The sequence below is a fragment of the Nioella nitratireducens genome (assembly GCF_001879715.1).
Taxonomy (GTDB): Bacteria; Pseudomonadota; Alphaproteobacteria; order Rhodobacterales; family Rhodobacteraceae; genus Nioella; species Nioella nitratireducens.
In genome coordinates this window covers 168,989-225,161 of record NZ_MNBW01000007.1, presented here as the reverse complement: position 1 = coordinate 225,161, position 56,173 = coordinate 168,989, and the positions used below count along the sequence as shown (strand labels likewise).

General features: G+C 63.8%; 53 protein-coding genes and 1 riboswitch (2 of these 54 cut by a window edge). Of the genes, 36 read left to right on the top strand and 17 right to left on the bottom strand.

The window, feature by feature from the left end; genetic code table 11:
- Nucleotides 1-317: the 3' portion of a cobalt-precorrin-6A reductase gene (locus tag BKY27_RS09085; RefSeq protein ID WP_071674148.1), read on the top strand. Its footprint begins 433 nt before the window's first position; 317 of the gene's 750 nt are visible here — the last part of the coding sequence; its start codon lies beyond the left edge, outside the window; its stop codon occupies nucleotides 315-317.
- On the opposite strand, the gene cobJ is transcribed toward BKY27_RS09085, so the two are convergent.
- From cobJ to BKY27_RS09050, 7 genes are read right to left on the bottom strand one after another with little or no spacing between them, the layout of a single operon-like run.
- Nucleotides 293-1,030, bottom strand: coding sequence for a precorrin-3B C(17)-methyltransferase (gene cobJ / locus BKY27_RS09080; protein ID WP_071674147.1), 738 nt, complete (start codon nucleotides 1,028-1,030; stop codon nucleotides 293-295). The two genes, BKY27_RS09085 and cobJ, sit on opposite strands and share 25 nt — an antisense overlap.
- The gene (gene cobI / locus BKY27_RS09075; protein WP_071674146.1) at nucleotides 1,027-1,743 is read right to left on the bottom strand and encodes a precorrin-2 C(20)-methyltransferase; all 717 of its coding nucleotides are present in this window, start codon (nucleotides 1,741-1,743) and stop codon (nucleotides 1,027-1,029) included. Before cobI ends, cobJ begins: the two co-directional genes overlap by 4 nt.
- Before the next feature lie 5 nt (nucleotides 1,744-1,748).
- Complete coding sequence (locus BKY27_RS09070) at nucleotides 1,749-2,378, bottom strand: precorrin-8X methylmutase (protein ID WP_071674145.1); 630 nt, start codon at nucleotides 2,376-2,378, stop codon at nucleotides 1,749-1,751.
- Nucleotides 2,379-3,524, bottom strand: a complete 1,146-nt coding sequence (cobG, locus tag BKY27_RS09065) for a precorrin-3B synthase (RefSeq protein WP_071674144.1) — start codon at nucleotides 3,522-3,524, stop codon at nucleotides 2,379-2,381. It lies immediately after the preceding gene.
- The gene (gene cobN, locus BKY27_RS09060) at nucleotides 3,521-6,772 is read right to left on the bottom strand and encodes a cobaltochelatase subunit CobN (RefSeq protein WP_071674143.1); all 3,252 of its coding nucleotides are present in this window, start codon (nucleotides 6,770-6,772) and stop codon (nucleotides 3,521-3,523) included. The genes cobG and cobN overlap by 4 nt, the downstream gene beginning before the upstream one ends.
- A 9-nt stretch (nucleotides 6,773-6,781) precedes the next feature.
- A complete protein-coding gene (cobW, locus tag BKY27_RS09055; RefSeq protein ID WP_071674142.1) occupies nucleotides 6,782-7,816 on the bottom strand; it encodes a cobalamin biosynthesis protein CobW in 1,035 nt (344 codons plus the stop codon).
- Between the two features lie 3 nt (nucleotides 7,817-7,819).
- A complete protein-coding gene (locus BKY27_RS09050) occupies nucleotides 7,820-8,206 on the bottom strand; it encodes a DUF1636 family protein (protein ID WP_071674141.1) in 387 nt (128 codons plus the stop codon).
- 83 nt (nucleotides 8,207-8,289) lie between these two features.
- Nucleotides 8,290-8,516, bottom strand: a riboswitch (cobalamin riboswitch).
- A gap of 36 nt (nucleotides 8,517-8,552) precedes the next feature.
- Between BKY27_RS09050 and cobO the strand changes: the two genes are divergently transcribed.
- Nucleotides 8,553-9,173, top strand: a complete 621-nt coding sequence (gene cobO, locus BKY27_RS09045) for a cob(I)yrinic acid a,c-diamide adenosyltransferase (RefSeq protein ID WP_071674140.1) — start codon at nucleotides 8,553-8,555, stop codon at nucleotides 9,171-9,173.
- 123 nt (nucleotides 9,174-9,296) lie between these two features.
- Nucleotides 9,297-10,742, top strand: a complete 1,446-nt coding sequence (locus tag BKY27_RS09040) for a cobyric acid synthase (protein WP_071674139.1) — start codon at nucleotides 9,297-9,299, stop codon at nucleotides 10,740-10,742.
- A gap of 272 nt (nucleotides 10,743-11,014) precedes the next feature.
- On the opposite strand, the gene BKY27_RS09035 is transcribed toward BKY27_RS09040, so the two are convergent.
- Nucleotides 11,015-11,506, bottom strand: a complete 492-nt coding sequence (locus BKY27_RS09035) for a MarR family winged helix-turn-helix transcriptional regulator (RefSeq protein WP_071674138.1) — start codon at nucleotides 11,504-11,506, stop codon at nucleotides 11,015-11,017.
- Nucleotides 11,507-11,650: 144 nt separating this feature from the next.
- Between BKY27_RS09035 and BKY27_RS09030 the strand changes: the two genes are divergently transcribed.
- From BKY27_RS09030 to BKY27_RS08960, 15 genes are all read left to right on the top strand, one after another.
- Entirely contained in the window at nucleotides 11,651-12,601 is a 951-nt protein-coding gene (locus BKY27_RS09030) for an MBL fold metallo-hydrolase (RefSeq protein ID WP_071674137.1), read from the top strand.
- 6 nt (nucleotides 12,602-12,607) lie between these two features.
- Nucleotides 12,608-13,126 carry a DinB family protein gene (locus BKY27_RS09025; RefSeq protein ID WP_071674136.1) on the top strand — a complete coding sequence of 173 codons (519 nt, stop codon included), beginning with the start codon at nucleotides 12,608-12,610 and terminating at the stop codon, nucleotides 13,124-13,126.
- Nucleotides 13,127-13,147: 21 nt separating this feature from the next.
- Nucleotides 13,148-14,764, top strand: a complete 1,617-nt coding sequence (locus tag BKY27_RS09020) for an FAD-dependent oxidoreductase (protein ID WP_071674135.1) — start codon at nucleotides 13,148-13,150, stop codon at nucleotides 14,762-14,764.
- Between the two features lie 5 nt (nucleotides 14,765-14,769).
- Nucleotides 14,770-14,976, top strand: a complete 207-nt coding sequence (locus tag BKY27_RS09015) for a DUF2783 domain-containing protein (protein ID WP_071674134.1) — start codon at nucleotides 14,770-14,772, stop codon at nucleotides 14,974-14,976.
- Nucleotides 14,973-15,515, top strand: coding sequence for a VOC family protein (locus BKY27_RS09010; RefSeq protein ID WP_071674133.1), 543 nt, complete (start codon nucleotides 14,973-14,975; stop codon nucleotides 15,513-15,515). The genes BKY27_RS09015 and BKY27_RS09010 overlap by 4 nt, the downstream gene beginning before the upstream one ends.
- A gap of 95 nt (nucleotides 15,516-15,610) precedes the next feature.
- Nucleotides 15,611-16,942 (top strand): homogentisate 1,2-dioxygenase, encoded by a 1,332-nt coding sequence (gene hmgA / locus BKY27_RS09005; RefSeq protein ID WP_233491811.1) that lies wholly within the window; start codon nucleotides 15,611-15,613, stop codon nucleotides 16,940-16,942.
- A 46-nt stretch (nucleotides 16,943-16,988) separates the two neighbouring features.
- Nucleotides 16,989-17,621, top strand: a complete 633-nt coding sequence (gene maiA, locus BKY27_RS09000; protein ID WP_071674131.1) for a maleylacetoacetate isomerase — start codon at nucleotides 16,989-16,991, stop codon at nucleotides 17,619-17,621.
- Nucleotides 17,622-17,631: 10 nt separating this feature from the next.
- Nucleotides 17,632-18,891 carry a fumarylacetoacetase gene (fahA, locus tag BKY27_RS08995; RefSeq protein WP_071674130.1) on the top strand — a complete coding sequence of 420 codons (1,260 nt, stop codon included), beginning with the start codon at nucleotides 17,632-17,634 and terminating at the stop codon, nucleotides 18,889-18,891.
- Between the two features lie 200 nt (nucleotides 18,892-19,091).
- Nucleotides 19,092-20,294, top strand: coding sequence for a 3-oxoadipyl-CoA thiolase (gene pcaF, locus BKY27_RS08990; RefSeq protein WP_071674129.1), 1,203 nt, complete (start codon nucleotides 19,092-19,094; stop codon nucleotides 20,292-20,294).
- A 15-nt stretch (nucleotides 20,295-20,309) separates the two neighbouring features.
- A complete protein-coding gene (paaA, locus tag BKY27_RS08985) occupies nucleotides 20,310-21,302 on the top strand; it encodes a 1,2-phenylacetyl-CoA epoxidase subunit PaaA (RefSeq protein WP_071674128.1) in 993 nt (330 codons plus the stop codon).
- 14 nt (nucleotides 21,303-21,316) lie between these two features.
- On the top strand, nucleotides 21,317-21,601 hold the full coding sequence (gene paaB / locus BKY27_RS08980; protein ID WP_071674127.1) for a 1,2-phenylacetyl-CoA epoxidase subunit PaaB: 285 nt from the start codon (nucleotides 21,317-21,319) through the stop codon (nucleotides 21,599-21,601).
- On the top strand, nucleotides 21,601-22,362 hold the full coding sequence (gene paaC / locus BKY27_RS08975; RefSeq protein ID WP_071674126.1) for a 1,2-phenylacetyl-CoA epoxidase subunit PaaC: 762 nt from the start codon (nucleotides 21,601-21,603) through the stop codon (nucleotides 22,360-22,362). The genes paaB and paaC overlap by 1 nt, the downstream gene beginning before the upstream one ends.
- 5 nt (nucleotides 22,363-22,367) lie before the next feature.
- Nucleotides 22,368-22,829, top strand: a complete 462-nt coding sequence (gene paaD / locus BKY27_RS08970) for a 1,2-phenylacetyl-CoA epoxidase subunit PaaD (protein WP_071674125.1) — start codon at nucleotides 22,368-22,370, stop codon at nucleotides 22,827-22,829.
- 12 nt (nucleotides 22,830-22,841) lie between these two features.
- Nucleotides 22,842-23,909 carry a 2Fe-2S iron-sulfur cluster-binding protein gene (locus BKY27_RS08965; RefSeq protein ID WP_071674124.1) on the top strand — a complete coding sequence of 356 codons (1,068 nt, stop codon included), beginning with the start codon at nucleotides 22,842-22,844 and terminating at the stop codon, nucleotides 23,907-23,909.
- A gap of 13 nt (nucleotides 23,910-23,922) precedes the next feature.
- The gene (locus BKY27_RS08960) at nucleotides 23,923-24,675 is read left to right on the top strand and encodes a Phenylacetic acid catabolic protein (RefSeq protein WP_071674123.1); all 753 of its coding nucleotides are present in this window, start codon (nucleotides 23,923-23,925) and stop codon (nucleotides 24,673-24,675) included.
- On the opposite strand, the gene BKY27_RS20515 is transcribed toward BKY27_RS08960, so the two are convergent.
- The 6 genes from BKY27_RS20515 to paaG form a co-directional block, all read right to left on the bottom strand.
- Nucleotides 24,672-25,526 (bottom strand): LysR family transcriptional regulator, encoded by an 855-nt coding sequence (locus BKY27_RS20515; protein ID WP_071674122.1) that lies wholly within the window; start codon nucleotides 25,524-25,526, stop codon nucleotides 24,672-24,674. The genes BKY27_RS08960 and BKY27_RS20515 overlap by 4 nt on opposite strands.
- Before the next feature lie 99 nt (nucleotides 25,527-25,625).
- On the bottom strand, nucleotides 25,626-26,537 hold the full coding sequence (locus tag BKY27_RS08950) for a DMT family transporter (protein ID WP_071674121.1): 912 nt from the start codon (nucleotides 26,535-26,537) through the stop codon (nucleotides 25,626-25,628).
- 79 nt (nucleotides 26,538-26,616) lie between these two features.
- On the bottom strand, nucleotides 26,617-27,213 hold the full coding sequence (locus tag BKY27_RS08945) for a TetR/AcrR family transcriptional regulator (RefSeq protein WP_071674120.1): 597 nt from the start codon (nucleotides 27,211-27,213) through the stop codon (nucleotides 26,617-26,619).
- A 3-nt stretch (nucleotides 27,214-27,216) separates the two neighbouring features.
- Nucleotides 27,217-28,527 (bottom strand): phenylacetate--CoA ligase PaaK, encoded by a 1,311-nt coding sequence (gene paaK, locus BKY27_RS08940; RefSeq protein ID WP_071674119.1) that lies wholly within the window; start codon nucleotides 28,525-28,527, stop codon nucleotides 27,217-27,219.
- A gap of 20 nt (nucleotides 28,528-28,547) precedes the next feature.
- Nucleotides 28,548-28,973: a hydroxyphenylacetyl-CoA thioesterase PaaI gene (gene paaI / locus BKY27_RS08935; RefSeq protein ID WP_071674118.1), complete on the bottom strand. Its 426-nt coding sequence runs from the start codon at nucleotides 28,971-28,973 to the stop codon at nucleotides 28,548-28,550.
- A 2-nt stretch (nucleotides 28,974-28,975) separates the two neighbouring features.
- Nucleotides 28,976-29,761 (bottom strand): 2-(1,2-epoxy-1,2-dihydrophenyl)acetyl-CoA isomerase PaaG, encoded by a 786-nt coding sequence (gene paaG / locus BKY27_RS08930; protein ID WP_071674117.1) that lies wholly within the window; start codon nucleotides 29,759-29,761, stop codon nucleotides 28,976-28,978.
- 94 nt (nucleotides 29,762-29,855) lie between these two features.
- Here paaG and BKY27_RS08925 point away from each other — a divergent pair, with 94 nt between their 5' ends.
- From BKY27_RS08925 to BKY27_RS08890, 8 genes are all read left to right on the top strand, one after another.
- Nucleotides 29,856-31,907: an FAD-dependent oxidoreductase gene (locus tag BKY27_RS08925; protein ID WP_071674187.1), complete on the top strand. Its 2,052-nt coding sequence runs from the start codon at nucleotides 29,856-29,858 to the stop codon at nucleotides 31,905-31,907.
- On the top strand, nucleotides 31,904-33,931 hold the full coding sequence (gene paaZ / locus BKY27_RS08920) for a phenylacetic acid degradation bifunctional protein PaaZ (RefSeq protein ID WP_071674116.1): 2,028 nt from the start codon (nucleotides 31,904-31,906) through the stop codon (nucleotides 33,929-33,931). Before BKY27_RS08925 ends, paaZ begins: the two co-directional genes overlap by 4 nt.
- A 45-nt stretch (nucleotides 33,932-33,976) precedes the next feature.
- Nucleotides 33,977-34,822 carry a PaaX family transcriptional regulator C-terminal domain-containing protein gene (locus BKY27_RS08915; RefSeq protein WP_071674115.1) on the top strand — a complete coding sequence of 282 codons (846 nt, stop codon included), beginning with the start codon at nucleotides 33,977-33,979 and terminating at the stop codon, nucleotides 34,820-34,822.
- A 296-nt stretch (nucleotides 34,823-35,118) separates the two neighbouring features.
- Nucleotides 35,119-36,219 (top strand): ABC transporter ATP-binding protein, encoded by a 1,101-nt coding sequence (locus tag BKY27_RS08910; RefSeq protein ID WP_071674114.1) that lies wholly within the window; start codon nucleotides 35,119-35,121, stop codon nucleotides 36,217-36,219.
- 65 nt (nucleotides 36,220-36,284) lie between these two features.
- Nucleotides 36,285-37,397, top strand: coding sequence for an extracellular solute-binding protein (locus tag BKY27_RS08905; protein WP_071674113.1), 1,113 nt, complete (start codon nucleotides 36,285-36,287; stop codon nucleotides 37,395-37,397).
- 80 nt (nucleotides 37,398-37,477) lie between these two features.
- Nucleotides 37,478-37,768 carry a DUF1330 domain-containing protein gene (locus BKY27_RS08900; protein ID WP_071674112.1) on the top strand — a complete coding sequence of 97 codons (291 nt, stop codon included), beginning with the start codon at nucleotides 37,478-37,480 and terminating at the stop codon, nucleotides 37,766-37,768.
- Nucleotides 37,765-39,321, top strand: coding sequence for an ABC transporter permease (locus BKY27_RS08895; RefSeq protein WP_071674111.1), 1,557 nt, complete (start codon nucleotides 37,765-37,767; stop codon nucleotides 39,319-39,321). The genes BKY27_RS08900 and BKY27_RS08895 overlap by 4 nt, the downstream gene beginning before the upstream one ends.
- 5 nt (nucleotides 39,322-39,326) lie before the next feature.
- Nucleotides 39,327-40,181 carry an ABC transporter permease gene (locus BKY27_RS08890; RefSeq protein WP_071674110.1) on the top strand — a complete coding sequence of 285 codons (855 nt, stop codon included), beginning with the start codon at nucleotides 39,327-39,329 and terminating at the stop codon, nucleotides 40,179-40,181.
- Between the two features lie 106 nt (nucleotides 40,182-40,287).
- Here BKY27_RS08890 and BKY27_RS08885 read toward each other — a convergent pair whose 3' ends face one another.
- Both BKY27_RS08885 and BKY27_RS08880 read right to left on the bottom strand, forming a co-directional pair.
- The gene (locus BKY27_RS08885; RefSeq protein WP_071674109.1) at nucleotides 40,288-41,025 is read right to left on the bottom strand and encodes an SDR family NAD(P)-dependent oxidoreductase; all 738 of its coding nucleotides are present in this window, start codon (nucleotides 41,023-41,025) and stop codon (nucleotides 40,288-40,290) included.
- Nucleotides 41,022-41,795: an SDR family oxidoreductase gene (locus tag BKY27_RS08880; protein WP_071674108.1), complete on the bottom strand. Its 774-nt coding sequence runs from the start codon at nucleotides 41,793-41,795 to the stop codon at nucleotides 41,022-41,024. The genes BKY27_RS08885 and BKY27_RS08880 overlap by 4 nt, the downstream gene beginning before the upstream one ends.
- 179 nt (nucleotides 41,796-41,974) lie before the next feature.
- Between BKY27_RS08880 and BKY27_RS08875 the strand changes: the two genes are divergently transcribed.
- From BKY27_RS08875 to BKY27_RS08830, 10 genes are all read left to right on the top strand, one after another.
- Nucleotides 41,975-43,177, top strand: a complete 1,203-nt coding sequence (locus BKY27_RS08875) for an acyl-CoA dehydrogenase family protein (protein WP_233491804.1) — start codon at nucleotides 41,975-41,977, stop codon at nucleotides 43,175-43,177.
- Nucleotides 43,177-44,196: a phosphotransferase family protein gene (locus tag BKY27_RS08870; RefSeq protein ID WP_071674106.1), complete on the top strand. Its 1,020-nt coding sequence runs from the start codon at nucleotides 43,177-43,179 to the stop codon at nucleotides 44,194-44,196. The genes BKY27_RS08875 and BKY27_RS08870 overlap by 1 nt, the downstream gene beginning before the upstream one ends.
- Before the next feature lie 898 nt (nucleotides 44,197-45,094).
- The gene (locus BKY27_RS08865) at nucleotides 45,095-46,663 is read left to right on the top strand and encodes an ABC transporter substrate-binding protein (RefSeq protein WP_071674186.1); all 1,569 of its coding nucleotides are present in this window, start codon (nucleotides 45,095-45,097) and stop codon (nucleotides 46,661-46,663) included.
- A 92-nt stretch (nucleotides 46,664-46,755) separates the two neighbouring features.
- The gene (locus BKY27_RS08860) at nucleotides 46,756-47,712 is read left to right on the top strand and encodes an ABC transporter permease (RefSeq protein ID WP_071674105.1); all 957 of its coding nucleotides are present in this window, start codon (nucleotides 46,756-46,758) and stop codon (nucleotides 47,710-47,712) included.
- Nucleotides 47,713-47,723: 11 nt separating this feature from the next.
- Nucleotides 47,724-48,647: an ABC transporter permease gene (locus tag BKY27_RS08855; RefSeq protein WP_084667908.1), complete on the top strand. Its 924-nt coding sequence runs from the start codon at nucleotides 47,724-47,726 to the stop codon at nucleotides 48,645-48,647.
- Between the two features lie 4 nt (nucleotides 48,648-48,651).
- A complete protein-coding gene (locus tag BKY27_RS08850) occupies nucleotides 48,652-50,283 on the top strand; it encodes an ABC transporter ATP-binding protein (RefSeq protein WP_071674104.1) in 1,632 nt (543 codons plus the stop codon).
- Between the two features lie 165 nt (nucleotides 50,284-50,448).
- A complete protein-coding gene (locus BKY27_RS08845; protein WP_071674103.1) occupies nucleotides 50,449-51,402 on the top strand; it encodes an ABC transporter substrate-binding protein in 954 nt (317 codons plus the stop codon).
- 8 nt (nucleotides 51,403-51,410) lie between these two features.
- Complete coding sequence (locus BKY27_RS08840; protein WP_071674102.1) at nucleotides 51,411-52,451, top strand: quaternary amine ABC transporter ATP-binding protein; 1,041 nt, start codon at nucleotides 51,411-51,413, stop codon at nucleotides 52,449-52,451.
- Nucleotides 52,448-54,490 carry an ABC transporter permease gene (locus BKY27_RS08835; RefSeq protein WP_071674101.1) on the top strand — a complete coding sequence of 681 codons (2,043 nt, stop codon included), beginning with the start codon at nucleotides 52,448-52,450 and terminating at the stop codon, nucleotides 54,488-54,490. Before BKY27_RS08840 ends, BKY27_RS08835 begins: the two co-directional genes overlap by 4 nt.
- Nucleotides 54,487-55,491, top strand: coding sequence for a GlxA family transcriptional regulator (locus tag BKY27_RS08830; protein ID WP_071674100.1), 1,005 nt, complete (start codon nucleotides 54,487-54,489; stop codon nucleotides 55,489-55,491). Before BKY27_RS08835 ends, BKY27_RS08830 begins: the two co-directional genes overlap by 4 nt.
- A gap of 451 nt (nucleotides 55,492-55,942) precedes the next feature.
- On the opposite strand, the gene BKY27_RS08825 is transcribed toward BKY27_RS08830, so the two are convergent.
- Nucleotides 55,943-56,173, bottom strand: partial view of a hypothetical protein gene (locus BKY27_RS08825; RefSeq protein WP_071674099.1) — the 3' portion only. 117 nt of this gene lie beyond the right edge of the window; 231 of the gene's 348 nt are visible here — the last part of the coding sequence; its start codon lies off the right edge, out of view — the gene reads right to left on this strand; the stop codon is at nucleotides 55,943-55,945.

The following is a 56,173-nucleotide window of genomic DNA, read 5'->3' as shown; positions in this document are numbered from 1 at the left end:
AGCCCGGAAATTTCTACCTTCTGCGTCTTGTCGATCCGCCGAAAGCCGCCTTGCCCCTGCCGAATGCAGAGGCCGTCATCGCGCGTGGCCCCTTCGATCTGGCCAGCGACCGGCAGCTTCTGGAACGCCACGCCATCACCCATATCGTCGCCAAGAACGGGGGTGGCGCCGGGGCGCGGGCCAAACTTGATGCCGCCCGCGCGCTTGGCCTGCCGGTGGTCCTGGTCGACCGGCCCCACGTGCCGCCGCGCCGTGTCCTGACCAGCGCTGACGCGGTTATGGCGTGGCTGGATCACAGCGCCGACCTCGGGGTGTAGACATAAGGCCCGACCCGGCGCGTGTCGCGATTGCCGACGATCACCATGGTGCGCATATCGGCCATCTCTGGCGTCGCCTCCGCCAGCGTGACGGTGTTGATTTCTTCCTCTGGTGTCGAAACCGCGCGGGCGAAGGAAATCAGCGTGTCCTCCCCACAGGCCTCGCGCAGGATGTGCAGCGCGCGGGCAAACTGATGCGGGCGGGCGCTGGAGCGTGGGTTGTAAAAGGCCATGGCAAAACCCGCCTCACCTGCCAGCCGCAGGCGTTTTTCGATCAGATCCCAAGGTTTGAGATTGTCCGACAGGTTGATCGCCGCGAAATCATGACCCAAGGGCGCGCCGATCCGGGCGGCGGCAGCAAGCATCGCGGTGATGCCGGGCAATATACGGATATCGAGGCTCAGCCAGTCCGCAGGGCCTTTTTCGAGCGCTTCGAACACCGCCGAGGCCATGGCGAAGACGCCGGGGTCGCCGGAGGATACGACCACCACCCGCTTGCCCCCTGCGGCCATGTCCAGCGCGTGGCTGGCTCGGTCCAGTTCGACCCGGTTGTCGCTTTCATGCAAGGTTAGGCCCGCGCGCGGGCTCACCCGGCGCACATAGGGGATATAGCCCACAACATCGGTCGCCAGTGCCAGCACCTCGGCCACTTCGGGCACGATCAGGCCGTCGCGCCCCGGCCCAAGGCCCGCAACCACCACCCAGCCGGTCATGGCCGGCGACCTTGGCCGTGCAGCAGGCAGATGGCGAAATAGGGCGTGTCGCCCGCGAAATCGGTCAACTTCTGCACCGTCTGTTTCGGCATCGTCCCGCGTTCCACCAGCCACGCATCGTCAAGCCGCCCCGCAGCCTGCAACGCGCGTTTCAGCTTGGGCAGGTTGCGCCCGATCTTCATGACCACGGCGGCATCGGTGTCCTTCAGACGTCGCACCAGTTCCTCTTCCGGCAAGGTCGCCATCGCCACGGTCAGCACGTCATCGCCCCAGGTGATCGGCATGTCGGTCGCCGTCCAGCAACCCGACATGCCGGTGATGCCGGGCACGATCTCGACCTCGACCCGGCCTTGCAGGCGCGAATGAAGATGCATGAACGATCCGTAGAAGAACGGGTCGCCCTCGCACAAGACAATCACGTCATCGGTCGCGGCCAGAGCTTCCAGCCGATCGGTCCAGTCGTCGTAGAATTCCGACAGGATGCGGTTGTATTCCGGGTCCTTGAAGGAAATCTCGGTCGTAACGGGATATTCCATCGCGTGTTCGGTGACGTCGTCGCGCAGCATCCCCTCGACGATCTGGCGCGCCTGCCCCTTGCGGCCTGCCTTGCGGAAATAGGCAAGGTGGCGGGTGCCCCGGATCAGCCGGTCGGAGCGGACGCTCATCAGATCGGGGTCGCCGGGGCCGAGCCCGGTGCAGATGACCTTGCCCATGTGGTTTACTCCTTGAAACTGGCGAGCGCGTTGACCGCGGCCACGGTAATGGCGGATCCGCCAAGGCGGCCCTGCACGATCATCGACGGGACCGGCAGATCCTCCATCAGGGCATCTTTCGATTCCCGCGCGCCAACGAAGCCCACGGGGCAGCCGATAATGACCGCGGGGCGCGGGCAGGCGGGGTCTTCCAGCATGTTGAGCAGGTGAAACAGCGCCGTGGGCGCGTTGCCGATGGCAACCAGTGCCCCGTCCAGATGCGGGCGCCACAGTTCAAGCGCAGCGGCAGAGCGGGTGTTGCCCATCTCTTTCGCCATGTCGGGCACGCGGGGATCGCGCAGGGTGCAGATCACCTCGTTGCCCGCTGGCAGGCGCGGGCGGGTGATGCCTTCGCTGACCATATACGCGTCGCACAGGATCGGCGCGCCGTCCTTCAGCGCTTGACGAGCAACAGTCGCCATGCCGGGGGAAAACCGAACGTCCCGTTCCAGCCCCACCAGCCCCGCCGCATGGATCATCCGCACGACGACGGGTTCTTCATCGCTGTCGAACCGGTCCAGATCGGCCTCCGCCCGGATGGTGCGGAAGCTTTCCTCGTAGATAGCGGCGCCGTTGGTCTCATAGATATGGGGCATTCAGAGGGCCTTCTTGATCTGGTCGGGGGCAAGGCCGGTGGCCTCGGGCAGCGCGTCGGCGCGGCCGTCGCGGATAAGGTCGAAGCGGTCGGTCGCTGTTGCGGTCAGGGTCAGCGCCGCAGGGCCGGGATGGGCGCAGCCCTTGGCGCAGCCGGAGATGTGCAGGCGCTGACCCTCGGGCAGATGCGGGGCCAGCGCGCGGGCCAGATCACGGGTGGGCGACAGCGCTTGCGGGCAGCCCGGCGCGCCGGTGCAGACGTCAATGCGCAGACGCGGGTCAGTGGCGTCGTGGATCAGGCCCGGCAGGTCCGGGGCAGTGGTCACGCCCTCCAGCAACAGCGCTCGCCACGGGGTGATGCGGATCGGTGCCAGCCCAGCCAGTGCGGCGAGGGTAGGGGCCGTGATCTGCCCGAATTCCAGCGCCACAAGCTGCCCTGTCAGTGACGCACCCGGGGTCGGAGGCGCTGCCCCCGATGCCGCCGCAGGCGCATGGCGAAAACGGTCCGGCAGGCTGGCCCCACCCGCCAGATGCCGTGCCATGCGGCCCCGGCCAGCAGGCGCGCCGCCAGTGTCAAGGAACCAGCGGGCAAGCTCCATCGCTGCCGCTGCCGCCTCTTGCGCCGTGGCCACAAGCCGACCGGTATCGGCCCCGTCCGCCCGGACGACAAGGCCATCTGAGGCAGCCTCAATGCGGATATCGGCAGAGATGCTGCGTAAAAGGGGGGAAGACCCACAATCCACCGCGAACCCGAATTTGCCGGGCAGGTCAGGGGCGTCTTCGCGGGCAAGTGCTTCTGTCAGAGAGACCGCAACGCACTGCGTCGCATCGCGATCCGCCCAGAATGGCTGAATCACCAGATTACGCCGGGTTTCCGCAGCCACGTCTTCGTCGATCAGTCCAAGTGCGGTCAACCCGTCGATCAGCGCCGGATGTGCTTCTGGGCTCACGCCCCGGATCTGAATGTTCGACCGGGCCGAGACATCAATCAGCCCGTTGCCATGCGCCGCCGCCAAATCCGCCAACCCCGCCGCCTGTGCCTGCGCCAACCGCCCAAGGGGCGCCCGCACCCGCACCACCAGCCCGTCGCCCGACATCATGGGCCTGAGAGCGCCGGGGCACCAGCCATGGACCACAGGGGCGCTCATTGCGCTGCCTCCAGCGTGGCGGCGATGGAGTTGCGGCGCGTGACCCAGAGGCCTGCGTCATGCAACGCCTGAAAGCGGGCGCGCATGGCAGCGAGCGCTGCCGGGTTTTCGCGTTCCATGAAGTCAATCAGGTCGTCGCGGCCCAAAGTGGCGTCGTGGTAAAGGTCGAACAGATGTGGCGGCACGGCGGCGGCCAGATGCGCGAAAGCCGCCAGATGATCGAGCGTTGCCGCAATCTCGGCCGCGCCGCGAAAGCCGTGGCGCATCATGCCATTGGCCCAGTCGGGATTCGCCGCGCGGGCGCGGGTCACGCGGGCGATTTCCTCGGTCAGGTCGCGGGCGCGGGGGCGGTCGGGCTGTGTCGCGTCCATGTGGTAGAGCGCGGGCGCCTCGCCCCCAAGTCGCGCCACGGCGGCGGCAAAGCCTGCCTCATGCGCGGCATAGTCCGACGCCATCAGCAGGTCGGTTTCCGGCAGGTCTTGCAGATGGACGAAACTGTCGGCTGATTTCACGCGGGATTCCAGCGCGTCGCGCGCCTCTGACGCGTCGCCTTGCGCGTCAATCGCAAAGGAGGACGCGCTGAGCCAAGCTTCGCCCGCCGCGGCCCGCGCCTCGGCGCTGTAGTCATCCATATGGCCAGTCATGCCAACGCCGTAACTACCCGGTCGCGGGCCAAAGACGCGCGGGGTGCGGGCGAGATAGGGGTTGTCGTCGGCGGCTTCCTCCCGCTCGGCCAGCGCGGCAGCGGCGGCTTCGAACATCTGCGCAAGGCCGGGGAACACATCGCGGAACAGCCCCGAGACACGCAAGGTGACGTCGATCCGGGGGCGGCCAAGCAGCGCCAGCGGGATCACCTCGAAGCCTGATACCCGTTCCGACCCGTCGTCCCATTTCGGTGCCAGCCCCGCCAGATGCAGCGCCATGGCAAATTCCTCGCCCGCCGTGCGCATGGTGGCAGACCCCCACAGGTCCACGACCAGCCCCTTCGGCCAATCGCCATGATCCTGTAGGTGGCGGCGCAGCAGTTCCTCCGCCAGCTTCACCCCCTGCGCTTGGGCTGCGCGCGACGGCACCGCGCGCGGGTCGGTTGTAAAGAGGTTGCGCCCCGTGGGCAGCACATCCGACCGGCCCCGGTAGGGCGACCCCGACGGGCCGGGCGCAACAAGGCGACCCTCCAACGCGGCCATCAGACCGGCATATTCTTCGGCTCCGCAATCGCCGCTGCCGAAGATATGCAGCCCGTCGCCATACTGGCTTTCCTTGATGTCACAGACGAAGCGGTCGATCCGGGTGATCGCCTCGGCGGCGCTGGCATCTGCGGGAATGCCCAGATCCTGTTCAACCCCGGTGCCCTGCGCCTCGGCGCGGATGTCCGAGATCAGCCGGTCGCGGCGGGCCGGGTCCAGACCGTCGGCGGTAGAATACTCATCCAGCAGATGCTCCAACCGGCCCATCCCCTCTGGCAGGGTCGTCTGTGCCATGGGCGGCGGCAGATGGCCGATGGTGACCGCGCCCACGCGGCGCTTGGCCTGTGCGGCTTCGCCGGGATCGTTCACGATAAAGGGGTAGATGACGGGCAGGGGGCCCAGTAGCGCCTCGGGCCAGCAGTCCTGCGACAGCGCCACAGCCTTGCCCGGCAGCCATTCCAGCGTGCCATGCGCGCCCACATGGATCAGCGCATCGGCCTGCGCCCGCAGCCACAGGTAGAAGGCAACATAGCCGTGGCGCGGCGTGCGGGACAGATCGTGATAGTCGTCGTCGCGGGCCTGAACCTCGCCCCGTTCCGGTTGCAGCGCAATCAGAGCGTTGCCCGCGCGGATCGCGGCAAAGGTAATCTGGTCGCCTTGGATGGCCGGGTCGGCCTCTGGCGCGCCCCACGCGGTGAACAGGTCGTCGCGCAGGCTATCGGGCAGGCTGGATAGTGCCGCGTGGTAATCTGCCAGCGGCCACGAAATGCGCTCTTCCAGCAGGCGTTTGCCCAAATCGGGCACCTCGCCAAATTCGTGGCCTTCGCGGGCGAGCGCGCCCATCAGCCCCTCGACCGAGGCCAGCGGATCCAGCCCGACCGCATGGGCGAGGTTCCAATCGCGGCCCGGATAGGTGGACAGGACCAGCGCCAGCCGCTTGTCTCGGGCGGGCAGGGTGGCAAGCCGGTGCCACGCGGCGACGCGCGCCACGACCTGGGTGATACGACCCTGATCGGCACGATGCGCGAAACGGGAATATTGCAGGTGCGGGTCTTTGCGACCCGGCTGCTTGAAACTGGCGACACCGGCAAAGATGCGCCCGTCCACTTCTGGCAATACGACATGCATCGCCAGATCGGCGGGCGACAGGCCGCGCTCGGCTTTGGCCCAGTCCTTGCGCCGCGCGGTGGACAGCGCGATCTGGAACACCGGGCAGCCCGGATCGCTGAGGGGTGATGCCTTGCCATCCGAACCCTGCGCCGAAAAGGCGGTGGCGTTCACGATGGCGGCAGGGGACAGCGTTGTCAGCCGATCGCGCAGCCAATCGGCGGCGGCGGGCTGTTTGAGGCTGGCGGCGAAGATGCCCACGGCCTCGAACCCCTTGGCCTCCAACGCCTCGATGGTGGCGTCCACCGGGTCCGTATCGGCGGCGGTCAGGTAGGAGCGGTAGAAGGTGACGGGGACCAGCGGCTTGCCGGACGGCTCGAAGCTGCGCAGCACGCCAACGCCCGGACGATAGAAGCCGAAATCCGGCACGGTCTTTTCGCCCACCACGGGGCCGGCATAAAGCCCGCCGGACAGCGCCAGTTGCGCCAGCGCCGCATGAGCGGCCACCGCGCCGCCCGCATCGCACAGGTGTTGAAGGCGGCGCAGAGTGGAAACAGGCAGGGTGGACAGCTCATCCAGACGCGGATCGGGGCGGCCATCGGCGGGCAGAATGGCCAGCGCCATGCCGGTGCGATCGGCCAGTTCACGCAAAGTGGCAAGGCCGTAAGGCCAGTAGCTCTCGCCGCCAATCAGCTTCACCAGAACCGCCTTGGCCGCTGGCAGCGTCTGTTCGGCATAGGTGTCGACGGACAGGGGATGCTTCAGCGCAACCAGATTGGCGAGACGAACGCTCGGCTCGAACCCGTGCGCCTTGGCCCTGCCATAGCCCGCCGCGAAGGCCCCGAGGTCGGAATCGGAAAAGGACAGCACCACCAGATCCGCCGGGCTTTGGCCCAGATCCTGCGGGGTGTCGGTTTCCTCCAACCCATGGCTTTCGCGAAAGACGACATGCATCGGCCCTGATTATCCCTCCAGCACGGCGCGAATGGCGGCGGCGTCCACGTGGTCATGTTCGCCGATCACCACCAGTTGCGACCGGCGGGGCAGGTCGCCCCACGGACGGTCGAACTGGGTGCGCAGGCGCTCGCCCACGGCCTGAACCAGCAGTCGCATCGGTTTGCCCTTCACGGCGATATACCCTTTCACACGCAGCGCGTTCTGTTCCCGCGCCAGCCGCAGCACGGCGGCCTCCAGCGCTTTCACGTCTTCTATCTCGTCCAGTTCGATCACCACGCTGTCAAAATCGTCATGTTCGTGGTCATCCGCGCCGTCATGGTGGCTGGGACGCGCATCGAGGTCGTCTTCCGCAGCGGCCCCAAGCCCCAACACGACGCGCGGGTCGATCACGCCCTCGGTCATCGGCAGGATCGAAACGGGGCGCGGCATTTCGGCCTCGATCACGGCGCGGGCCTTGGCCAGCCCGTCTTCTCCGGCCAGATCGGCCTTGGACAACAGGATGATGTCGGCACAACTGATCTGGTCTTCGAAAACCTCGCCAAGCGGCGTGTCGTGGTCGAGGCTGTCATCGGCCTCGCGTTGTGCCTGCACGGCATCGACATCGCTGGCAAACCGGCCCGCCGCCACGGCCTCGGCATCGGCCAGCGCAATGACGCCGTCTACCGTGATCCGCGACCGGATCGCGGGCCAGTCGAAGGCCTTGAGCAGCGGCTTGGGCAGGGCCAACCCGCTGGTCTCGATCAGGATGTGGTCAGGCGTTTCAGGCAGGGCCATCAGCGCCTCGATCGTCGGAATGAAATCGTCGGCCACGGTGCAGCAGATGCAGCCATTGGCCAGTTCGACGATATTTTCCGCCGGGCAATTATCGTCCGAGCAGGATTTCAGGATGTCGCCATCGACACCGGCTGTGCCGAATTCATTGACCAGAACGGCCAGCCGCTTGCCCTGCGGGTTCTGCATCAGGTGGCGGATTAGCGTCGTCTTGCCCGCTCCGAGAAAGCCGGTGATGACGGTGACGGGGATCTTGGAAAGCTCGGTCATATCTCAGTCCTTGTCGCGGGGCGCGGTGAGCGGGGGGATGCGGGCGATGGATTGTTTGCGGAACACCTCGGGGCGTTCGCGCCACGGCACCAGCCCGTCGGAGGTGGCTGCATAGGCGCGGATGCCTTGCAGGATCTGGTCAAGATGGTCTTCGGGATCGAGGCGGCCATAGATATAGGTCCAGCGATCCGGCCCGCCGGTGATGGCAAGCGAGCAGCCATTGGAACAGGCAGACAAGCATTCATTGCCGCGCAGGCGCACACCTTCGGGCAAGTCGGCGGCTTGCAGGGCCTCGTGCAGTCGGTAACCGGGGCGTGGCTCTTCTGGTATGCGTTCGCCATCCACCGTCTTGCGGCAGGTCGTGCAGACCGTGATCGTGATATCGCCCATGGGCGGTCCTTTTCGTCATCGCGAAAGGGGAAGGCCAGCCGGGGGCTACTGCCCGTCAAGCCGGCGCGAAACACCCCGTTCGCCCGTTGCACGTCTTGCTGGCAGGTCTCCCGGCTTGCGGATATCGGGGCGGGTGGCCCCGGCGGCGTCTGGTCCTTCCCGGCGGTATCCGCCAGTGGTTCCAGGGCCTTCTCCGGTCACGGTCGCGGGGGCGGCTGCGCTTCGGCGATGAACCCCGCAAGGTCGCAAAGCCTGTCGCATTCCCTCTTCGCCTGTTCTAGGAACAGGAACCAGCACGCCGCACCTGCGGCAATGACCGCCCTGATGTCAAGCGAAGGATGATGAAATGGCCGACACGCCACTCTCTGACGAGGACCGCCACGCCCAGAAGATGGCCAAGAAGAAAGCCGCGCGCGACAAGATCATGGCCACCAAGGAAGGTGAGAAGGGGCTGATCATTGTCCATACCGGTGCGGGCAAGGGCAAGAGCTCCTCGGGTTTCGGGATGATTCTGCGCTGTATCGCCCATGACATGCCCTGCGCCGTGGTGCAGTTCATCAAGGGCGCGTGGGATACCGGTGAACGGCGCATTCTGGAAGGAAATTTCAGCGAGCTGTGCCAGTTCCACGCCATGGGCGAGGGCTTTACCTGGGAAACGCAGGACAAGGGCCGCGATATCGCGATGGCGGCGAAGGGTTGGGAAAAGGCCAAGGAGTTGATCCGCGACCCGGACATCAAGATGGTTTTGCTGGATGAAATCAACATCGCGCTGCGCTACGATTACCTTGATATCAACGAGGTGGTGCAGTTCCTTGTGGACGAGAAACCTCCCATGACCCACGTCGTGCTGACCGGGCGCAACGCGAAGGACGCGCTGATCGAGATTGCCGACCTCGTGACCGAGATGACCTTGGTCAAGCATCCGTTCCGGTCTGGGGTGAAGGGGCAGAAGGGCGTCGAGTTCTGATCTGCGCGGTATCGACGCCTGTCGGCGCCGACCCATGCGAGGGGCGCTGCCCCTCGCACTCGCCAGGTTTTTTCACATAGAAGAAGAGGCCATCTTACACGGGTCTCGGGCGGAGGGCATCAGGTGAAAGCGTTGATGATTCAAGGGGCTGGCTCGAATGTGGGCAAATCGCTGCTGGTCGCGGGGCTGTGCCGGGTGGCGCGGGCGCGGGGGGTGTCGGTGGCGCCGTTCAAGCCGCAGAACATGTCGAACAATGCGGCTGTGACGGCGGATGGCGGTGAAATCGGGCGAGCGCAGGCGTTGCAGGCGCTGGCCTGCGGGCTTGATCCGGTGGTGGATATGAACCCTGTCTTGCTGAAGCCCGAGACCGATGTCGGCGCACAGGTGGTGGTGCAGGGCAGGCGGCTGGCCACGGTGAAGGCGCGCGACTATGCGGCGCTGAAGCCGCGCTTGATGGCCCCCGTTCTGGAGAGCTTCAGCCGTTTGAAATCAAGCCATGACCTGGTGATCGTCGAGGGGGCGGGCAGTCCGGCAGAGGTCAACTTGCGGGCGGGCGACATTGCCAATATGGGGTTTGCACGGGCTGCGGACGTGCCGGTGATCCTGGCCGGGGATATCGACCGGGGGGGCGTGATCGCGCAGATGGTGGGCACGCAGGCAGTGCTGGACCCGGCGGACGAGGCCCTGATAAACGGGTTTATCATCAACAAGTTCCGCGGAGATGTCAGCCTCTTTGACGAGGGCTATCGGATGATCGAGGCCCGCACCGGGTGGCGTGGGATGGGGGTTCTTCCCTTCTTCGCCGATGCCTCGAAACTGCCCGCCGAGGATGCGCTGGACCTGCCTGCCAAAGGGCAGGGCGAGGGGCTGAAGGTGGCTTGCCTGGCCTTCAGCCGGATTGCGAATTTCGACGATCTGGACCCGATCACGCAGGAACCGGGGGTGTCGTTGACCATGGTGCGGGCCGGAGACGCGATCCCCGGCGATACCGATCTGGTGATCCTGCCCGGCACCAAATCCACGCGCGGAGACCTGGCCTTTCTGCGCGCGCAGGGCTGGGATGTGGATCTGTTGGCGCATTGGCGGCGTGGCGGTCGTATCCTTGGAATTTGTGGCGGATATCAGATGCTTGGCCGCGAGGTGCATGATCCTGAAGGGATCGAGGGCGCGGCTGGATCGACGCCGGGGCTGGGTCTTTTGGACGTGGAAACGGTGATGACGGCGGACAAGAGCCTGACGCTGGTGGAGGCGGTGCATGTGGCCACGGGCGCCGGGATGCGGGGCTATGAGATTCACATCGGGCGCACGGATGGGGCGGACCGGACGCGACCCTTTGCGCAGATTGCCGGGGCCGATGAAGGGGCCTGTTCCAGTGACGGGCGAGTGCAGGGCAGCTACCTGCACGGGATGTTTGCCGAGGACGGCTTTCGGCGGGCGTTTCTGGAGGGGTTCGGGGTCGCCTCGGGGCCGCTGTCCTACGGGCAGGGGGTCGAGGCAACACTGGACTCATTGGCCGCGCATATGGAGGCGCATCTGGATATAGACGCGCTGCTGGGTCTGGCCCGCTGATCGGGCGAAAACAGCCCGTCGCCGGGCGTACACCCCCCGTACACCCCCTGTGCACCCCCCGTACACCGGTTTGGCGGATTCGGGGGGGCAGGGCGCGACCGGGCCGGGACGGCCACCGGACGGCACGCCGGACCTGGCGGATCGCTGTGCCGGGCGCGTCAATCCTTCCCGCTCTACCTCACCCTTCCAAAGCAGGGATCGCGAGAGTGGTTGGGCCAGCCCCGGACCGCGGGGCACTTTAAAAGGACGAGGGTGTGTCCGGAGCGTGGGCGTTACTCTGCCGCTCCGGGCAGGTCGAGGGTTGAGCGCGGGCGGGCCTCGGGGTCGTCGTCCATCACCCGGTGCAGCTTTTCCATGATTTCGTCGAGCGCCGCGCAGTCGGCGTCGCTGAGGGCGGCGAGCAGGCGCTTTTCATAGGCGACGGCGGGCGGGAGGATTCGGTCGAGCAGGGACCAGCCGTCCTCGGTGAGCGAGATCGACAAAAGGCGTTGGTCGGTGAGGCTGCCGGTCTTTTGCACCAGCCCGACGGTTTCGAGCCGGGTCACGGCGCGGCTGACGCGGGACTTGTCGAGATTCACGCATTCGTGGATTTCGCGCACCGAGACTTCGTGACAGCGCGCCAGATGCACCATGACCCGCCATTCGGCCACCGACAGGCCAGCCTCGGCGCCGTAGATCGTCGACAGGCGGCGGCTGATCCGCTCGGACAACACGGCGAGTCGGTAGGGCAGGAAGCGGGCGAGTCGGAAGTCGTCGATACCCATCGGGCGGGAATCCCTCACAATTTGTTGCGTTTGCAACGGTCTTGACTTTTGTTGCACCTGCAACGATAACACGGGGCAGGACCGGCGGGAAGGGCCAAGCGGCCGCACCGCCATGAACGCGCGATCTGAACGGGAGACTGGATCATGGCCAAGGCCTTCGCGTCCCAAGGGGACATGACCGAAAAGAACATTTCCTTCACAGAGGTGGGCGAGGGGCTGTGGGCCTTTACCGCCGAGGGCGACCCCAATTCGGGTGTCATCATCGGCGATGACAGCGTGATGATCGTCGAGGCGCAGGCGACGCCGCGTCTGGCGAACAAGGTGATCGAAAAGGTCCGCGAGGTGACCGACAAGCCGATCAGCCACGTGGTACTGACCCACTATCACGCGGTGCGCGTGCTGGGGGCCGCGGCCTATGGCGCCGATCAGATCATCATGTCGGACGTGGCGCGGTCGATGGTGGTGGAGCGCGGGCAGGAAGACTGGGACAGCGAGTTCCAGCGGTTCCCGCGTCTCTTTGAGGGGCACGAAAGCATTCCGGGCCTGACCTATCCGACGACGACGTTTTCCGATGCGATGACCGTCTACCTTGGCAACCGCCGGGTCGATATCATGCATCTGGGTCGGGCGCATACGGCGGGCGACGCGGTGATCCACGTGCCCGATCAGAACGTGATGTTCACCGGTGATATCGTGGAATATCACTCGGCCTGCTATTGCGGCGACGGGCATTTCGGCGACTGGGGCAACACGCTGGACAATATCAAGTGGTTCGACGTGGACGCGATTGCGCCGGGCCGGGGCGATGCCCTTGTCGGCCGCGAGATGGTGAATGCCGCCATCGAGAACACCCGCGATTTCGTGGAAAGCACCTACAAGCCGGCGGCCCGTGTCGCGGCGAAGGGCGGGTCGCTCAAGGACGCTTGGGACGCGGTGCGCGACGCCTGCGATCCGAAATTCGCCGATTACGCGATTTACGAACATTGTCTGCCGTTCAACGTGGCCCGTGCCTATGACGAGGCGCGCGGGATCGACACGCCGCGCATCTGGACCGCACAGCGCGATATCGAGATGTGGGAGGCCCTGCAGGGGTAATCTTGGATGCGAGATCCGTTCCTGACGATGGCCCTGAACAACGCCTGGGCGAATGCCACGCTTTATGGCGCGATTGCCGGGTTGTCGGATCAGGCGTTCGCGGCCACGCGGCCGGGGTTCTTTCCTTCGCTCAAGGCCACGCTGAACCATATCTACGTGGTGGACCTCTACTACGTGGATGCGTTGGAGCAGGGCGGGGCTGGCCGGTCGGTCTTTGAGGGCGATGAGATTGGCCGCGTGGCCGATCTTGCCGCCGCGCAGGCCGAGGTCGACATGCGGTTGGCAACGGTCTGCCGGGGGCTGACGCCCGCGATGCTGGACGCGCCGCGTGTGACGGAACGCCAGGAGGGGCCGGTGACGGAACAGGTGGGGCCGCTTTTGCTGCACCTCTTCCAGCACCAGATCCACCACCGCGGGCAGGCCCACACGATGGTGGCGGATGCCGGGATCGCGCCGCCGCAACTGGATGATTTCCATTTGACCTATGGCCGGGTGCCGAGCGCGCAGGCCTATTTCGCCGATTGATCCTCGGGAGGAGGAGGAGAGATGAACCAGATGAGTGACAAGAAGATCTTCGAGGTGCCGCTCTATGCCTATCAGCGGTCGCCGGATCAGGATGCCGCGACGCCCGCGCGCCGCAAGGTGGTGATCATCGGTGCGGGGCCCGTGGGGCTGGCGGCGGCCATCGACTTTGCCCAGCAGGGGATCGAGGCGGTGGTGCTGGACGACAACGACAAGGTCAGCTTCGGCAGCCGCGCCATCTGTTTTGCCAAGCGTCCGCTGGAAATCCTCGGCCGGTTGGGCTGCGGCCACGAGATGGTGGAAAAGGGCGTCGAGTGGGAGGTCGGCAAGGTCTTCTTCGACGACCGGCAGGTCTACGAGTTCAACCTGCTGCCCGAGAAGGGGCATGAATTCCCGGCTTTCATCAACCTTCAGCAATATTACTTCGAGGAATACCTCGTGAACCGGGTCCGGGCGATGCAGGAAACGGGCGCGCCGATCGAGATCCGGGGCCGCAACAAGGTGCTGCGGGTCGCGGACAAGGGCGACCATGTCAACCTGCTGATCGACACGCCCGAGGGGGAATACCCGCTGGAGGCCGATTGGCTGATCGCCTGCGATGGCGCAGGGTCGCCCACGCGGGCGATGATGGGGCTCGACTTCGTGGGGCGTGTCTTCGAGGACAACTTCCTGATCGCCGACGTGATCATGGAGGCCGATTTCCCGACCGAGCGTTGGTTCTGGTTCGATCCGCCCTTCAACAAGGGGCAGTCGGCGCTGTTGCACAAGCAGCCCGACGGCGTCTGGCGCATCGACCTGCAACTGGGCTGGGACATCGACAAGGAAGAGGAAAAGAAGCCCGAGAACGTCATTCCGCGCCTCAAGCAGATGCTGGGCGATGACGTGAAGTTCGAGCTTGAATGGGTGTCGATCTACACCTTCCAGTGTCGCCGCATGGAGAAGTTCCGCCATGGCCGGGTGGTCTTTGCCGGTGACGCCGCGCATCAGGTCAGCCCGTTCGGCGCCCGCGGGGCCAATTCGGGGCTACAGGACACCGACAACCTTGCATGGAAGCTGAAGCTGATCATGGACGGGACCGCACCGGAAAGCCTGCTGGACAGCTATGATATCGAGCGGGTGCATGGCGCCGATGAGAACATCCTCAATTCGTCGCGCTCGACTGATTTCATCACCCCGAAATCCGAGATGAGTCGGCTGTTGCGCGATGCGGTGCTGGACCTGTCGGAAGCCTATGACTTTGCCCGCCCGCTGGTGAATTCCGGCCGCCTGTCGGTGCCGTGCACCTATGATGGCTCGCCGCTCAACGCCCCCGACGCGCTGGCCGGTGGCCCGGCCCGCACCCGGCCCGGTGCGCCCTGCGTGGATGCGCCGCTTGGGGACGGGTTCCTGCTGAAGAAACTGGGCGACCGGTTCACCCTGTTGACCATCGGGGCCGACGCGCCCGAAGCGCTGGATGTGGACGGCATCGCGTTGGACCGGCTGGCATTGGAGCCGACCGAGGCCGTGGCCGCCCGCTACCTGGGGGACGCTACATCGGCGGTCTACCTCATCCGTCCCGATCAGCACGTGGCCGCCCGCTGGCCGTCCTATGATGAAGCCGCCATGCGCGCCGCCGTGGCCCGCGCCATCGGCAAGGAGTAAGCCCCATGTCCGACCTGATCCTGACCCCCAACATTCCCGGCGCGGATGATTTCTACGCCGAGCTTCTGGCCACCCACGAGGGCCTGACCAAGGCGGACAGCGATGCGCTGAACGCCCGGCTGGTTCTGGTGCTGGCCAACCATATCGGCGACCGGGCGGTGCTGAGCGCCGCGTTGCAAGCGGCCGCCCTGCGCAAGGAGGATGCCGCATGAAGATCGAGAAAATTCACCACGTCGCCTATCGCTGCAAGGACGCGAAGGAAACCGTGGAATGGTACACCAAGATGCTGAACATGGATTTCGTGCTGGCGATTGCCGAGGACCATGTGCCCTCGACACATGAGCCCGATCCTTACATGCACCTTTTCCTCGATGCCGGGAACGGCAATGTGCTGGCCTTCTTCGAGTTGCCGACCAAACCGGAAATGGGCCGTGACCCCAACACCCCGGCGTGGGTTCAGCATATCGCCTTCAAGGTGAAGGATCGCGCGGAACTGCTGGAATTCAAGGAGCATCTTGAAGCCAATGGCGTGGATGTTCTGGGCGTGACGGATCACTCGATCTTCCACTCGATCTATTTCTTCGATCCCAACGGCCACCGCGTCGAGCTGGCCTGCCCGGACCCGGAGGAAGACGAGATGCTCAAGCGGCTCGATGCCGTGAAGTGGGACATGCTGGAAGAATGGTCGCGGACCAAGAAGGCCCCGCAGCATGCCGACTGGCTGCACGCGAAGGAACTGGACAAGGCCTGACATATTGGGCCTGCGCGCCATAGGGTGGGAGTGACCCGGCGCGCGGCCCCGACGATAGGAGACGCGCGATGAATACCCACGATCTGCCCGCCGGGATGGTGACCGCCGCCACCCGGCCCAACGAGTTGCAATACATGCCGGGGTTCGGCAACGATTTCGAGACCGAGGCGCTGCCCGGCGCGCTGCCGCAGGGGCAGAATTCCCCTCAGAAATGCAACTATGGCCTTTATGGCGAGCAACTGTCCGGCACGGCCTTTACCGCGCCGAGCCATCAGAACGAGCGGACGTGGTGCTATCGCATCCGGCCCTCGGTCAAGCATTCGGGCCGCTACACCAAGATTGATCTGCCTTACTGGAAATCCGCGCCGCATGTGGACCCGGACGTGATTTCCCTGGGCCAGTACCGGTGGGATCCGGTGCCGCATTCGGATGCCGGTCTGACATGGCTGACCGGTATGCGGACGATGACCACTGCGGGCGATGTGAACACGCAGGTCGGCATGGCGAGCCATATCTACCTTGTGACCGAGTCGATGGTGGACAGCTATTTCTACTCGGCCGACAGCGAATTGCTGGTGGTCCCGCAAGAGGGGCGGCTGCGCTTTTGCACCGAACTGGGCGTGATCGACCTTGCCCCGCAGGAGATCGCCATTCTGCCGCGCGGGCTGGTCTATCGCGTCGAGGTGCTGGAGGGGCCGTGCCGGGGCTTCGTCTGTGAAAACTACGGCCAGAAATTCGACCTGCCGGGGCGCGGGCCGATCGGGGCCAATTGCATGGCCAACCGGCGCGATTTCAAGACGCCGGTGGCGGCGTTCGAGGACCGCGAGGCGCCCTCGACCGTGACCATCAAGTGGTGTGGCCAGTTCCACGAGACCCGGATCGGGCACAGCCCGCTGGACGTGGTGGCGTGGCATGGCAATTACGCGCCGGTGAAATACGATCTGCGCACCTATTGCCCGGTGGGGTCGATCCTGTTCGACCACCCGGACCCGTCGATCTTTACCGTGTTGACCGCGCCCTCGGGCGTCGAAGGGACGGCCAATATCGACTTCGTGCTGTTCCGCGAACGCTGGATGGTGATGGAAGATACCTTCCGCCCGCCGTGGTACCACAAGAACGTGATGTCCGAGCTGATGGGCAATATCTATGGCCAGTACGATGCCAAACCGCAAGGCTTCGTCCCCGGTGGCATGTCGTTGCACAACATGATGCTGCCGCACGGGCCGGACAAGACCGCGTTCGAGGGCGCGTCGAATGCCGATCTGAAGCCGGAGAAGCTGGACAACACGATGTCGTTCATGTTCGAGACCCGTTTCCCGCAGCACCTGACGGCCTTTGCCGCCAAGCAAGCGCCGTTGCAGGACGACTACATCGACTGCTGGGACAGCCTTGAAAAGAAGTTCGACGGCACGCCGGGCCTGAAATAAGGTCCGTCTGGCGGGGTCGGTTGACGCCGCCAGTTCGGGAGATGACATGAAACTCTACACCTATTGGCGGTCGAGCTGCTCCTACCGCGTGCGCATCGCGCTCGGCCTGAAGGGGCTGGCGTGGGACAGTATCCCCGTGCACCTCGTGAAGGGCGAGCAGCGCGATCCGGGATACGTGGCCCACAACCCCTCGGGCTTCGTGCCGACGCTGGTTCTGGAGGACGGCACCGAGCTTGTGCAGTCGATGGCGATCCTCGATTACCTCGAAGCGGTCTATCCCGACCCGGCGCTTTTGCCCGCCGATCCGCTGGACCGCGCCCGCGTGCTGGCCGCCGCGCATGTTATCGCCATGGACACGCAGCCGGTGACCAATGTGGGCGTGGTGGGGCATCTGAAAGCGACCTACGGGGTCGACATGCAGGGTGGCATCGACTGGATGGTGCATTTCATGCAGCGCAACCTGGCCGCGTTTGACCGGCTTATTGCGCCGGAGGGCACGTTCAGCTTTGGTGACAGCCCGACCTGGGCCGATATCTGCCTTGTCCCGCAACTCTACAACGCGCATCGGTGGGGGGTGGACCTTGGCCGCTTCCCCCGCCTTTTGACGATCGAGCGCGCCGCGCTGGCCTTGCCGGCCTTCGACGCCGCGCGCCCGGAAACCCAACCCGACGCCGAATGAGGATCAGAACATGACTGCTTTGCGCCGCTCGTGGATTGACAGCGCCAATTCGCCCGACACCGATTTCCCGCTCAACAACCTGCCCTATGGCGTGTTCTCGACCGAGGACTCTGCGCCGCGCTGTGGCGTGGCCATTGGCGACCAGATCGTCGACGTGAAGGGGCTGGAAGAGGCCGGCATCCTGACCTCGGGCGAGCCGCCCGTGTTTTCCAAGCCCTCGTGGAACGCCTTCATGGAGCTTGGCCCCGAGGCTTGGAACGGGTTTCGAGGCGCGCTGATGGCGCTGCTTGCCGAAAAGACCGGCCTGAAAGAGCGGGTGAAACCCTATCTTGTGCCGATGGCCGAGGCGCGGATGCATATGCCCTTCGAGGTCAGCGAATACACCGATTTCTATGCGGGCAAGAACCACGCGGTGAACGTGGGCACCATGTTCCGGGGGCCGGAAAACGCGCTGCCGCCGAACTGGCTGCATATCCCCATCGGGTATAACGGCCGGGCGTCGTCGGTCGTCGTGTCGGGCACCGATGTGCGCCGCCCGTGGGGCCAGTTGAAAGCCCCCGACATGGAGGCGCCTGTCTTCGCCCCCTGCAAGCGCTTCGATCTGGAACTGGAAATGGGCGCCATCGTCGGCGTGCCATCGAGCGGGCCGATCACGGTGCAGGAGGCGGACGACATGATCTTCGGCTACGTGCTGCTGAACGACTGGTCGGCGCGCGATATCCAGGCCTGGGAATACCAGCCGCTCGGGCCGTTCCAGGCCAAGGCGACGGCGACGACCATCAGCCCCTGGATCGTGACCAAGGCAGCGTTGGAACCGTTCCGCACCTCGACGCCGGAGCGCGAGAAAGAACTGCTGCCTTACCTGCAAGAGCCGACTCCGATGCTTTATGACATCACGCTGGAGGTGACGCTGGCCCCCGACGGCAAGGAGGCGAGCACCATCGCGCGGACGAATTACAGCCAGATGTATTACTCCGCTGCGCAGCAATTGGCCCATCACACCACGTCGGGTTGCCCGATGCGGGTGGGCGACCTGCTGGGGTCCGGCACGATCTCGGGTCCGACGAAGGCCGAGCGCGGCTCGTTGCTGGAGCTGAGCTGGGGCGGGAAGGAACCGCTGACTCTGGAGAGCGGCGAGACGCGCAATTTCCTTGAAGACGGCGATACGCTGACACTGGCGGGCGCGGCCAAGGGCGATGGCGTCCGCGTGGGGTTTGGCGTTTGCGCGGGTAAGGTGCTGCCGGCGCTGGACGATCCGTTCAAGCGCTGAGCCACGTCCAGCCATGGATCACGGAAAAGGGTCTGCCGTCTGGCGGGCCCTTTTTCGTGGGGGTCTTACGTCACTCGGTGTTACGCTATGATGAAATTTCCCAAAATTATGTAACGTTTTTTCTTGCATCGAATCGTGCAACAGAATACCTCGACCATGCGGTCAGTTATTTGCACGAACCCCAGGGAGGATACCGCATCATGGAGGCATTCATCTGCGACGCGACACGGACACCCATCGGACGCTATGGCGGCGCCCTGTCCAGCGTGCGCACGGACGATCTCGCGGCGATCCCCATCGCTGCGCTGAAGGCCCGCAACCCCAATGTTGATTGGGCATCGCTCGACGACGTGATCTATGGCGACGCCAACCAGGCGGGCGAGGATAACCGCAACGTGGCGCGCATGGCCGCGCTTTTGGCGGGCCTGCCAGTCAGCGTGCCGGGCACCACTGTGAACCGCCTCTGCGCCAGTGGCATGGATGCCGTGGGCATGGCTGCACGGGCGATCAAGGCGGGCGACTACGAGATGGCGATTGCCGGTGGCGTGGAAAGCATGTCGCGCGCGCCCTTCGTGATGCCAAAGGCGACCGCCGCCTTTTCGCGGTCGAATGCGGTTTATGACACGACGATCGGCTGGCGCTTCGTGAACCCGAAGATGCAGGCCGCGCACGGCACCCATTCGATGCCGGAAACCGCCGACAACGTGGCCGCAGATTACAAGGTCAGCCGCGCCGATCAGGATGATTTCGCCGCCCGCTCGCAAGCGCGGTGGGACGCGGCGAACAAGGCCGGAATTTTCGCGCAAGAGATCACGCCAGTCAGCGTGCCGCAGCGCAAGGGCGATCCGCTGATCGTGGATACGGACGAACATCCACGCCCCGGCACCACGGCTGAAAAGCTGTCGGGCCTGCGCGGCGTGAACGGGCCGGACCTGACGGTGACGGCTGGCAATGCCTCGGGTGTGAACGACGGTGCGGCGGCGATCCTGATGGCGTCGGAAACGGCGGCCACCGCCAATGGCCTGACACCCATGGCCCGGGTGGTGGGGATGTCGGCGGCCGGGGTGGACCCCCGCGTGATGGGAATCGGGCCGGTGCCCGCCACCCGCAAGGTGCTGGCGAAAGCAGGGCTCACCATCGAGCAGATGGACGTGATAGAATTGAACGAGGCCTTCGCCGCACAGGGGTTGGCCAGCTTGCGGGAACTTGGCGTGGCCGATGACGCCCCCCATGTGAATCCCAACGGTGGCGCCATTGCCATTGGCCACCCGCTGGGTATGTCGGGCGCGCGGCTGGTGCTGACGGCGGCCTATCAACTGCAACGCACGGGCGGGCGCTATGCGCTGTGCACCATGTGCGTGGGTGTGGGACAGGGCGTCGCCCTGGTCCTTGAGCGGGTCTGAAAAAGGAGACCGGAAATGTATGCACAGATGGTGAAGACAGCCGGAACCGGCGTGAAATCCCGCGCGGAGATGAGCGCCGAGGAAGCCCGGTTTCAGGATCGGATCGACGACGACCAGAAGATCGAGCCGAAGGACTGGATGCCCGAGGATTACCGCGCCACGCTGATCCGGCAGATCGGCCAGCACGCGCATTCGGAGATTGTGGGGCAACTGCCCGAGGGCAACTGGATCACCCGCGCGCCGACGCTGGAGCGCAAGGCGATCCTGCTGGCAAAGGTGCAGGACGAGGCGGGGCATGGCCTCTACCTCTATTCGGCGGCGGAAACGCTTGGCGTCAGCCGCGATGAGCTGACAGAGATGCTGCTGGATGGCCGCATGAAATATTCCTCGATCTTCAACTATCCCACGTTGAACTGGGCCGATATCGGCGCCGTGGGCTGGTTGGTCGATGGCGCGGCGATCATGAACCAGGTGCCGTTGCAGCGGACCTCCTACGGCCCCTACAGCCGCGCGATGATCCGTATCTGCAAGGAGGAAAGCTTTCACCAGCGGCAGGGCTACGACATCATGATGAAGATGGCCCAGGGCACGGACGCGCAGAAGAAAATGGCGCAGGATGCACTTAACCGCTTCTGGTACCCGTCGCTGATGATGTTCGGGCCGTCCGACAAGGACAGCGTGCATTCCGCGCAGTCGATGGCATGGAAGATCAAGATCAACACCAATGACGAACTGCGCCAGAAATTCGTCGATCAGACGGTGCCGCAGGCGGAATATCTCGGCCTGACTGTCCCGGACGAGGGTCTGTGCTGGAACGCGGAAAAGGGCGGCTATGACTTCAGCCAGCCCGACTGGTCCGAGTTCTTCGCGGTGCTCAAGGGCGGTGGCCCCTGCAACCGCGAGAGGATGAATGACCGGATCAAGGCTTGGGAAGACGGGGCTTGGGTGCGCGACGGTCTGCTGGCCCATGGGCGAAAGAAACAGGCCGCCAAGCACGCGGCAGAATGAGGGGGAGAAACCCGATGAAACACGAATGGCCCCTGTGGGAAATCTTTATCCGCGGCCAGCATGGCATGAGCCACCGGCACGTGGGCAGCCTGCACGCGCCCGACGCGGAAATGGCGATCAAGAACGCGCGCGACGTCTATACGCGCCGCAATGAAGGCGTGTCGATCTGGGTCGTTCAGGCCGCCGATATCACCGCCAGTTCGCCCTCGGACAAGGGCCCGCTCTACGAGCCGTCCGAGAGCAAGGTATATCGTCATCCGACCTTCTTCGACATTCCCGAAGACGTGGGGCACATGTGATGACCAAGGACGACGCCCTGTTTCAGTTCCTTCTTCGGATGGGGGACAACACGCTGATCCTTGGTCACCGGGTTTCGGAATGGTGCGGCCATTCCCCGGTGCTGGAGGAAGATATCGCGCTGGCCAACACGGCGCTCGACATGATCGGGCAGACGCAACTGTGGCTGGGGCTGGCCGGTGAGGTCGAGGGCAACGGCCGCTCGGCGGATGATCTGGCCTTCCTGCGCGACGCGTGGGATTTTCGCAACGTGCTGCTGACCGAATTGCCCAACGGTGATTTTGGCCAGACGCTGATGCGCCAGTTCCTGTTCGATGCGTTCCAGTCGGTGATGCTGAACTGGCTGCAAGATTCCAGCAATACGCGGATCGCCGAGATCGCCGAGAAAGCCAGCAAGGAGGTGTCCTATCACCTGGAACGTTCCGGCGACACGGTGATCGGCCTTGGCGACGGAACCGAGGAAAGCCACGCCAAGATGCAGGCAGCGCTGGATTATCTCTGGCCCTACGTGGGCGAGATGTTCGACGGCGACGCAGTGGATGCAGTGTTGGCCAAGGAAGGCATCGCCCCGGACCCGGCAGAGCTGCGCCCGGAATTTGACGCGATCGTCGGGGCCGTTCTGGCCGAGGCGACGCTGACCGTTCCCGACAGCCCTTTCGTGCACAAGGGCGGCCGCGACGGGCGAATGCATACCGAGCATCTGGGCCATCTGCTGACGCAGATGCAGTGGCTGCAACGCGCCTATCCCGGCGCAACGTGGTGACCGGGATGACGCAGCCGAGCGTCGATCAGGTCTGGGCGTGGCTCGACGAGGTGCCCGACCCCGAGATCCCTGTGATCTCGCTGGTCGATCTGGGCATCATCCGGGATGTGGACTGGCAGGGCGACACCCTGTGCGTCACGGTCACGCCCACCTATTCGGGCTGCCCCGCGACCACGATCATCAATCTCGATATCGAGACCGCGCTGCGCGAAAAGGGCATCGACAAGCTGGAGCTGAAACGCCAGCTGTCGCCCGCCTGGACCACCGATTGGCTGACCGAAAAGGGCCGGGCCAAGCTGGAGGAATTCGGCATCGCGCCGCCCCAACCTGCCGGCGGCCCCGACCGTTGCCCGCGCTGCCACAGCGCCAATCTGGAACGGATCAGCCAGTTCGGCTCGACCCCGTGCAAGGCGTCATGGCGCTGCCGCGACTGCCTCGAACCATTCGACTATTTCAAGTGCATATGAGGGAGGAGCCCCATGGCGCGCTTTCATGACCTGACCGTCACCGACGTTCACAAGACCATCCGCGATGCGGTGGTCGTCACCCTGACGCCCGATGACCCCGAGGCGTTCGACTTCATTCAAGGCCAATACCTGACCTTCCGCCGCGATTTCGACGGTGAGGAACTGCGCCGGTCCTACTCGATCTGTGCGGGCAAGCCCGAGGGCGTTTTGCAGGTCGGCATCAAGCGGGTCGAGGGCGGCGCCTTTTCGACTTGGGCCAATGAAGAGCTGAAGGTGGGCGACCGGGTGCAGGCGCTGCCGCCAATGGGGGGCTTTCACACGCCGCTCGACCCGGCCTCTGCGCGCAATTACCTGGGCTTTGCCGGTGGGTCGGGCATCACGCCGGTCCTGTCGATCATCAAGACGACGCTGGCCGCCGAGCCGCAATCAAGCTTCACGCTGGTCTATGCCAACAAGGGCGTGAACACGATCATGTTCCGCGAAGAGTTGGAAGATCTGAAGAACCTCTACATGGGCCGGTTCAACGTGATCCATATCCTGGAGGCGGACGCGCAGGAGATCGACCTCTTCACCGGCCTCGTGACCGAAGAGAAATGCGCCGAGCTGTTCAAGGGCTGGATCGACATCGAGAGCGTCGACATGACCTATATTTGCGGGCCGGAACCGATGATGCTGGGCATCGCCAAGGCGCTGCGCGATCACGGGCTTTCCGATGCGCAGATCAAGTTCGAGCTGTTCGCCTCGGCGCAACCCGGCCGTCTGAAACGCAAGGCGGTGTCGCAGGACGCGGCCAGTGCCGCCAATCAGGCCACGATTTCGGTGTCGCTCGACGGGTCCACCCGAACGGTGACGGTCGGAAAGGATGTGAGCGTTCTGGACGCGGCCTTGGACAACAGCATCGACGCGCCTTATGCCTGCAAGGCGGGCGTCTGTTCGACCTGCCGCTGCCGCGTGCTGGAAGGCGAGGTTGAGATGGTCACGAACCACGCGCTGGAAGATTACGAGGTGGCGAAAGGCTATGTCCTGTCCTGCCAGTCTTTCCCAGTGACCGACCGCGTTGTCGTCGATTACGATCAGTAAAGGGGGCGGGACCATGGACATGAGCATCGAAGACTACCTGTCGAAAGGCGGCGTGCTGACCAGCCCCGCAAACGTGCCGCCGCGCTATCGGGGCGAGTTGATGAAGCTGATGGCGATCTTTGTCGACAGCGAATTGGCGGGGGCTGCTGGCTTTGCCGACGTGATCAACGCAGGGCCGGGCATCAAGGAACGGATCGCGGCGGCGCGGATCGTGCTGGAAAAGACCGATCACGCCGAGAAGGTGCTGCGCATCATGGGCGAGTTCGGCGCGGATACGGCGCGCTATGCCAACCATCACCCATGGACGGCCCGTCTGGACCGCAATGCCGATATTGGCGTCAACCGCAGCGCGCATGATATGCGGCTGGCCGTGTTCAACTACCCGCTACAAGGCTGGGGCGATGCAGTTGCGATGAACCTGCTGATGGGCCGCGCCGTGGGCGTGCAATTGGCCGAGTTCCAACTGGTGTCCTATCAGCCGCTGGCCGAGGCGTTTCGGGCCATTGCGCCGGTGGAAAGCCGCCATGCGGAACTGGCCGAAGAGGGATTGGAACGGTTGATTTCCGAAGGGCAGGGCGAGGCGCTGCAAGCCTCGGTCGCTTATTGGTGGCCCCGTGTCGAGGGCAGTTTCGGGCAGGCAGAGTCCGCCAAATTCGAGAGCCTGCGCGCCATGGGCCTGCGCCGGTCGACCAATGCCGAACTGCGCCAGCGCTGGCAGGCCGAAGCACAGGGCGCACTGACCCGCGTGGGGTTGGAACGGCCCTAAAGCTGGGATTCGATCCAGTCGATCAGCCGCTGACAGACCGCATTCGGCGCAGTCTCGCCCTTGTGGATCAGGTAAAGGCCCCCGGCATCGTCGGGGGCTTCTTCGTGCAGCCAGACCAGCCGTTTTTGCGCAATCGCGTCAGCCGCCAGCAGGTCGGGCACAAGGCCAATACCCTCACCGGTCTCGACCGCGTCAATGGCCAGCGCGCTTTGGGCGCAGCGGCGCGGCGTTACCGTTTGGCCCGGGGCGTGGCGGTCGAGATAGGGTTGCCACGGCGTCAGGGCGTCTTCGATCAGCTGAAAGCCAAGCACCCATTCGGGACGCAGGATTACCGGTGCGCGCGGCACGAGAATGGGCGAGGCCACCATCACGGGACGCAGTGGGGCAAGACGGCGAACGGTCTGACCGGGCACGCGCGGTTCCGGCCCCAGATGCAGGACCAGATCGGCAGCGGAGTTGTGGGCAGGTCGGTTGCCGGTCAGAAAGGAAAGGTCAAGCCCTGGATGCGTTTCCGCCAATCCGGGCAGCCGTGGCGCCAGCCATTTCGCCGCAATCGAAGGCGTCGTGGCCAGCGAAACACCCGCGGCACTAGTGGTTAGATTTTCTATTGCCTGTGAAATTTGGGAAAGGGCCTGTTTCACGGGAATATACAAGTCCTGACCAGCCTCTGTCAGGTGCAATCCGCGGGCGTGTCGGGCAAAGAGTTGCACGTGAAGCTGTGATTCCAATTGTTTGATCTGTTGTGAAACAGCCCCTGGCGTAACGCCAAGAGCCTCTGCCGCACGCCGCAAGGACAGATGACGGGCGGCGAGTTCAAAAACGCGCAGTGAATTGAAATTTGGAAAGCTCATATTCGCGGTCTCTATAGAGTTTCTATAGTCATACAGGCGAACCAGAGCCGATCAAACCGTTCTTTTGGCGTCAGATCAGCCGACAAGAGGATGGCCCCCTCAGGTCAGGGATTGCGGCTTGGGTTGGCGGTGGCCCAGCACCTCGACCGCGCCCGCGCTGACGATCAAAAGCGAGCCGACGGCCTCGCGCCAGCCGAACACGTCACCCGACCAGATCGCGGCAGTGACGACGCCCACGATGATCTCGCTCATCAGCAAGAGACCCACCCGAGCCGGGCTGAGCACCGTTGCGGGCCAGATCGTCATGAACAGGGTCGGCACCAGCACCAGCCCGGTAATCAACCCCCATGGCGCGGCGGCAACGACGCTTGCGCCCGTCACCGCAATGCCGGTTGCCGCGACCCCGGTGGCCAGGGTCAGGCCAGTGACCAGGAACGCGCCACAGATGAAGGCAAAGACCTGCTCGCTGATCGCAACATTGCCCGCACGAAACAGGAAGAGCGTGCCGATTGCCCACGAGATACCGGAAAACAGTGCCATCAGATCGCCCGCGTTCATCGTGATCCGCAAGGCCCCAACGCCGAGGATGACCAACAGGCCACAGAGCCCGAGGGTCAGCGCGGCCGTTCGCGCAGGCGTCAGCCGCTCGCCGAGGAAGACGATGCCGAGAAGGGTGCTCCAGACCGGGGTGAGGTAGAACAGCAGGACCGAGCGGACCACATCGGTGAGGACAAGGCTCGTGGTATAGAGGCTGAAGGCGCAGCCCGTAAGCAAGCCGCACGGGATAAGCACCCAGATATGGGCCATCACACGCGCCTTGACCCGGATCAGGATGGGGATCATCAGCGCGATCGCGCAGGCATAGATGGCGATGCCGGGCCACGCGCCGGTCAGGCCGGTCTGTTCCATCGCGCGGATTGGCACCCAGAGCAGCCCCCAAAGCCCGCCGCCGACCACAAGGCCGAGCGCAGCGAAACCGGGCTGCCGGGCAATCTCTTGCAGGGCGGGCATGGGGAAACTCCGAGAATGGTGGTGATGGACCGGGGCCAACGGGGGCAGAGTGCCCCGGACCGGCCCCCGACCACAACCCTCAGATGCCGGGCAGCCCCTTGAGCGTCAAGTCGGTGACCACATCGGCATAGGTTTCGCGTGCTTCGGCGCCCGCGCCCGCATTCCACATGTAATACCAGTTCAGCATGCCGAAAATCGACATCGTCACCGCCCGCAGCTTGGCGCGATCGTCGCCGAACACCTCGGGCGCGGCGCCGCGCAGGCAATCGGACAGGAAGCGCACCATGTCGCGCTGATAGGCGCGCATCTGATCCTGCTGATCCTCGGGCAGGGCCGAGAGCGCATTGAGCTGCACCTGATGCTCGTGGTCGGCGCCCTGATAGGCGCGCAGAATGTTGCGGATCGCCCGCCGCAGGCGGTCTTCCGGCGCCAGCCCCGCGACGTCAGAGGACAGCACGACATCGCGCAACTCGCTCAGGTAGCTGTCGAGGATGTCGTAGAGGATCGCGTCCTTGCTGTCGTAATAGTGGTAGATATTGGCCTTGGAGATCCCGCATTCCTTGGCCAATTGCGCCATCGACGCGCGGTCAAACCCTTCGGTGGCAAAGATTTTCGCCGCCGATTTCAGGATCTGCTCGCGCTTCTGGTCGTGGTCTTTCGCGATGGTTCTGGCCACACCTCACCCCTTTCCGCGGTTGTCGACCACGCGCTTGGCCTTGCCCTGGCTGCGTTCCACCGCGCCGGGATCACCCACATTCACCTCGATCGAAATGCCGACGATATCCTTGACCCGCTTGGACAGCATCCGCGCGGCGGCGGTTTTCGACAACTCGTCGCCGGCATCGCTTTCGGCCTCGACATGCACCCGCATGGCATCCATGCGGCCCGCGGTGTAAAGCTCGATCTGGAAATGCGGGGCGAGACCGCCGGTGGCCATCAGCTGTTCCTCGATCTGGGTCGGGAAGACGTTGACGCCGCGCAGGATGATCATGTCATCAGAGCGGCCGGTGATCTTTTCCATCCGCCGCATCGACCGCGCGGTTCCGGGCAACAGGCGCGTCAGGTCGCGGGTGCGATAGCGGATCATCGGCAAGCCTTCCTTGGTCAGCGTGGTAAAGACCAGTTCGCCAAGCTCGCCATCGGGCAGAACCTCTCCGGTTTCGGGGTCGATGATTTCGGGCAGGAAGTGGTCCTCCCAGATCACCGGGCCATCCTTGGTTTCCACGCATTCATTGGCCACGCCCGGCCCCATGATCTCGGACAGGCCGTAAATGTCGACCGCGTGCATGTCGAAAGCTTGTTCAACCTCCTTGCGCATCGCGTCGGTCCACGGCTCGGCCCCGAAGATGCCGACCTGAAGGCTGCTCTCGCGCGGATCGAGGCCCATCTTGTGGAACTGTTCGAGGATGTTCAGCATGTAGGACGGAGTGACCATGATGGTCGTGGGCTTGAAGTCGTTGATCAGCGTTACCTGCCGCTCGGTCATGCCACCCGACACCGGCACCACTGTCGCGCCGAGCCGTTCGGCGCCGTAATGCGCGCCCAAACCGCCGGTGAACAGGCCGTAACCATAGGCCACGTGCACGACATCGCCCGCCCGTGTGCCGCTGGCCCGCATTGAACGCGCCACGAGGTCGGCCCAGTTGCTGATGTCGTTTTTCGTATAGCCCACAACCGTCGGCTTGCCCGTGGTGCCGGAGGAGGCATGAACACGGGATATTTGCTCGCGCGGAACGGCGAAAAGGCCGAACGGGTAGTTGTCGCGCAGGTCCGACTTGTAGGTAAAGGGAAATTTCCCGAGGTCCGACAGCTGTTGCAGGTCATCGGGATGCACGCCCGCGTCGTCGAAGCGCTGGCGATACATCGGCACGTTGTCATAGGCGTGGCGCACCGACCATTTCAGGCGGTCGAGTTGCACCGCGCGGATTTCGTCGATCGAGGCGATTTCGATCGGGTCAAGATCGCTCTTGTTGGGGGTCAGATCCTTCATGGTGTCCTCCTCACCGGGGGTTATTCGTCAAAAAGCTGGCCTTTGATCGCGCGGGAATTGCCCCGGAATTCTGCGATCACGGTGCCGTCTTGTGTTGTGACAGTGACGTCATAGATGCCGCTGCGCCCGGTCAGGCTGATCTCTCGCGCCGTGGCCGTCAGCCGGTCGCCGACACGGCCGGGGGCGATATAGGTAATGGCATTCGCCTGCGCGACGGTCCGCTGGTTGCGGCTGTTGCAGGCATAGGCAAAGGCGGTGTCGGCCAGTGCAAAGGTGATGCCGCCATGGCAGATGGCATGGCCGTTGGCATGGTGCGGTTCCACGGTCATGGCCAGTGTGGCGTGGCCTTCGGAAATCGAGACGATCTCAAGCCCCAGCCATTTTGCGGCATGGTCATCGGACCACATGGCGTCGGCGCTGCGCTGTGCGCGGGTCTGTGCGTCCATGGTTATTTTCCTTTGAAAACAGCGGATCGTTTTTCCATGAAGGCGGTGACGCCTTCGGCATAATCCGCGCTTTCGCCGCAGGTCTTCATCGCGTCGGCTTCGATGTCGAGCTGATCGGAAAGATTGTTCGTTGCGGCCTCGTGAATGCAGTGCTTGGTCAGGCCAAGGCCAAGCGTCGGGCCTGCGGCGAGGCGGGCGGCGAGGGCGCGGGCCTCTTCGAGCAAGGTCTCATCGGGATAGGCGCGCCAGATCAGGCCCCAGTCTTCGGCCTTTTTCGCAGGCAGCGGTTCGGCCGTCATGGCAAGGCCCTTGGCCCGCGCTTCGCCAAGCAGGCGGGGCAGGTGCCAACTGCCGCCGGTATCGGGCACAAGCCCCACCTTGCTGAAGGCCTGGATGAATTTGGCGCTGTCCGCGGCCAGCACGATGTCGCAGGCCATGGCAAGACTGGCGCCCGCCCCGGCGGCGACGCCGTTCACCGCGCAGATCACCGGCAGGCGCATGTCGCGGATCAGCCGCACCAGCGGCGCGTAAAAACTGCGCACCGTATGGCCCAGATCGGGCGGGCCGTCCATTTTCGACGGATCACGGTCGCCCAGATCTTGCCCGGCGCAGAAGCCACGGCCCGCCCCCGTCAGCAGGATTGCCCGAGCGCCGCTGTCGCACGCCTCGGTCAGCGCCGCACGCAGGGCAAGGTGCATCTCTTCGTTGAAACTGTTCAGCCGGTCGGGGCGGTTGAGCGTGATTTCGCGCCAGTCGCCGTGATCCGTCACAAGAATGGTGTCGCTCATCGGGGTCTTGATCCTCCTCGTTGAGGAATCTCTTGCATAAACCGAACGGTTGGTCAATAAATTCTCGAAACACCGCGACGAATGGGAGGACAACATGACCGCAAACTCTCCGGTAACAGTCTGGAAAGACGGGGATATTGCCTGGGTGATCATCGACAACCCGCCGGTGAACGCCACCTCGCAGGCGGTGCGGGCCGGGTTGGAATCGGCGGTTGAGGCGGTCAAGGGCGCGCGTCTGGCGGTGCTCAAATGTGCCGGAAAGACCTTTGTCGCGGGGGGCGACATGTCGGAATTTGACGGTCCCGCACTGCTGCCGCACCTGCCCGACGTGGTGCAGATGATCGAAGACAGCGAGGTGCCGTTTCTTGCGCTGTTGCACGGCACGGTTCTGGGCGGTGGGTTCGAGATTGCCATGGGCTGTGCGTGGCGTTTTGCGGCCCCCAGCACACGGGTCGGTCTGCCGGAAGTCAACGTCGGGCTGATCCCCGGCGCAGGCGGCACACAGCGCGCGCCGCGTCTGGTAGGCATGGAAGCCGCCATCGAAATGGCCTGCAATGGCCGGATGTATACGGCTGAGGATCTGCTGCCGCTGGGTGGCGTGGACCGGATCGAGGGCGATCTGGAGGCGGCCGCGCGTGCATTCGCTGCCAATGTGCCGGAGCGGCCCGTGGCCGTCAGCGCGCGGGACGTCCGCGCGTTGAGTGCCGAGGCCTTTGCAGCGGCGCGGGAGGCCATCGCAAAAAAGGCAAAGGGGCAGCAGGCTCCGCTCTTGAATCTTGAAGCATTGCAATGGGTTGCGCTGCCCTTTGCGGACGGCCAGGCAAAGGAACGCGCGCGGCATCTGGAGATGCGGGCCGGGGCGGAATCTCGGGCGCTGCGCTATGCGTTCTTTGCCGAGCGTCAGGTTGCCCGCCCCAGGGCCATCGCGGGCGCGACCCCGCGCGACGTCAAACATGTGGCCGTCGTGGGCGGCGGGTTGATGGGGGCGGGGATCGCCACCGCTTGCCTTGGCGCGGGCTTGCAGGTGACGCTGATCGAGCGCACCCATGACGAGGCCGAAGCAGCGCAAATCCGTGTCGAAGGTCTTGTTGGCGGGGCGCTGTCGCGCGGAAAAATAACTCAAGATCAGTATAATGCGCGGATTTCGGCCTTTCAGGCGGTGGATAGTTACGCCGCTGCCAGCGGGGCTGATCTGGCCATTGAAGCGGTGTTCGAGAACCTGAAAGTCAAGCAAGAGGTCTTTGCCGCGCTGGCGGGAAACCTGTCGCCCGAGGCCATTCTGGCAACCAACACCTCTTACCTCGACCCGCGCGAGATTTTCGCCGATGTGCCGAACAAGTCGCGCTGCCTTGGTCTGCACTTCTTCTCGCCCGCGCATATCATGAAGCTGGTCGAGGTGGTGAACACGCCACGGACCGACCCGGACGTGCTGGCCACGGGCTTCGCGCTCGGGCGGCGGCTGAAAAAAGTGACGGTTCTGTCGGAAATTTGTGACGGGTTTGTCGGAAATCGGATGCTGTCCGCCTATCGGCGCGAGGCGGAATACCTGCTGGCCGATGGTGCCTTGCCGCATCAGGTGGACGCGGCGATGCGCGGGTTCGGAATGCCGATGGGGCCATTCGAATTGCAAGACCTGACGGGGCTGCAAATCGCGTGGGCCAACCGCAAGCGGCAGGCGGCGACGCGTGACCCCAGGGAAAGGTATGAAGCCATCGCCGACACCCTGTGCGAACAAGGGCGGTTGGGGCAACGGTCGGGCAAGGGCTGGTATGCCTATGCCGACGGGGACCGCAGGCCAGAGCGCGACCCCGAGGTTGAACAGATGATCGTCGACTATTCCGCCGCGCGCGGGATCACGCGGCGCGACTTTACCGAGGACGAGATCCGCGACCGGCTGTTGGCGGTGTATGCCAACGAGGGCGCGCGGATCGTGGAAGAAGGGATCGCCGAGGACGACGCGGCGGTCGATATGGTCAAGCATTACGGCTACGGCTTCCCGCGCTGGCGGGGCGGGCCGATGCATTACGCCGGTCAGATCGGGTGGGAAAATGTTGCCCGCACGATGCAGACGGTGGCCGAGGAAAGCCCGGAGAGTTGGGGCCTTGCCAACCGCCTGACCGACGCACTGGAAGGAGAGATGAAATGAGCCTGCTGGACATCAGGAGTTTCGCGGCTGGCGCGTGGATCGCCCCCGATGAGAGCGCCCGCATGATCGCAAGCGCAGTGACTGGGGAGCCGATGGCGCGAGCGGGGGCGGCGCTGCCGGTGCAGGAGATGCTGGATCACGCCCGCAATGTTGGGGGCCCGGCGCTTCGCAAGATGACGTTCCACGACCGGGCGCGAATGCTGAAGGCGCTGGCGATGGACCTGGGCAAGCACAAGGACGCGCTCTACGACCTGAGTTTCAACACCGGGGCCACCCAGAGCGACCACCTGATCGACATCGACGGCGGCATCGGCACCATGTTCGTCTTCGCCTCGAAGGGGCGGCGAGAAATGCCCGACGGGCATGTCTATCTGGATGGCGAGGTAGAGCAGCTCAGCCGCACGGGCGCTTTTCTGGGCCAGCATGTCTGCACGCCGTTGCAGGGTGTTGCGGTGCATATCAATGCCTTCAACTTCCCGGTCTGGGGGATGCTGGAAAAACTGGCGCCGACGCTGCTGGCAGGGGTGCCCGCGATCGTGAAACCGGCGACCGCAACCTGCTATGTCACCGAGCTGGCCGTGAAGATCATGCTGGAGAGTGGCATCCTGCCCGACGGCGCGCTGCAATTCGTGGCGGGCGGCGTGGGCGATATGCTCGACCGGCTGACGTGCCAGGACGTCGTCAGCTTTACCGGTTCCGCGGCGACGGCGCAGGCGCTTCGGTCTAACGACAATATCATGCGCAACTCGGTGCGCTTCGTTGCCGAGCAGGACAGCCTCAACGCGTCGATCCTTGGCCCCGATGCAGCGCCGGGCACGCCGGAATTCGACCTCTTCGTCAAGGAAGTCAGCCGCGAGATGACCGCGAAAGCGGGGCAGAAATGCACCGCCATTCGCCGCATCCTGGTGCCGCAGGGGCGCGAACAAGCGGTGATCGAGGCACTGTCGGCGCGGCTGGCCAAGACCGTGATCGGCGACCCGCGCGCGGAGTCGACCCGCATGGGCGCGCTGGTCAGCGCCGCGCAAAAGGCCGATGTGCTGGAGAAGATCAAGCTGATCGGGGCCGAGGCCGAGCGGGTCTTTGGCGATCCCGATGCGTTCGAGGTTCGGGGTGCGGATGCTGACAAGGGCGCGTTCCTTCCGCCGATGCTGTTTCATTGCGCCGACCCGGACGCGGCGGAGCGGGTGCATGACACAGAGGCGTTTGGCCCCGTGTCCACGGTCATGGGGTATCGCGATATGGCCCATGCGGTTGCACTGGCGAACAAGGGGCAGGGCAGCCTTGTCGCCTCGCTCATCACCCATGATCCCGCCGTGGCGCGCGAGGTCGTTCTGGGGGCAGGAGCTTTCCACGGTCGGATCTATATCAATGACCGTGACTCGATGAAGGAAAGCACGGGGCATGGTTCGCCCTTGCCGCATATGGTGCATGGTGGCCCCGGCCGCGCCGGTGGCGGCGAGGAACTGGGCGGCGTGCGGGGGGTGATGCACTACATGCAGCGCACCGCCATTCAGGGCAGCCCCCAGATGCTGTCGGCCATCGGCGGCACATGGGTGCCGGGCGCGAAAGAGATCGAAGGCCCGACGCATCCGTTCACCCGGCGCTTCGGCGCGTTGGCGATTGGCGAGACGCTTTATACTGCACCGCGTACCATCACGCTGGACGATATCGAGCATTTCGCCAAGTTCACCGGCGACACTTTCTACGCGCATATGGATGAGGACGCCGCGGCTCGGAATCCGTTCTTTCCCGGCCGCGTGGCGCATGGCTATCTGCTGCTGTCCTTCGCGGCGGGCATGTTCGTCGAGCCGAACGAGGGGCCGGTGCTGGCCAACACGGGTCTCGATGGGCTGCGGTTCATGAAGCCGGTGCAGGCCGGGGACTCCATCAAGGTGCGGCTGACGGTCAAGACCAAGACCAAGCGCAACGAGGAGTATGGCGAGGTGCGCTGGCATGTGACGCTGACCAACCAGAACGATGAATTGGTGGCGGAATACGACCTGCTGACCATGAACGCGTTCTGAGCCACGGCTGGCATCCCGCCGGGCAGGGGCCTATAGTCCCTGCCGATGGGGACTGAAAGTGACACTTACCGCCATGCGGCAGAGATTTTGACCCGGGGCGAAAGCCACCGGGTCTGGTCATTGATTGTCACCATCTTCGGAGATCTGGCGCAGGCCGAGGGCGAGCGGATCAGCGGCAGCGCCCTGACCCGTCTGGTGGGGCTGATGGGCGTCAAGCCGGAAGCGATGCGGGTCGCCCTGCACAGGTTGCGCAAGGACGGCTGGATCGAGAGCCTGCGCGCCGGGCGCGGCAGCCTGCATGAATTGACCCCCTATGGACGGGCGCAGAGTGCCGAGGCCAGCCCGCGAATCTATGACCCCGTGCGCAGCTATCCTGACCGTTGGCACCTGCTGCTGGCCGGGACCGGCGAGATGTCGGGGCGCGCGCAATTGGAGGCGGCGCTGCTGACGGGGGACTACCTGTCGATCGGGCCGCAAGCGGCCATGGGGCCGGGGCCGATGCCCGGTGACACCGGCGCGCTGATGGCCGTCGAAACCGACCGGTGGGCCTGCCCCGACTGGGTGCGGGCGCAGGTTTGTCCGCCGCCCGTGCTGGCGCAATATGACGCGTTGCACCGGGACTTCACGCGGCTGGTGGCAATGCTGGACGCGGACGCGACCGGCCTGTCGGTGCCAGAAGCTGCGGCGCTGCGGCTGCTGGTCGTGCATTGCTGGCGGCGGTTGCTGCTGCGCCACCCGGACCTGCCCGCGGGGTTCTTTCCCGACGGATGGCCGGGGTCGAAATGCCGGGGGCTGTTTTGCAGCCTGATGGCGCGTCTTCCCTCGCCGACGCTCAACCGACTCGAATCATCCCTGACCGACCCTGATTCGGTGTCAGCCGCATTGTCGTGATCGTCCGAAGACCAGCAGAGTTGCTGATTTGGCGCAGTTCCGGCGAACGGCATATTTTGGGCAAACAGGTAAGCACATTGCCTAAGGATTGGCTTCGAATAGGGCTTTTGACCTAAATTTAACGAGGGGGGTGGACGCTCAAGGCTTAGGGCTTACAGTGAAGACAACAGGTTGATGTCGGTTTTCGGGTGCCAAACGTCGTTTGAAATGCCCGTTTCCGCGGAAGCTGGATCAAGAATGGCCGAAAGAGCCAAAATAAAAACCGGGGCCTTGGTGCCGGACAACAGGGAAGAGATATGAACGCGAGTTCCGGATCGGAAAACTTCGTGGTCTTCGACCGCGTGCAGAAAAGTTACGATGGCGAAACGCTTGTCGTAAAAGACCTCAACCTCAGCATCGGCCAAGGCGAATTCCTGACCATGCTCGGACCCTCGGGGTCGGGCAAGACGACCTGCCTTATGATGCTGGCCGGGTTCGAGACCGCCACGCATGGCGAGATCTTGCTGGACGGCCAGCCTATCAACAACATCCCGCCGCACAAGCGCGGTATCGGCATGGTCTTCCAGAACTATGCCTTGTTTCCGCACATGACGGTGGCCGAAAACCTCGCCTTCCCGTTGCAGGTGCGCAAGATCGGCAAGTCGGATCAGGAAGCCAAGGTCAAGCGTGCGCTGGACATGGTGCAGATGGGCGATTTCGGCGGTCGGCGACCGGCACAGCTGTCGGGTGGTCAGCAACAGCGGATCGCGCTGGCCCGTGCGCTGGTGTTCGAGCCCGAGCTGGTGTTGATGGACGAACCGCTTGGCGCGCTTGACAAGCAATTGCGTGAACACATGCAGTTCGAAATCACCAACCTTGCACACCAGTTGGGCATTACCACGGTCTACGTGACCCACGACCAGACCGAGGCGCTGACCATGTCAGACCGTGTTGCGGTGTTCGACGATGGCCGTATCCAGCAACTGGCCCCGCCGGATCAGCTGTACGAAGCGCCCGAAAACAGCTTTGTCGCGCAGTTCATCGGTGAGAACAACACGCTGATGGGCACCGTGAAAGAGATGTCTGACGATGCCGCAGTGGTTCAGCTCGACGATGGTGAAGTGATCGACGCCGTGCCGGTCAACGTGAAAAAGGTCGGCGATCGGACGCTGATCTCGATCCGCCCGGAGCGTGTCGAGATCGATAAGAACCGCCTGCACCCCGAAGCCCATACCATCAAGGCCGAGGTGCTGGAGTTCATCTACATGGGCGATATCTATCGCACCCGCCTGCGCGTGGCCGGAAATGACAACTTCGTCATCAAGACCCGGAACGCGCCCGATCAACGCCGGATGACCCCCGGCGAACAGATCGAGATCGGCTGGCGGCCGCAAGATTGCCGGGCGCTGGACGCCTGAGCAGCAGGGCGCGTGCATCGCATGCGCCCGCCACAAACAAAAGACGATCAACAGAGGAGACTATAATGAAACTGAAAAGCGTTCTCATGCTGACCAGCGGGGCTGTTCTTGCCGCTCCGATGGCAATGGCGCAGGACATGGCAAACGACATGACGCTCGTCAGCTGGGGCGGTGCATACCAGACCAGCCAGGTGCGCGCCTACGCCGAACCCTACATGGCAATGCATCCCGACGTCAGTGTCGTCTGGGACGAAAGCTCGAACGAGGCCGTGGCCCGTCTGCGCGCCATGAACGAAGCTGGCAACATCACCTGGGATCTCGTGGACGTCGTGGCCTCTGACGCCATCCGCCTCTGCGACGAAGGTCTGGCGATGGAAATCGACGCCGACGAAGTTCTGGCCCCGGCGCCCGACGGCACCCCGGCCTCGGAAGACTTCGGCGACCTGCTGGTGTCCGATTGCTTCATTCCGCAGATCGTTTACTCCACCACCTTCGGCTATCGCAACGATGTGGCCGAGTGGAACGGTCGCACCCCGGACAACATCTGTGACGTGTTTGACCTGGAAAACTTCCCCGGTCAGCGGTCGCTGGAGCGTCGTCCGATCAACAACATGGAATGGGCGCTGCTGTGCTCGGGCGTCGCGATGGAAGACATCTACGACGTGCTCGAGACGGAAGAGGGCATCGACCAAGCCTTTGCAATGCTCGACACCATCAAGGACGAAACTGTCTGGTGGTCCGCCGGTGCAGACACGCCGCAGCTGCTCGCCGATGGCGAAGTGGTGATCGGCTCGACCTATAACGGTCGTCTGTTCAGCGTGATCGAAGAGCAGGACCAGCCGGTATCCATGCTGTGGGACGCACAGGTGTTCGACCTTGACGGTTGGATCATCCCCGAAGGTCTGCCGGAAGATCGCCTTGCCCGCGTTCTGGATTTCGTTCGCTTCGCGACCGACACCCAGCGTCTGGCTGACCAGGCCCAGTACATCTCGTACGGCCCGGCCCGCGCCTCCTCGGCTCCGCTGGTTGGCACCCACGCCGACCTGGGCATCGAGATGGGTCCGCACATGCCGACCGACCCGGCAAACGCGACGCGCACCATTCTCTACAACTACGAATGGTGGGCAGACTATCGCGACGATCTGGACGCCCGTTTCCAGGCGTGGCTGTCGCAGTAAGCTTTTAGGCGACGTTCGGGTGGGCCAGTCTCGTGGCCCACCCACCCCTTCACACGGCTGGCGCTGGCAGGGAGATGACCATGCCCAAAGGCTATATCATCGGGCATATCACCGTGACGGACCCGGAAAGCTACCCGGAATACATCCGCCGAGATACACCCATCCTTGAACGGCTTGGAGCCAAGTTCCTCGTTCGGGGTGGCACGTCCGAAGTGCCTGAAGGCGAAACCCACGATCGCCATGTGGTGATCGAGTTTCCCAGTTTCGAAGCCGCCAAAGCCGCCTATTACGATCCAGACTATCAGGAAGTGGCCGAGATCCGCCGGGCCTCGGCGGACAGTGTCATCATCCTAGTGGAAGGCCACGAATGACCGACAACACGGCACAAACGCCCTCCGGCCCTGTGTTGGCCGCGGACGGGCGCCCCCTGAAAGCGAGCCTCAACCGCGCGCTTCGGGCCCAGAAGATCCGGGCGCTCTTGCTGATCGCGCCGCTCCTGATCTTTATTCTCATCACATTCATCGCCCCGATCGCGGACATGTTGTTCCGCTCGGTGGAAAACCAGATCGTCCGCGATACGCTGCCGCGCACGGTCGTCGCGCTGGATACGTGGACGAACACGGACGAGGCGCCGGGCGAAGACGTCTACGCCGCGCTCTACTATGACATTTTCGAAGCGGCCGAGTTCCGCAACCACAGCCGCGTCGGCAGCCGACTGAACTACGAGCTGACCGGCGTGTCCTCGATGTTCCGCCGTGCGGGTCGGGGTGTGGGACGTTTCGACACCGATATCTACACCGATCAGTTCACCGCGCTGGACCCGGCCTGGGCCGAGTATGAAACCTGGACCGGCCTGATGGACGACGACGCCATTCGCGCCGCATTGCCGGAAACGTCGGATGCCTTCGACACCTGGATTCATATCACCATCGACGCGAACGATGACGTTCCCGCCGAGGAAGACATCGAGGATTTCGTTTTCACGGCGCTATATCGTGACCTCAGCAACACTGGCTATTCTGGCAGCAATGCCCTGCTTTCGACGGCCGCCGATGCAGTCGCCGGTTTCGAGTCCGTGTCGCTGCGCGACCAGTTCGCGGATATGGACGAGGACTGGCTGGACCCGACGGTGATGGAAACCATCAAGGTCTATTCGCCCAGCTACACGCCCGGCTACTTCCTGACCGCGATCGACATGCAGTTGACCGCCGATGGCGTCAGCGCGCAGCCCGAGGACCGGCGCATCTACGTCACCCTCTTTGAACGCACGCTGTTCATGTCGATGGTCATCATGGGCAGTTGCGTCCTGTTGGGCTACCCCATCGCCTTCCTGCTGGCAAATCTGCCGACGCGGGTGTCGAACCTGCTGTTGATCCTTGTTCTTCTGCCGTTCTGGACATCGCTCTTGGTGCGAACGTCGGCGTGGAAGGTTCTGTTGCAGCAACAAGGGGTGATCAACGACGTGCTGGTGTGGATCGGGCTTGTCGCCGATGACAACCGATTGCAATTGATCAACAACCAGACCGGTACGATCATCGCCATGACGCATATCCTGTTGCCGTTCATGATCCTGCCGCTCTACTCGGTGATGCAAACCATTCCGCCGACCTATGTCCGGGCCGCCAAATCGCTTGGCGCGACGAACTGGACGGCATTTTGGCGGGTCTACTTCCCGCAGTCGGTGCCGGGGATCGGTGCGGGGTGTATCCTCGTCTTCATCCTGTCCATCGGCTACTACATCACGCCGGAACTGGTCGGCGGCCGGACGGGCACGTTCATCTCGAACCGGATTGCCTATCACATCTCGTCGTCACTGAACTGGGGCCTCGCGGCCGCGCTTGGCAGTATCCTGCTGGCGGTGGTCCTGCTCCTCTACTGGGCCTACGATAAACTCGTCGGCATCGACAACGTGAAGCTGGGGTAAAGATCATGAGCAGCCTTCCTCCTTATGCGACGACCGGCCAGCGGATCTGGTTCTATGGGTTCCGGGTGATCTGTGGGTTAATCTTCTTCTTCCTGATCGCCCCGATCATCACCATTATCCCGCTGAGCTTTAACGCCGAGAACTTCTTTACCTTCACGCCGGGGATGCTGGCGCTGGATCCCGAGGCTTACAGCCTGCAACACTATCGGGATTTCTTCACCAACCCCAACTGGCAGCAGCCCTTGTGGAACTCGATCAAGATCGCGCCTATGGCGACGTTCCTGTCGGTTTCGCTCGGCACGCTGGCGGCCATCGGCCTGAGCCAGAGCCATGTACCCTTCAAGGGCGCAATCATGGCAATCCTGATCTCGCCGATGATCGTCCCGCTGATCATCTCGGCGGCTGGCATGTACTTCTTCTACAGCCGCATCGGCTTGCAGGGGACGTATCTGGGCGTGGTGCTGGCCCATGCGGCACTGGGCATTCCCTTCGTTATCATCACGGTAACGGCGACGCTTGTGGGCTTTGACCGCTCGTTGACGCGGGCGGCGGCAAATCTGGGGGCCGATCCGGTAACAACCTTTTTCAGGGTGCAGATGCCGCTTATTCTGCCGGGCGTGATTTCGGGTGGTCTGTTTGCCTTCATCACCTCGTTCGATGAGGTGGTGGTGGTGTTGTTCGTCGGCTCCGCCGGGCAGAAGACCCTGCCGTGGCAGATGTTCACCGGCCTGCGCGAGCAGATTTCGCCCACCATTCTGGCGGCGGCGACGATCCTGGTCAGTATCTCGGTCGTCTTGCTGGCGACCGTCGAAATCCTGCGCCGCCGGTCCGAGCGTTTGCGGGGCATGAGCCCTCAGTAAGCACCGACAGACATACAGTCATGAAATGGGCGGTCCTTCGGGGCCGCCTTTTTTGTGTGCTACGCAGATTTGTAAAGGAGGGGCCGGAACGCGCAGGCGGCAGGGGTCAGTACGCCGTGACTCCGCCATCGACGGCGATGGCCTGCCCGGTGAGATAGCTGTTGGCCGGATCGAGCAGCGCCAGCATGGTCGCCACCACTTCCTGCGCCGTGCCCAGACGTTTCATCGGGCTGGCCTGTGCCAGAAAGTCCTGCTTGTCGGCCATGGCCCCTTGGGTCACCATCGGGGTGTCACTGTAGAATGGGCAGATCGCATTGACGCGAATGTTGTTGCGCGCCTCTTCGATGGCGGCGGTCTTGGTCAGGCCGACAACCGCGTGTTTCGCGGCGGCATAGGCGGCCAGTTTGGGGGCCGCACCGAGACCGGCGACCGAGGCCACGTTCAGGATCGTGCCGCCATCGGCCCGCATCAGGGGGATCTGGTGCTTGAGGCCAAAGAAGACGCCCTTGGCATTGACCGCGTGGATCAGGTCGAACTCATCCTCGCGGATCTCGGTGAGGGGCTTCATCGGGCCCGCAAGCCCGGCGTTGTTGACGGCGATGTCGAGGCGGCCGAATTGCTCGATGGCGAGGTCGGACAGCGCCTGAACCTTGTCTTCCCTGGTCACATCGCAGCGCATGTAGGTGGCGACATGGCCACGCGCCACGTGGCGCAGGCCCCACTTGTTTCGATCCCCCATGACCAGCAGCGCGCCTTCCTCTGCCATCGCCTCGGCCAGAAGTTTCCCGAAGCCGCTGGCGGCGCCGGTAATCAGGGCAACCTTTCCGTCGAACCGTCCCATCATATCGTCAGCCCGCCATCGACGACCAGAAGCTCGCCGGTGGTGTAGCTGGCCGCATCGGACACGAGGTAGAGCACCGCACCGGCCATTTCAGACGGCTCGGCAGGGCGTTTGATGGGCAGGCGGGCCATGATCTCCTTGTAGTGCTTCTCGCTCTCGAGGAGAGCGCCCGCGAACTTGGTTCGGGTCCAGCCCGGAGCAAGGGCATTCACCCGGATGCCAAGCGGCGCGCATTCCTTGGCGAAGGCGCGGGTCATGTTCACGACGGCGGCCTTGGTGATGGAATAGGTGCCCTGCATGTCGCCGGGTTCCAGCGCGTTGACCGAAGAGGTGTTGACGATCGCGCCCTTGCCCTGCTCTCGCATCATCTTGCCCGCTGCGACCGACATGAAGAAATAACCACGGATGTTCACGTCCAGCGTCTTTTCGAAACTGGCCTGATCGGTATCGAGGATATGCCCGAAAAAGGGGTTGGTGGCGGCGTTGTTTACCAGGATGTCCAGCCGCCCGTGGGTGGATGCGATATGGTCGAAGATCGTTTCGATCTGGTCCATGTCGCCGATATGGCAGGGGAACGCCTCGGCGCTGCCCCCTGCCTGGGTGATGGCCTCGGCCACGGCGGTGCAGCCGTCGATCTTGCGGCTTGAGACGATCACATGGGCGCCGTGCTCGGCCAGTATCTTGGCAATCTCTTCGCCGATTCCCCGGCTGGCACCGGTCACAAGGGCGATGCGGCCGGAGAGGTCGAAAAGCGGATGCGGGGTGATGGTCATGGCGCGGTCCTCCCTGTCTGACATGGGGCAAGGCTAGGCGCCATGAAGCGAAAGGCAAGCGGTTTCCGGGGCGGGCCAGAGTGACACTACGGCAGAGTTGACAGGGGGCACGGTGCGACCCACCGTTGCGCCTGAGACAGATGGAGGAGAGAGCGGTGGATTTCGAGCCGACCCAAAAAATGCGTGACCTACAGGCGCAACTGACCGAGTTCATGGAGGCGCATATCTATCCCGCCGAGGCGGTGTTCGCGCGGCATTTCGAGACCACGGAGACGCTGTTCCGCACCCCCGATTTCTATGATGATCTGAAGGACAAGGCCCGCGCGGCAGGGCTGTGGAACCTGTTTCGACCCAAGGCACATGGCGGCGACCTGACCAATCTGGAATACGCGCCGCTGGCCGAAATCATGGGCCGGGTCTGGTGGTCGCCCGAGATATTCAATTGCAACGCGCCCGATACCGGCAACATGGAAACCCTGATGCTCTACGGCACAGAGGCGCAAAAGGCCCGCTGGCTGGAACCGCTGTTGGCGGGCACGATCCGGTCCGGCTTTGCGATGACCGAACCCGACGTGGCCTCTAGCGACGCCACCAATATCCGCACTGAAATTCGCCGGGATGGCGACACTTACGTGGTGAACGGCACCAAATGGTACACCACCGGCGGGATGCGCGAGAGCTGCGCCGTCTTCATCGTCATGGGCAAATCCGACGCCGACAACCCCGACCGGCACAAGCAACAGAGCATGATACTGGTGCCGCGCGACACGCCGGGGGTGAAGATCCTGCGCCACGTGACGACGTTTGGCTATCACGATGCGCCGTTTGGCGAAGCCGAGATCGCGTTCGACGATGTGCGGGTGCCGGCGGAAAACCTGCTGCTTGGCGAGGGCCGGGGGTTCGAGATCGCGCAGGGGCGGCTTGGACCGGGGCGGATTCACCACTGTATGCGGCTGGTGGGGGCGGCGCAGCGCGCGCTGGATCTGGCAATGGACCGCGTCGAAGAACGCGAGACCTTCGGGCGCAAGCTGAGCCAGCACCAGTCTGTGCGCGAGGACATCGCCAAGAGCTGGTGCGAGATCGAACAGGCGCGGCTGCTGACGCTGAAAGCCGCCGCCAAGATAGACCGCGAGGGCGCGAAGGCCGCGAAAGACTTGATTTCGGCGATCAAGATCGTGGCGCCGATGATGGCGCAGACGGTGATCGACCGGGCCATCCAGATCCATGGCGGCAAGGGGCTGACACAAGATACGCCGTTGGCGGAATTATTCAACTATGCCAGACAGATACGGTTTGCCGATGGCCCGGACCAAGTGCACATGATGGCGCTTGGGCGGCAATTGGTGCGGGCCCGTCATGCGGGAAACAAGGGGCCGGTCTGATGGAGGAAGCAGAGCTGCGGCCGCTGGGGCGCTACCTGGAGGGGGCGGTTGAGGGCTTCAAGGGGCTGCGCACGGCGCAGAAGTTTACTGACGGGCAGTCCAACCCGACGTTCAAGCTGCGGGCCGAAAGCGGAACCTACGTCCTGCGGCGCAAACCGCCGGGGGAGTTGCTGAAGTCGGCCCATGCGGTGGACCGGGAATTCAGGGTGCTGGCGGCGTTGGCACAGACGGATGTGCCGGTGGCGCGGGCCCTGCATCTTTGTGCGGATGAGAACGTTCTGGGCTCGATGTTCTATGTCATGGAATTCGTCGAGGGCCGGGTTTTCTGGGACCCGGCGCTGCCCGGTCTGGCCCCGGCAGAACGCGCCGAGATATACGATCAGATGAATGCGGTGCTGGCCGCGATCCATTCCGTCGATCTGGAGGCCGTTGGGCTGGCCGATTTCGGGCGCCCCGGCGGATATTACGACCGGCAATACGCGACATGGGTACGCCAGTATCGCGCGACCGAGACCGAAGCGATCCCCGAGATGGAGAGGATCATCGACTGGCTTGGGGCCAACATGGTAACCGATGACGGGCGCGTGTCGCTGGTGCATGGCGACTACCGACTGGATAACGTGATGTTTGCGCCGGACGCGCCGCGCCTGATCGCGGTGATGGATTGGGAATTGTCGACTCTCGGCCATCCGCTGGCCGACCTGGCCTATCAATGCATGTTGTGGCGGATGCCGCCGGGGCCGGTGCTGAGCGGGCTGGAGGGGCTGGATCGGCGGGCGCTCGGGTTGCCGACGGAAGAGGCCTATGTCGCCCGCTATTGCGAGCGGATGGGACTGCCGGGCATCGAGAACTGGCCGTTCTATCTGGTCTTCGGGCTGTTCCGGCTGGCTGCCATCGTTCAGGGCGTGAAATATCGCGGGTTGCAGGGCAATGCGTCGTCGGATCGGGCGCTGCAAGTGGGGGCCTTGGCGGCCCCGCTGGCACGCAAGGCCTGCGATATCCTCGATGAGACGGGCTGAGCCGGAATAGTCATTTTTATTCAGAATGTTGGGGCGCGAGTCTGCCGTGGCTTCGGGGCGGGGGAAAATCGTGCCGGATAGAGGGCGGCCGCCGTCAAGAAATTTGATCAAATGTTTGACGCAAGGTGATGTTCACGGGGAATCCCTTTGACTCGACATGGGAAAAGCCTTTGCAGTCCCACTTGTTCCTGACAGAGTTTCTGCAGCCGCAAAGGATCATTTCGTCGGGTCTTGGGCGGGCGGCAGGGCGGCGGTCGATAGGGACGGGGGTGGCCGGGTAGCGCAGAGTTTTGGGTGGGATTTGGATGAATTTGGTGCGTTTTTGCGGTACATTTTCTTTCAATATTTTGATGTTCGTACTCTAAAGCGCGCAAGTGGAATTCATGGCTAATATCAAAAATAGTCAAATTATAAGAACAGTTTAAACCTGATAGATAGCGCACTATTGGTGGTGAAGATCATCGCAATAGCTTCAATATTACAATAACTATCCCCGGCATACCGTTGCCTGGTGAGCTATCCACATCCTTCCCAATGCCCTCCGGCCCGAAGTCGTCCGTCCATCCGGCAGCGGCCGTTGGCAGTGCGCCGGGGACATCCTGTTTCCCCGCAGGGGCTCCGGCGCCGAAAGCCGCCACTGCCGGGCCAGAATGGGCCGTTGTGCCAGCAGGCCGATCAGTCGGCGGTGTCGCAAAATGGCCCGGACTGGTCGATTTCCGGTTTTCCATTGGGGTTGACCATGTAAGACTGACGCCATGAGACGGGGAAGACTCACTCATGACACCGGGCCTCGATGCCCGAATTCGGGGTGTGCCGCGATGGTGGTGCTGTCCCGACAAGATTGTTCCGAGATTTCAAATGTCTCGAAAACGACCCTGACAACAGCGGAGAAAAAAATATGACGAAGACTCCTCTCTTCACGGGTGGCGTCAGCCGCCGTGGCGTTCTGAAAGGGGCCTCTGCGCTTGGTGGCGCGGCATTGCTCGGGCCGATGGGCGCGCGGATGGCACGGGCCCAGCCGACGCAAGGCGGCGTTCTGCGCATCGGTCAGGCGCACGGGTCCACCACCGACTCGCTCGATCCGGGGTCGTGGGAAAACGACTTCATGATTTTGCAGGCCCATACCCGCAACAACTTCCTGACCGAGATCATGCCCGATGGCACGCTGCGCCCCGAGATCGCGGAAAGCTGGGAAGCGTCGGCGGATGCCGCCGAGTGGGTCTTCACCATCCGCTCGGGCGTGCAGTATCATTCCGGGCGCACCGTGACCGCCGAGGACGTGATCGCGTCGATCAACCATCACCGGGGCGAAGACTCCACCTCGGCGGCCAAGCCGATCGTGGAAGGCATCACCGAGATGCGCGCGGATGGCATGAATGTCATCTTCACGCTGGAATCGGGCAATGCCGACTTCCCGTTCATCATGTCGGATTATCACCTGCCGATCCTGCCCTCGACCGATGGTGCCATTGACCCGATGACCACCGACGGTTGCGGCCCCTACAGGCTCGACGATCTGGAGTTCGGTGTCAGCGCCACCTATTCCCGCCATGACGGATATTGGAAGGACAACGCCGCCTATTTCGACGGGGTGGAGCAGATCGCGATCCACGACGCGGCGGCCCGTCAGAACGCCCTTATCTCGGGGCAGGTTGACTACATCGACACCGTTGACCTGAACACGGTGCACCTGATGCAGCGCGCGCCGGGCATCAATGTCCTGTCGATCACGGGCTCGCAGCACTACGGCCTGCCGATGGATACCCGCGAAGCGCCGTTCAGCGACAACAATGTCCGTCAGGCGCTGAAATATGCCATCGACCGTCAGCAACTGGTGGATACGATCCTGAATGGCTATGGCTCGGTCGGGAACGATCACCCGATCAGCCCCGGTCAGCGGTTCTTCAACACCGAACTGGAACAGAAGACGTTCGATCCGGATCGGTCGCGCTACTACCTGCAACAAGCCGGTCTAGACAGTCTCGACGTGGATATCCACCTTGCCGACGCGGCCTTTGCCGGGGCGATCGACGCGGGTGTGCTCTACTCGGAAACCGCGGCGCAAGCGGGGATCAACCTGAATGTCGTGCGCGAGCCGAACGATGGCTACTGGTCCAATGTCTGGATGCAAAAGCCGTTCTGCGGCACTTACTGGGGTGGTCGCCCGACGGAAGACTGGATGTTCGCCACCGCCTATTCCGAAGGCGCGGCTTGGAACGAGTCCTATTGGAGCAACGAGCGATTCAACGAGCTTCTCATCGAAGCCCGTGCCGAGCTGAACGAAGACCTGCGCCGCGAAATGTATTTCGAGATGCAGGATCTGGTCGCCAATGACGGCGGCACGATCATCCCGATGTTCGCGGCCTATGTGGGCGCCTACAGCGATGCACTGGCCCATAACGACCAGATCGCGTCCAACTGGCGCAATGACGGTCACCGCATTTCCGAGCGGTGGTGGTTCGCCTGATCCACTCAGCCCCCCGGCCCGAAAGGTCCGGGGGGTAATCGTCTTGAACGGGATCAAGCCGGGCCCGACGGGTGCGGCCTGTAGGGGAACACATGTCACATATCTGGAAAATGGTCTTCAAGCGTTTGGGCCTTGGCTTTCTGACGCTTTTCATCGTGTCGCTTCTGATCTTCCTCGCCACCGAACTTTTGCCCGGTGACTTTGCGCAGGAATTCCTGGGACAATCCGCGACACCCGAAACCGTGGCCGCCATCCGGCGCCAGCTTGGCCTCGATCTGCCCATGCATATCCGCTACATCCAATGGCTTGCGGGCGTTCTGCACGGCGATTTCGGCACATCGCTGGCCAATCACCGGCCGGTGATCGACCTGATCGGGGGGCGGCTTGGCAACACCTTGTTCCTTGCGCTTTACGCCGCCGCCATCGCGGTGCCGCTGTCGCTGATGCTGGGCATTCTGGCTGCGCTGTTCCGCAATTCGTTCTTCGACCGTTTCGTCAACGCCTCGGCCCTGACGTCGATCTCGTTCCCCGAATTCTTCGTGGCCTATATCCTGATCTTCTGGCTGGCCGGGATGGGCGGCATGTTCCCCTCGATGGCGAATTTCCGCGGCGACCCGAATTTTCTGGATATGCTCTATCGCACCTTCCTGCCCGCGATCACCCTGACGCTGGTGGTCACCGCGCACATGATGCGGATGACGCGGGCGGCGATCATCAACCTGCTGGCCAGCCCCTATATCGAGATGGCGCGGCTGAAGGGGATGACGCCCATGCGGGTCATCGTGCGCCACGCGCTGCCCAATGCGCTGGCCCCGATCATCAACGTGATTGCGCTGAACCTTGCCTACCTGATCACCGGGGTGGTCGTGGTCGAGGTGGTCTTCGTCTATCCGGGCCTTGGACAGTTGATGGTCGATAGTGTGGCCGCGCGCGACATGCCCGTGGTGCAGGCCGTGGCGCTGATTTTCGCGGCGGCCTATGTGCTGCTCAACCTCACGGCGGACGTGTTGGCGACCTTGTCCAACCCGCGCCTCGTGCATCGTCGCTGAGGGGGACGGGTATGGGACCGTTGATCGTATTACTCTGGGCTGTCGCCGTCATTGCCGCCTGCCTCGTGGCGGGCTGGCTGTTTCGCACCGTGGCTATCGTTGCCACCCCGCACACCATCAAGCGGGAACTGCGCACCGCGCCGCTGACCGCGTCGTTCGGGATGCTGGTGATTGTCATTTACATCTTCGTGGCCATTTTCGCCCCGCTGATCGCGCCGTTCCCGGAGCGAGAGATCGTCGGACCGGAATACATGCCATGGGACCACATCCACCTGCTGGGGACCGACAATCTTGGGCGCGACATGCTTTCTCGTCTGATCTTCGGCGCACGAAACACGGTGGGGATCGCTTTTGTCACCACGGCGTTGGCGTTCCTGATCGGCGCGATCCTCGGCCTGCTGGCGGCGACTGTCGGGGGCTGGCTGGACCAGATCCTCAGTCGTGTCGTCGATGTGCTGATGGCGATCCCGGCGCTGATCTTCTCGCTTCTGCTGCTGACGATCTTTGGCACGTCGATCCCGACACTGATCCTTGTGATCGCGGTGATCGACTCGACCCGCGTGTTCCGTCTGGCGCGGTCGGTGGCGCTGAATATCGTGGTGATGGACTATATCGAGGCCGCGAAGCTGCGGGGCGAGGGGCTGTGGCGCCTGATCACCCGTGAAATCCTGCCCAATGCCCTTGCGCCGCTGGTGGCCGAGTTCGGGTTGCGGTTCTGTTTCGTTTTCCTCGCCATTTCAGCGCTCAGCTTTCTCGGCCTCGGCCTGCAACCGCCGATGGCGGACTGGGGGTCGATGGTGAAAGAGAACGCCACGCTGATTTCCTTCGGAGATATCACGCCGCTGTTGCCCGCGGGGGCGATCGCGCTGCTGACCGTTTCCGTGAACTTCGTCGTCGACTGGCAGCTGCACCGCGCCAGCGGCCTGAAGGAGTAAGCCCATGTCCGACACCTCCAACGACACCCGCGACCCTCTGCTGACGATGCGAAACCTTCGGATCGAGGGCCGCGCCGACGACACATGGGGCGAGATCGTCCATGGTATCGACCTCGACCTTTATCGGGGTGAAGTGCTTGGCCTGATCGGGGAATCCGGGGCGGGCAAGTCCACCGTCGGGCTGGCCGCCATGGGGTTCACCCGCGATGGCTGTCGCATCTCGGGCGGGGAAATCCGGTTCGACGGGATCGACCTGACCGAGGCCAGCGAAGCCACGAAGCGCCACTTGCGCGGTGCGCGGATCGCCTATGTGGCGCAATCCGCCGCGGCCAGCTTCAACCCCGCGCACAGGTTGATGGACCAATATTGCGAAACGCCGGTGCAGCATGGCGTCATGGGCCGGACCGAGGCGGAAAACGATGCGGTGGATCTTTACCGGCGGATGCAACTGCCGGACCCGGAACAGATTGGCTTTCGTTATCCGCATCAGGTTTCCGGCGGGCAGTTGCAACGGGCGATGACGGCGATGGCCATGGCCTGCCGCCCCGACCTGATCATCTTCGATGAACCGACCACGGCGCTGGATGTGACGACGCAGATCGAGGTTCTGGCGGCAATCCGCAACATCGTCGAGCAATTCGACACGGCGGCCATCTATATCACCCACGATCTGGCGGTGGTGGCGCAGATGGCGGACCGGATTAAGGTTCTGCTCCGGGGCGACGAGGTCGAAGAGGCCGACACGCGCAGTATGCTGGCGCAACCGAGGGAAGACTACACCAAGTCGCTTTGGGCCGTGCGCAGCTATGCCCGGGCCGAGCAGCCGCCTGTTGCAGAGGGAACGGTGCCCGTGGTCTCGATCAAGTCCATCACGGCGGGATATGGCACCGTGGATGTGCTGAAGGACGTGAGTTTCGACATCCATCAGCGTCGCACCGTTGCTGTGGTGGGCGAGTCAGGGTCCGGCAAATCCACCGCCGCGCGGGTCATCACCGGGCTGTTGCCACCGCGAGAGGGCGAGATACGCTTCGATGGCGAGGTGTTGCCCCCCGACTACCGGCGCCGAAGCCGGGACCAGCTGCGGCAGGCGCAGATGATCTACCAGATGGCCGACACCGCGCTGAACCCCAAGCTGCGCATCCGGGAACTGATCGGGCGGCCTGCGCAGATGTATCTGGGCTTGCAGGGGCGCAAACTGACCGACCGCATCCGGGATTTGCTGAGCCTGATCGAACTGGAGCCGGACGAGTATATCGACCGCCTGCCATCGGAACTGTCGGGCGGACAGAAACAGCGGATCGGCATTGCCCGTGCGCTGGCGGCGGAGCCCAAATTCATCATCTGCGACGAGGTCACATCGGCGCTTGACCAACTGGTCGCCGAGGGCATTTTGAAGCTGTTGGACAAGCTGCAAGGGGAGTTCGACCTCGCCTATATGTTCATTACCCACGATCTGGCGACAGTGAAGGCCATCGCCGACGATGTTGTGGTGATGAAAGAGGGGCGTGTTGTCGAACAGGGCTTGAAGGCGGATATGTTCCGGCCGCCGCACGATCCCTATACCGAGCTGCTTTTGTCCTCGGTCCCCGAGATGGACCCCGACTGGCTGACCAATGTGCTGAGCGATCGGACCTAATTGGCCGCTCTTGCAGTGGCGCGGTCAAGATGCGCCGGTGCTGGCGCTTTTGGGCGCTTGGCTGGCGCAAACGACAATATCCGGTAGCAATCCGGGCCAAACCCATGTGAAATGGGCGATACTGCGCATCTTGCGCCCAAAAAAAACTATCAGGGAGTGTCTGCAATGAAATCTGTATTTCTGTCCGGCCTGTCCGTCTTCGCGCTGGCTGGCGCGGTTTCGGCGGCCGATCTTGGCGATACCAGCCAACCGATCCGTCTGGCGATCAACGAATGGACCGGCCAGCACCTGACCACGCATATCGCTGGTCAGATGCTGGAACAGGCCGGGTATACGGTCGAATATGTGACCGCCGGCTACTACAACATGTATCAGGCGATCGGTGAGGGCGAGATTTCCGGTGCGCTGGAGGTTTGGGAATCCAACGTGGCCGACCAGTATTACGATGTCTTGGCCGACGGCAATATCGAGGATATCGGTGATCTGGGCCTCGTCGCCCGCGAAGGGTTTGCCTACCCGGCGCATGTGGCCGATATCTGCCCCGGTTTGCCTGCGTGGGAAGCATTGCAGGATTGCGCCATGCAATTCGCCACCGCCGAGACCGTACCGCAGGGCCGTCTTGTCGATTATCCCGCTGACTGGGGCACCCCCGGCGCCGACCGCGTCGCCGCGCTGGAACTGCCCTTCCGCGCGGTGCCTGCCGGGTCCGAAGGCGCCCTGATCGCGGAACTGCGCGCCTCGACCGAGCGCGGCACGCCACTGTTGATGGTGTTCTGGCAGCCGCATTGGGCCGCCTCGGCCTATGACGTGCAATTCGTCGATCTGCCCGAAGGCACCGATGAATGCTACACCGATCCGGCCTGGGGCCCGAACCCGGACGTGACCGGCGACTGTGACTTCCCGCCTTCCCGAATTTTCAAGACGGTCTGGTCCGGGTTTGCCGAGCAATGGCCCGCCGCCTACGAGATTCTGCAAGCCTACCAACTGACCACCGCCGAGCAGGAACCGATGATGGGCATGGTCGATGTGGACGGTGACGCGGTCGAGGATGTCGCTGCGGCCTATGTCGCGGATCACGCCGATGCGATTTCGGCCATGATCGCCGCGGCGACGGAGTAACCCGTCCCATGAGCACACCGGCCATCTCGGTCGACGGGCTTTGGCAGGTCTTCGGCACCGACGCCAAAGCCCGGTTGAAAGAGGCACTGGGGCGGAACGACACCGCCCCGGATGCCGCCTCGGACCTGCGCGAGTCCGGGTTGATCCCCGCCGTGCAGGACGCCAGTTTCGAGGTCCGCGAGGGCGAGTTGTTCGTCATCATGGGCCTGTCCGGCTCTGGTAAATCCACCATGATCCGCTGCGTGTCGCGGCTGGTCGAACCGACGGCAGGCTCGGTGAAGATCGACGGCGAAGATATCCTTGCCGCCAGCCCCAAGCGGTTGATCGAGCTCAGGCGGGAAAAGCTGGGCATGGTGTTCCAGCATTTTGGCCTGTTCCCGCATATGACCGTAGCCGAGAACGTGGCCTTTCCCCTGAAAATGCTTGGAAAATCGCGGGCTGAACGGCGCAGGCGCGCGCTGGAGGTCATCGAGATGGTCGGGCTGGACGGCCGCGAGGATGCCTATCCGCGCGAGTTGTCCGGCGGCCAGAAGCAGCGCGTGGGTATTGCCCGGTCACTGGCCGCGAACCCGGATACCTGGTTTCTGGATGAACCGTTTTCGGCGCTCGACCCGCTGATACGGCGGCAGTTGCAGGACGAATTTCTCAAGATCCAGTCCGGGCTCAACAAGACCATCGTCTTTATCACCCACGATATTTCCGAGGCGTTGAAGCTGGCCGACCGCATCGCGATCATGCGCGATGGCCGGATCGTGCAAATCGGCACCCCGGCGCAGATCGTGCTGAACCCGGTGGACGATTACGTGCGCGAGTTTTCACGCGACGTGGCCAAGGGGCGTCATGCCCGTCTCGACAGCGTGCTGCACACCGACACGCCGCCGCAGATGCCGGATGATCCAAAGCTGCGTCTGGACATGACGCTGGAGGAAGCGCTGGCCAATTGCATGTCGCTGTATGAACCAGTGCCTGTCTGGGACGACCGGGGCCGGATGGCGGGGTATGTGCATCCGTCCGATCTGGCGGCCGCGCTTCAGGTGGACCGGTCATGACCCTGCTAGCCCGGCTCACCCCCGGCGCGCGGGCAGCCCTCTTGGTGATCGCTGTCGGGGCGCTGTGCATGGCGCTGGACCGGTCGGCCAACTGGCTACCGGGGTGGCCGGATGCGCTGACCCTGCCTATGACGCAATGGGTCGGGGACGGGTTGGAATGGGTGTTCGACCTGATCCGCCCCGGCGTGCGGCTGATTTCGGCCCTGCTGGAATACCCGATGGCGGGGGTCAACTGGCTGCTGACGGAAACACCGTGGCCGCTGGTGCTTGGCGCGACGGTGGCGCTGGCTTGGTATGCGGGCGGGCTGTCGATGGCGGCACTGGCCAGCGTGGGTCTGGGGTTCGTCCTGATCTCGGGCTACTGGGTCGAGGGGATGAACACCTTGGCGCTGGTCTTCGTGTCGGTGCCGCTGGCGCTGATCCTTGGGCTGCTGATTGGCATATGGTCGAACGAAAGCCCGCGTGCGCGGCCGTGGATCGAGGCGACGCTCGACCTGATGCAAACAGTTCCGACCTTTGCCTATCTCACGCCGCTCCTGCTGCTGTTCGGGTTTGGCCCCGTGGTGGGCCTGATCGCGTCGGCGATCTACGCCGCGCCGCCGATGGCACGGAACACGGCGCTTGGCCTGCAAAGGGTCGAGGCCGAGGTAAAAGAGGCCGGGATCATGGCGGGCGCGACGCGGGCGCAGCAACTGATCCAGGTCGAGATTCCGGCGGCCTCGACCCAGATCATGATCGGCGTGAACCAAGCGCTGATGGCAGCGCTCAGCATGGTCATCATCGCCGCCGTGATCGGTGGTTTCGACGATATCGGGTGGGAAGTGCTGCTGACAATGCGGCAGGCCAATTTCGGGCAGAGCCTGCTGGCCGGTCTGGTGATCGTGGTGTTTGCCATCATCATCGACCGGATTTCGGCGCGCATGGCCACCTCGGGCCAACGCTTTGATCTGCGGATTTCGTGGATCATTCTGGGCGTCTCTGTGGTGGCCGCGATTGCCGCGTGGGCGCTGTTGCCGCCGCCCGGTGATTTTGCCCTGCTGGCCCCGACCGTCGAGGCGGTGGATAGCGGGCTGTCGCAATTCACCCGTGGGGCGGGGGCCACGCTCGATTCGATCAAGAACAACGCGATGTTCTACGGGCTGTTGCCGCTGCGCATCGGGCTCGACAGCGCGGTGTTGCCCTTTACCTGGGGGTTTTCCTGGACCCCTGGGATGAGCTGGATCTACTACGGCGTCGCCGGGCTGATCGGCCTGGGCGTGGCGCTGACCGGGCGGATCACGCTTGGCGCGTCGCTGGTGATCCTTGCCGGGGTGTTCGAGACCGGCATTTCCGAATTGCCGTGGCCCGTGGTCTTCGTCGGGGTGGGCGCGCTTGCGTGGGTTTCTGGCGGGTGGAAGCTGACGCGGCTGGTGGTGATCCTGCTCTTGTTCATCGCCATCGCGGGCCTGTGGGAGCGGGCTTTGCTGTCGCTCTATCTCTGCGGGGCGGCGGTGCTGATCTGCGCGGTCGTTGGCGGTCTTCTCGGGCTGCTATCGGCTGTGTCCGCGACTGCGTGGGCGGTGATCCGCCCGGTCTGCGACATGCTGCAGACCATCCCGCTGTTCGTTTTCCTGATCCCGGTTTTGATGTTCTTCCAGATTGGCGAGTTCTCGGCGCTGTTGGCGATCATCGCCTATGCCATCGTGCCGATGATCCGCTATACGCGACATGGGCTGGTGACGACACCGGCCGAATTGCTGGAGGCCGCGACGTCTTCGGGTGCCACCAAGTGGCAGACGATGAAAGAGGTCCGCGCGCCCTATGCCGCGCCGACGATCCTGCTGGGGCTGAACCAGACGATCCTGTACGCCTTTGCCATGCTGGTGATTGCCGCGCTGATCGGCACCACGGGGCTGGGGCAGTCGATCTATATCGCGCTTGGCTCGGCCAATGTGGGGCTTGGCATCGTGGCGGGGGCTGCGATGGCGATCCTTGCCTTGATTGCCGATCGTATCGTACAGGGCTTTGCAGAAGAACGGCGGAGGGCCTTGGGCCTATGAGCGACGAGTTCATCCCCAAGGGGGTGGCCCATGTGGATCTGGACCCCGGACAGACAACGGAAATCATCAGTTTCCTGTTGCTGCCCAAATTGTCCCTTCTGGCCTTTACCTCGGCCATCGAACCCCTGCGGATAGCGAACCAGTTGACGGGGCAAAAACTCTATAGCTGGCAGATGATTACCCAGGACGGCAAGCCGGTGCGCGCGTCGAACGGGGTCGAGATCGGGGCCAGTTGCGCCTTGGACGATGCCCGGATCACCGGTCCGCTCTTTGTCTGTTCGGGGGTGGAGCCCGATACCGTGGTGACCGACCGGGTGGCGGGGCTGGTGCGGCGACATTGGCGGATGGGCCATCAGGTGGGGGGATTGTGCACCGGGGCCTATGCGTTGGCCCGCGCGGGGATATTGAAGGACCGCGATTTCACCCTGCATTGGGAGAACATGCCCCCCTTCCGCGAGAGCTTTCCCGATCTGGAGCCGCTCGACCAGCTTTATGCGATCGACGATCGCATCGTGACCTGCGGCGGCGGGTCGTCCGCGACGGACCTGTTCCTGCGGCTGATTTCCGAACGCTTTGGCCCGATCCTGTCGCATTCGGTATTGAACATGTGCCTGCACCCGGTGCATCGGTCCGAGGAAGAGGCGCAGCAATCGTCACGCGCGGCGTCGCTCGGGACGCGCAATCGCAAATTGCTGCAAATCTTGCGCTACATGGAAGAGAACATCGAAGAGCTGATCTCGCTCGACGATCTCGCGACCCGGTTCAAGGTGTCCCGCCGCCAGATCGAGCGCCTGTTCCTGACGCATGTGAAGGCCACGCCCAAGCAATACCTGACCGACCTGCGCCTGCGGCGGGGACGAATGCTGCTGGCGGAAACGGACATGAAGGTGGCTGATATCGCCAGCTCTTGCGGGTTTGAATCGACCAACCATTTTTCCCGCCGGTTCCGAGAGAAATACGGGGTCTCGCCGCACAAGTTCCAGACGGCGGGGCGGGGGTAGGGCCGCGCCGAGACCACATGCCTGACGAACGTCCCGGGTCCTTGGCCGAGGTTGAACGCCGGAGGGCGGGTTTGGGCCGTCCTTGGCGATCAAGCCGGGTTGGCGAGTGGGATCTCCCGTCGCGCCGCCGCAAGGCCGGTTTGAGGCCATTGGGGCAATTGTCACAAGCCGCGCAGCGTCGGGCCGCGGTTCGGCGATCTGGAGCTTGAAGGCCGGCACTTTATCCCAGCCAAGTTCGTGTGACCTTTCGACTTCCACCTGCATCAGCCAAATCGCCGTGCCGGGGGGCAGCCCGGCGATGCGCGGCGGCCTTCGGCCTTGGTTCCGCGCAGGCAGCCCGCAACCAATGCCCGCTTCGTCCCGCATGGCCGACCTTCGCGAAGTCGTGACCATGCGATATCGCCCGCGGCGAACGGGACCGGTCTGCCGGGCGGGGCAGGCGGGTCGCCTCCTACCCGGACTTGCCCACCACGTCCCAAAGCGCCCGCGCCAGCACCAGCGGAATGGTTGGGCCGATGGCTGTCCCGACAACCTCGTCATCCTCGTCGATCTGGGAACTGCGCAGCGATGCGCGCCAGTGTCCGTCCGGTTCGCTCGCAATGCCGGTCAGGTGAATGTGCCAACCGGGCAGGCAGCGGGTGATGACCTGCATGATCGCGTCTGTCGGGTCGTCCAGAACATC

Excerpts from the sequence above, each read along its gene's own strand:
- cobJ (WP_071674147.1), bottom strand. The coding sequence starts at position 1,030 with ATGACCGGCTGGGTGGTGGTTGCGGGCCTTGGGCCGGGGCGCGACGGC.
- cobI (WP_071674146.1), bottom strand. The coding sequence starts at position 1,743 with ATGGGCAAGGTCATCTGCACCGGGCTCGGCCCCGGCGACCCCGATCTG.
- BKY27_RS09070 (WP_071674145.1), bottom strand. The coding sequence starts at position 2,378 with ATGCCCCATATCTATGAGACCAACGGCGCCGCTATCTACGAGGAAAGC.
- cobG (WP_071674144.1), bottom strand. The coding sequence starts at position 3,524 with ATGAGCGCCCCTGTGGTCCATGGCTGGTGCCCCGGCGCTCTCAGGCCC.
- cobN (WP_071674143.1), bottom strand. The coding sequence starts at position 6,772 with ATGCATGTCGTCTTTCGCGAAAGCCATGGGTTGGAGGAAACCGACACC.
- cobW (WP_071674142.1), bottom strand. The coding sequence starts at position 7,816 with ATGACCGAGCTTTCCAAGATCCCCGTCACCGTCATCACCGGCTTTCTC.
- BKY27_RS09050 (WP_071674141.1), bottom strand. The coding sequence starts at position 8,206 with ATGGGCGATATCACGATCACGGTCTGCACGACCTGCCGCAAGACGGTG.
- cobO (WP_071674140.1), top strand. The coding sequence starts at position 8,553 with ATGGCCGACACGCCACTCTCTGACGAGGACCGCCACGCCCAGAAGATG.
- BKY27_RS09035 (WP_071674138.1), bottom strand. The coding sequence starts at position 11,506 with ATGGGTATCGACGACTTCCGACTCGCCCGCTTCCTGCCCTACCGACTC.
- BKY27_RS09030 (WP_071674137.1), top strand. The coding sequence starts at position 11,651 with ATGGCCAAGGCCTTCGCGTCCCAAGGGGACATGACCGAAAAGAACATT.
- BKY27_RS09025 (WP_071674136.1), top strand. The coding sequence starts at position 12,608 with ATGCGAGATCCGTTCCTGACGATGGCCCTGAACAACGCCTGGGCGAAT.
- BKY27_RS09020 (WP_071674135.1), top strand. The coding sequence starts at position 13,148 with ATGAACCAGATGAGTGACAAGAAGATCTTCGAGGTGCCGCTCTATGCC.
- BKY27_RS09015 (WP_071674134.1), top strand. The coding sequence starts at position 14,770 with ATGTCCGACCTGATCCTGACCCCCAACATTCCCGGCGCGGATGATTTC.
- BKY27_RS09010 (WP_071674133.1), top strand. The coding sequence starts at position 14,973 with ATGAAGATCGAGAAAATTCACCACGTCGCCTATCGCTGCAAGGACGCG.
- hmgA (WP_233491811.1), top strand. The coding sequence starts at position 15,611 with ATGGTGACCGCCGCCACCCGGCCCAACGAGTTGCAATACATGCCGGGG.
- maiA (WP_071674131.1), top strand. The coding sequence starts at position 16,989 with ATGAAACTCTACACCTATTGGCGGTCGAGCTGCTCCTACCGCGTGCGC.
- fahA (WP_071674130.1), top strand. The coding sequence starts at position 17,632 with ATGACTGCTTTGCGCCGCTCGTGGATTGACAGCGCCAATTCGCCCGAC.
- pcaF (WP_071674129.1), top strand. The coding sequence starts at position 19,092 with ATGGAGGCATTCATCTGCGACGCGACACGGACACCCATCGGACGCTAT.
- paaA (WP_071674128.1), top strand. The coding sequence starts at position 20,310 with ATGTATGCACAGATGGTGAAGACAGCCGGAACCGGCGTGAAATCCCGC.
- paaB (WP_071674127.1), top strand. The coding sequence starts at position 21,317 with ATGAAACACGAATGGCCCCTGTGGGAAATCTTTATCCGCGGCCAGCAT.
- paaC (WP_071674126.1), top strand. The coding sequence starts at position 21,601 with ATGACCAAGGACGACGCCCTGTTTCAGTTCCTTCTTCGGATGGGGGAC.
- paaD (WP_071674125.1), top strand. The coding sequence starts at position 22,368 with ATGACGCAGCCGAGCGTCGATCAGGTCTGGGCGTGGCTCGACGAGGTG.
- BKY27_RS08965 (WP_071674124.1), top strand. The coding sequence starts at position 22,842 with ATGGCGCGCTTTCATGACCTGACCGTCACCGACGTTCACAAGACCATC.
- BKY27_RS08960 (WP_071674123.1), top strand. The coding sequence starts at position 23,923 with ATGGACATGAGCATCGAAGACTACCTGTCGAAAGGCGGCGTGCTGACC.
- BKY27_RS20515 (WP_071674122.1), bottom strand. The coding sequence starts at position 25,526 with ATGAGCTTTCCAAATTTCAATTCACTGCGCGTTTTTGAACTCGCCGCC.
- BKY27_RS08950 (WP_071674121.1), bottom strand. The coding sequence starts at position 26,537 with ATGCCCGCCCTGCAAGAGATTGCCCGGCAGCCCGGTTTCGCTGCGCTC.
- paaK (WP_071674119.1), bottom strand. The coding sequence starts at position 28,527 with ATGAAGGATCTGACCCCCAACAAGAGCGATCTTGACCCGATCGAAATC.
- paaI (WP_071674118.1), bottom strand. The coding sequence starts at position 28,973 with ATGGACGCACAGACCCGCGCACAGCGCAGCGCCGACGCCATGTGGTCC.
- paaG (WP_071674117.1), bottom strand. The coding sequence starts at position 29,761 with ATGAGCGACACCATTCTTGTGACGGATCACGGCGACTGGCGCGAAATC.
- BKY27_RS08925 (WP_071674187.1), top strand. The coding sequence starts at position 29,856 with ATGACCGCAAACTCTCCGGTAACAGTCTGGAAAGACGGGGATATTGCC.
- paaZ (WP_071674116.1), top strand. The coding sequence starts at position 31,904 with ATGAGCCTGCTGGACATCAGGAGTTTCGCGGCTGGCGCGTGGATCGCC.
- BKY27_RS08915 (WP_071674115.1), top strand. The coding sequence starts at position 33,977 with ATGGGGACTGAAAGTGACACTTACCGCCATGCGGCAGAGATTTTGACC.
- BKY27_RS08910 (WP_071674114.1), top strand. The coding sequence starts at position 35,119 with ATGAACGCGAGTTCCGGATCGGAAAACTTCGTGGTCTTCGACCGCGTG.
- BKY27_RS08905 (WP_071674113.1), top strand. The coding sequence starts at position 36,285 with ATGAAACTGAAAAGCGTTCTCATGCTGACCAGCGGGGCTGTTCTTGCC.
- BKY27_RS08900 (WP_071674112.1), top strand. The coding sequence starts at position 37,478 with ATGCCCAAAGGCTATATCATCGGGCATATCACCGTGACGGACCCGGAA.
- BKY27_RS08895 (WP_071674111.1), top strand. The coding sequence starts at position 37,765 with ATGACCGACAACACGGCACAAACGCCCTCCGGCCCTGTGTTGGCCGCG.
- BKY27_RS08890 (WP_071674110.1), top strand. The coding sequence starts at position 39,327 with ATGAGCAGCCTTCCTCCTTATGCGACGACCGGCCAGCGGATCTGGTTC.
- BKY27_RS08885 (WP_071674109.1), bottom strand. The coding sequence starts at position 41,025 with ATGATGGGACGGTTCGACGGAAAGGTTGCCCTGATTACCGGCGCCGCC.
- BKY27_RS08880 (WP_071674108.1), bottom strand. The coding sequence starts at position 41,795 with ATGACCATCACCCCGCATCCGCTTTTCGACCTCTCCGGCCGCATCGCC.
- BKY27_RS08875 (WP_233491804.1), top strand. The coding sequence starts at position 41,975 with ATGCGTGACCTACAGGCGCAACTGACCGAGTTCATGGAGGCGCATATC.
- BKY27_RS08870 (WP_071674106.1), top strand. The coding sequence starts at position 43,177 with ATGGAGGAAGCAGAGCTGCGGCCGCTGGGGCGCTACCTGGAGGGGGCG.
- BKY27_RS08865 (WP_071674186.1), top strand. The coding sequence starts at position 45,095 with ATGACGAAGACTCCTCTCTTCACGGGTGGCGTCAGCCGCCGTGGCGTT.
- BKY27_RS08860 (WP_071674105.1), top strand. The coding sequence starts at position 46,756 with ATGTCACATATCTGGAAAATGGTCTTCAAGCGTTTGGGCCTTGGCTTT.
- BKY27_RS08855 (WP_084667908.1), top strand. The coding sequence starts at position 47,724 with ATGGGACCGTTGATCGTATTACTCTGGGCTGTCGCCGTCATTGCCGCC.
- BKY27_RS08850 (WP_071674104.1), top strand. The coding sequence starts at position 48,652 with ATGTCCGACACCTCCAACGACACCCGCGACCCTCTGCTGACGATGCGA.
- BKY27_RS08845 (WP_071674103.1), top strand. The coding sequence starts at position 50,449 with ATGAAATCTGTATTTCTGTCCGGCCTGTCCGTCTTCGCGCTGGCTGGC.
- BKY27_RS08840 (WP_071674102.1), top strand. The coding sequence starts at position 51,411 with ATGAGCACACCGGCCATCTCGGTCGACGGGCTTTGGCAGGTCTTCGGC.
- BKY27_RS08835 (WP_071674101.1), top strand. The coding sequence starts at position 52,448 with ATGACCCTGCTAGCCCGGCTCACCCCCGGCGCGCGGGCAGCCCTCTTG.
- BKY27_RS08830 (WP_071674100.1), top strand. The coding sequence starts at position 54,487 with ATGAGCGACGAGTTCATCCCCAAGGGGGTGGCCCATGTGGATCTGGAC.